This is a genomic window from Collinsella sp. CM84Y_54, from assembly GCF_036317945.1.
Classification (GTDB): domain Bacteria; phylum Actinomycetota; class Coriobacteriia; order Coriobacteriales; family Coriobacteriaceae; genus Collinsella.
Map to the genome: position 1 here is coordinate 287149 of NZ_JAWQCX010000001.1, position 57671 is coordinate 344819.

Annotated in this window: 50 protein-coding genes, 2 tRNA genes and 1 pseudogene (2 of these 53 only partly in view); 47 read left to right on the forward strand and 6 right to left on the reverse strand. The window is 57.7% G+C overall.

Annotation, left to right across the window (positions count from 1 at the left end; translation table 11 throughout):
- From V2391_RS01295 to V2391_RS09620, 7 genes and pseudogenes are all read left to right on the forward strand, one after another.
- On the forward strand, positions 1-92 hold the final stretch of the coding sequence (locus V2391_RS01295; RefSeq protein WP_329737942.1) for a glycosyltransferase family 32 protein. It extends 709 nt beyond the left edge of the window; the window shows 92 of its 801 coding nt (coding positions 710-801); the start codon falls outside the window, past its left edge; it ends in the stop codon at positions 90-92.
- 1 nt (position 93) lies between these two features.
- Entirely contained in the window at positions 94-624 is a 531-nt protein-coding gene (locus V2391_RS01300) for a serine acetyltransferase (RefSeq protein ID WP_329737943.1), read from the forward strand.
- A 30-nt stretch (positions 625-654) separates the two neighbouring features.
- Complete coding sequence (locus tag V2391_RS01305; RefSeq protein ID WP_329737944.1) at positions 655-1740, forward strand: polysaccharide pyruvyl transferase family protein; 1086 nt, start codon at positions 655-657, stop codon at positions 1738-1740.
- A 16-nt stretch (positions 1741-1756) separates the two neighbouring features.
- Positions 1757-3247 (forward strand): lipopolysaccharide biosynthesis protein, encoded by a 1491-nt coding sequence (locus V2391_RS01310; protein WP_329737945.1) that lies wholly within the window; start codon positions 1757-1759, stop codon positions 3245-3247.
- 1 nt (position 3248) lies between these two features.
- A complete protein-coding gene (locus tag V2391_RS01315; RefSeq protein WP_329737946.1) occupies positions 3249-4592 on the forward strand; it encodes an O-antigen ligase family protein in 1344 nt (447 codons plus the stop codon).
- Positions 4573-5727 carry a Coenzyme F420 hydrogenase/dehydrogenase, beta subunit C-terminal domain gene (locus tag V2391_RS01320; RefSeq protein ID WP_329737947.1) on the forward strand — a complete coding sequence of 385 codons (1155 nt, stop codon included), beginning with the start codon at positions 4573-4575 and terminating at the stop codon, positions 5725-5727. The genes V2391_RS01315 and V2391_RS01320 overlap by 20 nt, the downstream gene beginning before the upstream one ends.
- A gap of 348 nt (positions 5728-6075) precedes the next feature.
- A pseudogene (locus tag V2391_RS09620) lies at positions 6076-6183 on the forward strand (DapH/DapD/GlmU-related protein); the annotation flags it as partial.
- A 1018-nt stretch (positions 6184-7201) separates the two neighbouring features.
- Here V2391_RS09620 and V2391_RS01330 read toward each other — a convergent pair.
- From V2391_RS01330 to V2391_RS01340, 3 genes are all read right to left on the reverse strand, one after another.
- Complete coding sequence (locus V2391_RS01330) at positions 7202-8620, reverse strand: transglutaminase domain-containing protein (RefSeq protein ID WP_329737948.1); 1419 nt, start codon at positions 8618-8620, stop codon at positions 7202-7204.
- A gap of 183 nt (positions 8621-8803) precedes the next feature.
- Entirely contained in the window at positions 8804-9475 is a 672-nt protein-coding gene (locus tag V2391_RS01335) for a hypothetical protein (RefSeq protein ID WP_329737949.1), read from the reverse strand.
- Between the two features lie 231 nt (positions 9476-9706).
- Positions 9707-10420, reverse strand: a complete 714-nt coding sequence (locus tag V2391_RS01340; protein ID WP_329737950.1) for a hypothetical protein — start codon at positions 10418-10420, stop codon at positions 9707-9709.
- A 70-nt stretch (positions 10421-10490) separates the two neighbouring features.
- Here V2391_RS01340 and V2391_RS01345 point away from each other — a divergent pair, with 70 nt between their 5' ends.
- The 5 genes from V2391_RS01345 (at position 10491) to V2391_RS09625 (ending at position 15375) form a co-directional block, all read left to right on the forward strand.
- A complete protein-coding gene (locus tag V2391_RS01345; RefSeq protein ID WP_329737951.1) occupies positions 10491-11060 on the forward strand; it encodes an SLATT domain-containing protein in 570 nt (189 codons plus the stop codon).
- A 14-nt stretch (positions 11061-11074) separates the two neighbouring features.
- Positions 11075-12376 carry a nucleotide-binding domain-containing protein gene (locus V2391_RS01350; RefSeq protein ID WP_329737952.1) on the forward strand — a complete coding sequence of 434 codons (1302 nt, stop codon included), beginning with the start codon at positions 11075-11077 and terminating at the stop codon, positions 12374-12376.
- A gap of 314 nt (positions 12377-12690) precedes the next feature.
- Positions 12691-13002: a hypothetical protein gene (locus tag V2391_RS01355; RefSeq protein ID WP_329737953.1), complete on the forward strand. Its 312-nt coding sequence runs from the start codon at positions 12691-12693 to the stop codon at positions 13000-13002.
- A gap of 440 nt (positions 13003-13442) precedes the next feature.
- A complete protein-coding gene (locus V2391_RS01360; RefSeq protein WP_329737954.1) occupies positions 13443-14450 on the forward strand; it encodes a retron St85 family effector protein in 1008 nt (335 codons plus the stop codon).
- A 19-nt stretch (positions 14451-14469) separates the two neighbouring features.
- On the forward strand, positions 14470-15375 hold the full coding sequence (locus V2391_RS09625) for a reverse transcriptase domain-containing protein (protein ID WP_442877996.1): 906 nt from the start codon (positions 14470-14472) through the stop codon (positions 15373-15375).
- 380 nt (positions 15376-15755) lie between these two features.
- On the opposite strand, the gene V2391_RS01365 is transcribed toward V2391_RS09625, so the two are convergent.
- Positions 15756-16454, reverse strand: a complete 699-nt coding sequence (locus V2391_RS01365; RefSeq protein ID WP_329737955.1) for a hypothetical protein — start codon at positions 16452-16454, stop codon at positions 15756-15758.
- An 881-nt stretch (positions 16455-17335) separates the two neighbouring features.
- On the opposite strand from V2391_RS01365, the gene V2391_RS09630 reads away from it, so the two are divergent.
- The 10 genes from V2391_RS09630 (at position 17336) to V2391_RS01410 (ending at position 27473) form a co-directional block, all read left to right on the forward strand.
- On the forward strand, positions 17336-17563 hold the full coding sequence (locus V2391_RS09630) for a DUF2188 domain-containing protein (RefSeq protein WP_195534616.1): 228 nt from the start codon (positions 17336-17338) through the stop codon (positions 17561-17563).
- A 384-nt stretch (positions 17564-17947) separates the two neighbouring features.
- Complete coding sequence (locus V2391_RS01370; RefSeq protein ID WP_329738229.1) at positions 17948-19090, forward strand: AAA family ATPase; 1143 nt, start codon at positions 17948-17950, stop codon at positions 19088-19090.
- Position 19091: 1 nt separating this feature from the next.
- Positions 19092-19757, forward strand: coding sequence for an RloB family protein (locus V2391_RS01375; protein WP_329737956.1), 666 nt, complete (start codon positions 19092-19094; stop codon positions 19755-19757).
- Between the two features lie 908 nt (positions 19758-20665).
- Positions 20666-21073, forward strand: coding sequence for a hypothetical protein (locus V2391_RS01380; RefSeq protein ID WP_329737957.1), 408 nt, complete (start codon positions 20666-20668; stop codon positions 21071-21073).
- Between the two features lie 39 nt (positions 21074-21112).
- Positions 21113-21505 carry a helix-turn-helix transcriptional regulator gene (locus V2391_RS01385; protein ID WP_329737958.1) on the forward strand — a complete coding sequence of 131 codons (393 nt, stop codon included), beginning with the start codon at positions 21113-21115 and terminating at the stop codon, positions 21503-21505.
- Positions 21502-21951: a hypothetical protein gene (locus V2391_RS01390; protein WP_329737959.1), complete on the forward strand. Its 450-nt coding sequence runs from the start codon at positions 21502-21504 to the stop codon at positions 21949-21951. The genes V2391_RS01385 and V2391_RS01390 overlap by 4 nt, the downstream gene beginning before the upstream one ends.
- Positions 21952-22181: 230 nt before the next feature.
- Positions 22182-23153 (forward strand): LacI family DNA-binding transcriptional regulator, encoded by a 972-nt coding sequence (locus V2391_RS01395; protein ID WP_329738230.1) that lies wholly within the window; start codon positions 22182-22184, stop codon positions 23151-23153.
- Between the two features lie 184 nt (positions 23154-23337).
- Positions 23338-24738, forward strand: coding sequence for a PTS transporter subunit EIIC (locus V2391_RS01400; RefSeq protein WP_329737960.1), 1401 nt, complete (start codon positions 23338-23340; stop codon positions 24736-24738).
- Positions 24739-24845: 107 nt separating this feature from the next.
- Complete coding sequence (locus V2391_RS01405; protein ID WP_329737961.1) at positions 24846-26384, forward strand: glycoside hydrolase family 32 protein; 1539 nt, start codon at positions 24846-24848, stop codon at positions 26382-26384.
- 78 nt (positions 26385-26462) lie between these two features.
- Positions 26463-27473, forward strand: coding sequence for a PLP-dependent transferase (locus V2391_RS01410; protein WP_329737962.1), 1011 nt, complete (start codon positions 26463-26465; stop codon positions 27471-27473).
- A 134-nt stretch (positions 27474-27607) separates the two neighbouring features.
- On the opposite strand, the gene V2391_RS01415 is transcribed toward V2391_RS01410, so the two are convergent.
- A complete protein-coding gene (locus tag V2391_RS01415) occupies positions 27608-27952 on the reverse strand; it encodes a winged helix-turn-helix domain-containing protein (protein WP_329737963.1) in 345 nt (114 codons plus the stop codon).
- 193 nt (positions 27953-28145) lie between these two features.
- Between V2391_RS01415 and V2391_RS01420 the strand changes: the two genes are divergently transcribed.
- Together V2391_RS01420 and leuS are read left to right on the forward strand one after the other, a co-directional pair.
- Positions 28146-29657 (forward strand): IMP dehydrogenase, encoded by a 1512-nt coding sequence (locus V2391_RS01420; protein WP_329737964.1) that lies wholly within the window; start codon positions 28146-28148, stop codon positions 29655-29657.
- A gap of 370 nt (positions 29658-30027) precedes the next feature.
- On the forward strand, positions 30028-32604 hold the full coding sequence (gene leuS / locus V2391_RS01425) for a leucine--tRNA ligase (RefSeq protein ID WP_329737965.1): 2577 nt from the start codon (positions 30028-30030) through the stop codon (positions 32602-32604).
- 104 nt (positions 32605-32708) lie between these two features.
- Here the strand turns inward: leuS and V2391_RS01430 are convergent, their stop codons facing one another.
- Positions 32709-33281: a hypothetical protein gene (locus tag V2391_RS01430; RefSeq protein WP_329737966.1), complete on the reverse strand. Its 573-nt coding sequence runs from the start codon at positions 33279-33281 to the stop codon at positions 32709-32711.
- A 370-nt stretch (positions 33282-33651) separates the two neighbouring features.
- Between V2391_RS01430 and rimP the strand changes: the two genes are divergently transcribed.
- From rimP to smc, 23 genes are all read left to right on the forward strand, one after another.
- Positions 33652-34146 (forward strand): ribosome maturation factor RimP, encoded by a 495-nt coding sequence (gene rimP, locus V2391_RS01435; RefSeq protein ID WP_055251153.1) that lies wholly within the window; start codon positions 33652-33654, stop codon positions 34144-34146.
- A gap of 1 nt (position 34147) precedes the next feature.
- The gene (gene nusA / locus V2391_RS01440) at positions 34148-35392 is read left to right on the forward strand and encodes a transcription termination factor NusA (protein WP_329737967.1); all 1245 of its coding nucleotides are present in this window, start codon (positions 34148-34150) and stop codon (positions 35390-35392) included.
- 91 nt (positions 35393-35483) lie between these two features.
- Positions 35484-38198 carry a translation initiation factor IF-2 gene (infB, locus tag V2391_RS01445; protein ID WP_329737968.1) on the forward strand — a complete coding sequence of 905 codons (2715 nt, stop codon included), beginning with the start codon at positions 35484-35486 and terminating at the stop codon, positions 38196-38198.
- Positions 38199-38209: 11 nt separating this feature from the next.
- Positions 38210-38620 (forward strand): 30S ribosome-binding factor RbfA, encoded by a 411-nt coding sequence (gene rbfA / locus V2391_RS01450; RefSeq protein ID WP_195362079.1) that lies wholly within the window; start codon positions 38210-38212, stop codon positions 38618-38620.
- A complete protein-coding gene (locus V2391_RS01455; RefSeq protein ID WP_329737969.1) occupies positions 38613-39656 on the forward strand; it encodes a DHH family phosphoesterase in 1044 nt (347 codons plus the stop codon). Before rbfA ends, V2391_RS01455 begins: the two co-directional genes overlap by 8 nt.
- Before the next feature lie 15 nt (positions 39657-39671).
- The gene (truB, locus tag V2391_RS01460) at positions 39672-40604 is read left to right on the forward strand and encodes a tRNA pseudouridine(55) synthase TruB (RefSeq protein WP_271730425.1); all 933 of its coding nucleotides are present in this window, start codon (positions 39672-39674) and stop codon (positions 40602-40604) included.
- Positions 40601-41608: a riboflavin biosynthesis protein RibF gene (ribF, locus tag V2391_RS01465; protein ID WP_271730426.1), complete on the forward strand. Its 1008-nt coding sequence runs from the start codon at positions 40601-40603 to the stop codon at positions 41606-41608. Before truB ends, ribF begins: the two co-directional genes overlap by 4 nt.
- Complete coding sequence (gene dnaG, locus V2391_RS01470) at positions 41601-43715, forward strand: DNA primase (protein ID WP_329737970.1); 2115 nt, start codon at positions 41601-41603, stop codon at positions 43713-43715. The genes ribF and dnaG overlap by 8 nt, the downstream gene beginning before the upstream one ends.
- Positions 43716-43825: 110 nt before the next feature.
- A complete protein-coding gene (gene rpoD, locus V2391_RS01475; protein WP_271730427.1) occupies positions 43826-45172 on the forward strand; it encodes an RNA polymerase sigma factor RpoD in 1347 nt (448 codons plus the stop codon).
- Positions 45173-45465: 293 nt separating this feature from the next.
- Positions 45466-45540 (forward strand) — tRNA-Asn (locus V2391_RS01480).
- A 34-nt stretch (positions 45541-45574) separates the two neighbouring features.
- A tRNA-Asn gene (locus tag V2391_RS01485) sits at positions 45575-45649 on the forward strand.
- A gap of 161 nt (positions 45650-45810) precedes the next feature.
- Positions 45811-46200 (forward strand): Asp23/Gls24 family envelope stress response protein, encoded by a 390-nt coding sequence (locus V2391_RS01490; protein ID WP_187361832.1) that lies wholly within the window; start codon positions 45811-45813, stop codon positions 46198-46200.
- Between the two features lie 27 nt (positions 46201-46227).
- On the forward strand, positions 46228-47889 hold the full coding sequence (locus tag V2391_RS01495; RefSeq protein WP_320677419.1) for a DAK2 domain-containing protein: 1662 nt from the start codon (positions 46228-46230) through the stop codon (positions 47887-47889).
- 10 nt (positions 47890-47899) lie between these two features.
- Positions 47900-50077: an ATP-dependent DNA helicase RecG gene (gene recG / locus V2391_RS01500; RefSeq protein ID WP_271730428.1), complete on the forward strand. Its 2178-nt coding sequence runs from the start codon at positions 47900-47902 to the stop codon at positions 50075-50077.
- Entirely contained in the window at positions 50074-50718 is a 645-nt protein-coding gene (gene rsmD, locus V2391_RS01505; protein ID WP_238057319.1) for a 16S rRNA (guanine(966)-N(2))-methyltransferase RsmD, read from the forward strand. The genes recG and rsmD overlap by 4 nt, the downstream gene beginning before the upstream one ends.
- Positions 50711-51208, forward strand: a complete 498-nt coding sequence (gene coaD / locus V2391_RS01510) for a pantetheine-phosphate adenylyltransferase (RefSeq protein ID WP_118376690.1) — start codon at positions 50711-50713, stop codon at positions 51206-51208. Before rsmD ends, coaD begins: the two co-directional genes overlap by 8 nt.
- Before the next feature lie 68 nt (positions 51209-51276).
- A complete protein-coding gene (locus tag V2391_RS01515) occupies positions 51277-51774 on the forward strand; it encodes a hypothetical protein (RefSeq protein ID WP_022094019.1) in 498 nt (165 codons plus the stop codon).
- Positions 51774-52328, forward strand: coding sequence for a YceD family protein (locus V2391_RS01520; protein WP_238057321.1), 555 nt, complete (start codon positions 51774-51776; stop codon positions 52326-52328). The genes V2391_RS01515 and V2391_RS01520 overlap by 1 nt, the downstream gene beginning before the upstream one ends.
- A 64-nt stretch (positions 52329-52392) precedes the next feature.
- Entirely contained in the window at positions 52393-52572 is a 180-nt protein-coding gene (gene rpmF / locus V2391_RS01525; protein WP_022094017.1) for a 50S ribosomal protein L32, read from the forward strand.
- An 88-nt stretch (positions 52573-52660) separates the two neighbouring features.
- Entirely contained in the window at positions 52661-53680 is a 1020-nt protein-coding gene (gene plsX, locus V2391_RS01530; RefSeq protein ID WP_329737971.1) for a phosphate acyltransferase PlsX, read from the forward strand.
- 114 nt (positions 53681-53794) lie between these two features.
- Positions 53795-54037: an acyl carrier protein gene (locus tag V2391_RS01535; protein ID WP_329737972.1), complete on the forward strand. Its 243-nt coding sequence runs from the start codon at positions 53795-53797 to the stop codon at positions 54035-54037.
- 3 nt (positions 54038-54040) lie between these two features.
- On the forward strand, positions 54041-54766 hold the full coding sequence (gene rnc / locus V2391_RS01540; protein WP_271730431.1) for a ribonuclease III: 726 nt from the start codon (positions 54041-54043) through the stop codon (positions 54764-54766).
- A gap of 10 nt (positions 54767-54776) precedes the next feature.
- Positions 54777-57671 carry the 5' portion of a chromosome segregation protein SMC gene (gene smc, locus V2391_RS01545; protein ID WP_329737973.1) on the forward strand. It continues 642 nt past the right edge of the window, so 2895 of the gene's 3537 nt are visible here — the first part of the coding sequence; its start codon is at positions 54777-54779; its stop codon lies off the right edge, out of view.

A 57671-nucleotide genomic window follows, 5' to 3' on the forward strand; every position in this document is an offset into this window, starting at 1 on the left:
TCATGGAGCTTAGTGACGGCGGCTTGGTTGCTGGAACTAAGAGAATCTTTGGCTTTGTTCGCGAAAAGATTGCTAAAGGAGAGAGAAGTTAGAGTGGGCGTATTCGCTAAAGATACTTTTCACTATTTCGGTTCGGAAGGCGTAGAGTTCGGCCGACTATTAGGTGATTTTGGCTATCGCTATGTTTTCTATCTAAGGATGTGTCAAACAGGGGGATTGCGAAAACTCATCTTCACGCTACCGAGGAAACATCTTTCCAGGAAGTGTGGACTCGAGATTTCACCATCGACTCAAATTGGTGAGGGCTTCTACATTGGTCACCCTTACGGCATTACTGTTAACGCCGGCGCGAAGTTGGGCCGTAACGTGAACATCCATAAGGGATGCACCATCGGCCAAGAAAACCGTGGCCATAGAAAGGGCGTCCCTACGATTGGTGACCGCGTATATCTCGGTATTAACTCGACGGTTGCAGGTAATGTGGCCATTGGAAACGATGTCTTTATTGCCTCCAATACCTTTGTTAACCAGGATATTCCCAACCATTCGATAGTCATAGGTAACCCGTGCAAGGTTATCAAAACCGTTAACGCTACTGAAGGTTACATCATTAATTTGGTTTAACGAGCTCTCGATTAGATAGGCGGAAAGATATTGAAACGCATAGGTATCCTCACATTTTCGAATACCGTAAACTTTGGTGCCTCGCTACAGGCATGTGCGCTGCGCAAGACCGTGATGTCGTTGGGTTGTGACTGCGAAGTGCTCAATTACAGCAATAAGGAACTCGATGATCGAGAGTTGGGTACGCGCTTTTCATTCAATCCTTCAGATGCCGTTCGCTATTTCCTTCGCAGGGGTTTTGAGCGCCAGAGGCTTAATTCGTTCAGTCGATTTGCTAAGCGCAATCTAAGCCCTACGGGAAAGCTGGATAAGCAAGCTCTTATTGATAGAGCCAAGAGCCTCGACTGTGTTCTCATTGGCAGCGATCAGGTTTTCAATCCTCGGGTTAATGGCCATGACCCCGTCTTTTTGGGTGAAGGTATCGCTGAAGTTACAAAGGTCGCGTCTTATGCTGCCAGTTTGGGAGATGCGACGGCAGAATCCATTTCGGCATGCGATGAAGGCGCGGCCGACAGGCTGGAAAAGTTCACTGGTCTTTCCGTTAGGGAACCGAGCTCTATGGAGGTCCTTAGCGAGATGGGGCTCGAATCTGTATTTATGCCCGATCCGACCCTGCTTCTTACGGGCGATGACTGGTCGGCGTTTGCCTCAGATGATGGCTTGGATACGATACCTCAATCCTACGTCCTACTTTATACGCTTAACTCTGAGCAAAAACTCGTGGATCGAGCTAAGAAGATCGCCAGCGAGCTCGGCGTTCCTGTCGTCTGCATTCATTACAACACTAAGAAATTCCCCGGCATGATCAACTTGAGGGGTATCGGCCCAGCTGCTTTCTTGAAGCTCTTGAGCGGGGCGACATTTGTTTGCACAGACTCCTTCCACGGTGCCTGCTTTTCCATGAATTTCAATAAGCCGTTTATCGTTAAAACGTCGGATTCCGCCGTTCAGAGTAACGTTAGGATTACCGACCTTCTCGCACGTTATGAAATAGAGGACTGCCTGTATCGCGACGAGGTCGTTACTTCGACTGTCGACTTTGGTCATGCCAACCAGACCCTCTCGCATGACCGAGAGGCGGCGCGCGCCTTTATCGCTCATTGCATTGGATTGTAGGTGTCGTTTCTAGCTTATGTTTGCAAAGAACACTTTCTGGAACTTGGTCTACCAGCTGACCGCTATCGTTGCCGGCTTTCTCGTCCCAAGGGCGATTATCGGCGTGTACGGATCCGAGGTTAACGGTCTGGTGACCTCTCTAACTCAGTTCATTGGTTATTTCGCGCTTGTTGAGGCGGGCATTTCTGGTGCAGCAACCTTCGCTCTATATAAGCCCATTGCCAAGGGCGACTGGGACGGTATTAACGTTGTGGCTTCGGCTTCAAAGGTCTTTTATCAGAAGTCGGGTATGTTGTTTCTCGTCTTGCTGGTTGGCCTTTCGGTTGTTTACCCGGTGTTTGTCTCGGTAGGCTCGCTTGCGCCTTGGGAGATCATGGTGCTCACCTTCCTGTTGGGCGCGAAAATCGTAGTGGACTTCTTTTCTCTTGCTAAGTACCAGGTCTTCTTAACAGCCGACCAAAAGAACTGGCTTATTCAGCTTGCATCGACGGTCTTTACGCTGGTTAACACGGCTGTCATTTTCTTGTTTGCCTATCTTCATGCTCCTGTTGTTGCTGTCTTCGCGCTGGCTCTGACTGCGGTTTTTGCACGTAGCTTGATTCTTGCTCTGTACACACGCCGTCATTATCCGAAGCTTAACTGCAAGGTTGATTACGGTGACTATCGGCTACCCCAAAGGTGGGATGCGCTGTTTCTTCAGATCTTGGGAGCCGTTCAGTCGGGCGCGCCTGTTATTTTGGCGACCTTCCTCTGCGGAAGCATGAGCGAAGTCAGCGTTCTTGCTGTTTACATGCTCGTATCTACGGGCCTACAGATGATTCCGAATGTCCTCGGCACAGGACTTCAGGCGCTCTTTGGCCGGCAAATTGCAGAAGGAGACTATGTAGGTCTTCGATCTTCGTATAAGCCATATCGAGCACTTGTGTACGCAGTCTCTGCTGTGGCGTGCGGATGTGCTTTTTCACTGATTTTGCCGTTTGTGGATCTGTATGCGGGTGAGTTTCATGATGCAAATTACCACAATGCCCTCCTGGGTTTTCTCGTTGTTCTAAACGTGTTTCTCTATCATGGTAAGTCGTCTCAGGGTCTCCTTGTAATCGCCGCTGGTATGTACCGCGAAACTAGGGCGCAGACCTGCCTGCAAGCTGCAATCATCATTGTCTTGGGTATCCCTCTCACGATTCGCTTTGGGGTTGTAGGTACAATTGCCGCTTCCTGCGTGTCCAATCTTTACCGCGTGATCGATCTTTTGTTTTATGAGCCCCTTAAAATCTCGAAGGACTCTCTCTCAAGCTCATTTCGGTCGTTTGGCATCTATGTTTTGCAGACCGCTCTTGTTGTCTTGCCCGGTTATTTACTTTCTTGTTTCGCAGACAGTTGGACTGGATGGATAGCGGTTGCCATTTGCCTTGTCGTTTGGGGTGCTGTTGCTGCATGTGCATCGCTCTATTTCTTTGATAAGCCTAGCTATTGTTCGATAATTGGTCGTTTTATAAGGATTAAATAGCATGAATCATTTCTGCGTGTCTAAGCTTGGTGTAAAGTCCAGCCCCGAGTTAGACCGACGGTTTTCCCTAAGCGATGGCTCGATGGTATTCATCCCACTGCTCTTTTATGCCTTTTTCTGCCAATCGCTCGCTGCTTCTGCGCTTGCACTTGATGTCTGTCTCCTGCTATCTGCTGCGGCGCTTCTCCTACATTTTGTGACTAACAGAAGATTTGCTTGCAAGAGATTTGGCCTTGAGCTGGCTTGGGTGCCTTTCTTTGTGCTGTTCTTTATTCATAGTTTTATATACGGTGTGGCTAATTTGACCCTGCTCTTAGTCTATACGCTTTTATTTCTGTGCATGTATGTTGCGACAGGCGAGCGATCCTGGGTCACTTCATGTCTTAGGGTTCTTGTCGCCTTTGCAGCATTTCATGCGTTCTGCACTATCGTCTTCTGGCTAGTCCCCGCACTTTATCCGCCGGTTAAATCTGTCTTCTTTTCAGGTAGCTATATGGCTAGGGACTATCGCTCTGGCTTCACGGCGCACTACAGCACTAATTCGATTTATTTGAGTTTGGGTCTCGTCTCTTGGACTTGTGGTCTTGCTGGTGGCAGGGAAAAGGTTCGGATTAAAGATTTGATGCTGAGCCTGATGCTCTTGCTTGCGCTTTTCCTGACTACTAAGCGGGGTCCTTTGGTTGCATCCGTTGCTGCTATCGTCATCTCGTATCTGTTCGTAAACAGAAAGAAGCTTACCGGGACGATGCTCAAGACCTTGGTTGTTGCTGCAATCGCTGTAATAGCTGTCGGTGTTCTTGCTACGTTTGTTCCTGCTGTTCAGGCGACTCTTGAGAGGTTTATTGAACTGTCAGAGGATGACACTGGCAACGGTAGAAGCTATTTGTACGATTGCGCTTGGAGGATGTTTTATGCAAAACCCTTATTTGGTTGTGGTTGGGGGACTTATTCCAAGTATGTTGCCACTACCTCCCTTGGTGCAATGTACAGCAATCTTGGCTATTCGTCGATGAGTGCTCACAACGTATATCTACAGTTGCTTGCCGAGACGGGTGTGATTGGCCTTGCGGCTTTTGTTTTGCCTGCGTTTCTCTCCATCTTTGCAGCTGTGCATCAATCTGAGTCTCATTTAGAGGAGGGTCCTTATGGGGACTCCTTTTGCTTGTGGGCCTGTTTGGGTGTGCAGATTTTCTTTCTACTTTATTGCTTTTCAGGCAACCCTTTATACGATCCGCAGTGCTACATACCGTATTTCATTTCATGTGTGGCGGTGTTTGCTATTTGCGGCTCAGGCAAGATGATTCTTAACGATTGGGAGGGATTCCATGGATATCTGCAAAGATAGCCAACGCTGCACCGGGTGCTCTGCGTGTCTGTCTGTGTGTCCTCGATCGGCGATTCAGATAGTAGAAGACTCTCATGGGTTTTACCGTCCGAAGATTGACGAATCAAAATGTGTTGAGTGCGGTTTGTGCCAGAGGGTATGTCCGGCTAATGGTTTGACGAGCAACGATCTGAAGATGAGCCCTCGTCGGGTATTGGCTTATCAGGCTGATGACGCCGAACGCGCAAAAAGTTCCTCGGGTGCCGCGTTTTGGACCTTGGCTACTCATGTTCTAAATAATGGCGGCGTCGTTTACGGCGCTTGCTTCGATGAGGATTTCCGGGTCGTTCAGAGGCGTTGTGCTTCTGTGGAGGACGCGCTAGCTTGTCGAGGCTCTAAATACTCACAGGGTTTCGTTGGCTTTTCATTTGGTGAGGCATATAACGACTTGAAACAAGGTCTTGACGTGCTCTACACCGGTACTCCGTGTCAAATTGCGGGCCTTAGGAGTTTTCTTTCTAAAAAAAGCTATTCCGGTAAGCTGGTTACTTGTGATCTAATCTGCCACGGCACACCTAGTAACCGCATGTTCCGCGATTATATTTCCTTTTTGGAAGAAAAGTCTGGAAAGAAGGTCATCAAATATTTTCATCGCCCCAAGGACAGAGGTTGGGGAGTCCATGTCGAGAAGGCTCTCTTGGACGACGGCACTGCTCTCTATGACACGATTGAATCTAATACTTGGCGAGATGTGTTCTATAGCAATAACGCTTTAAATTCCAGCTGTTATAACTGCGCCTATACCGACGTCAACAGGGTGTCCGACTTCACTCTTGCTGATTTTCTTGGCGTCGATCGAGTTCGCAAAGGTTTTAATGATCATAAGGGACTTTCTGTTGTTATGGTTAATAGTGAGCTAGCCGAGCATATTGTCGCATCTGGTGTATTTGAGCCCGGCGTAACAGATATATCTCTTGAAGAGGTGCTGCCCGGTAATCCGATGCTGGAGAGGTCGTCCTCTCCGCAGGGTGACGTTGATGGTTTCTGGAAGGCTTATGAGCATAAGGGGTTCGAGGGCACTGCTCGGTTTGTTGGCGCCTACGGCTTCGTGAAATCTCTCAAGACTCTTGTGAAACAGCTTATTAAAAGGAAATAGTTACTAGGGGCGTTTCTCTTGAATTTAATGGAGTTTGTAGAGCATGTGGCGACCTGGTTTTATGTCCGGGGCAAGTTGGCGTTTCTTGCAGGGAGATTCCCTGGCCAGATAAACATGACGAAGGCTTTCAGGCGACCGTTTTATTGTCGCGTATCGGATAAAGGCGTTATTAACGTTGGTGAGCGAACATCTTTCAATTACGGTTGCGTCCTGATTGCTCATGAACGAATTGAGATTGGCAGAGGCTGTCTATTTGGTCCAAACGTCCATGTGTATGACTTCGACCACGGTATGTCCCAGAATGGAGTCATGTACCGGGACCAGCCGACTACGACTGCGTCCGTTCATATAGGTGACAACGTCTGGCTTGGCGCGAATGTCGTGGTGCTTAAAGGTGTAACCATTGGCGACAATGCGGTCATCGCTGCCAATAGTGTCGTTTATAAAGATGTTCCTGCGAATACGCTGCTACACGAAAAACGGGATCATGTTTGCAGAGAGCTTCAATAGGATGCTGGATTGGCTTTCAATTCACGATGTACGCTGATCCGATAAAGCAGTATTGATAATGGCTTAATTGGATTAAAGCGTGCTTGCATTAGGGGTATCGGCGTGGGTCGATACCCTTTTTTAACCGGTTTGAAACCGCATCACTGGTAACGTCAAGTTTTTTTTTGGAAATTGACAACCACATGACGGAGCACGGTCCGCGCTCTGTCATGTGGTCTCTGGCGGCTAAGCAGCGAATCACAGACGAAAAGGATAAGTGCCGAATTTGCGAACATCGTATCGGTCGACGAGGAACTGCTGTGCAAGGAAATGAAGACTCCTCCAAGGAAGACCACCGAGGAGGCGCCCAGCGCGCTGCTCGATGAGGAGGCTAATGGGGGATGGTGCTGTCGGTTGCGCTGGTCGCGCTGACGGGGGCGGCGTTGTTGTCTCTTTTGACATCTACTGCGGAATCACTTGAGTCGGTTGTGTTTGAGCTTGTGGTCCCTTCGGCCTTGTCAGTATCGCTTATTGCTGTCTTAGTTTGTGCCTGTTGGGCGGCTGTTGCTTGAGGCTGCATGGCTTCTGCGATGACCGCCATGGGTATTGGTGCGCTTGCCATGGCCATGCGCGATTGCACATGGTGGGCGATGGGGGGGCGTAGCGGAGCCTCTCTGGGAGCAGGCGATAGGGTCCAAAAGCAGCACCGGGCTAGCATGCCGCGCATATTTTGTTGGGGTTTTCGGAAACACCAGTAAACATCAGCGAGCTTTCTGTGTTAGCGATGGAATAATTTAGCCAAATATAGTCCGCCGAGATTGACCAATCCCGGCCGACCCATTTTAGCCAGCACGCCCGCATCTATGACTTTCCTATCGCATTCCTACATCCCCTCGGGTTGGATCCCCCTCACCTTCACCGCCTGGGGGACGGCATCCACCGAGCAGATGTCGAGCCCCTGCCGCGGTTCAGCTGCTGCTCGACGTCATCTCGACCTTCGACTCGACCGATAGATAGTCTTTGTTTCCAGCGGTATCCAGTCTATTTGATTCATCGCATACGCAACGATTCCGTTTTGAATCCCCGAGATGCTCGGCGGGAAGGACTGGTTATCCGCGTCGATAGAAAAGCTCTCTTCCCTGGCATCAAGGTGCTGCTGAATGCGGTCGGCGTACTTCTCTGCCCATTCGTCCGCCTTGCCATTTCGCACAAAGTAATTGTTGGATAGGTCGGTCGAGTGGTAGGCGTAGTCGTCCTTTTGGTAGTTTGCCGTGTGGTCTGAGTGGGCGATTGCCATGAGCTCGTCGGTCAGGCCAAAGTACAGATGGCGCTGGTCCAGGTCCCCGTACCACTTGTCGCTGGTGTCGTCCCAGGTTAGGTCCATCTGGCACCATTTGCTGTCGATCTTTACGGCGTTCCAGGTGTGGCCGTTGCCGGTGATGCGGCCGTTGGCGATGCCCGCGGCGTCAATGAGCTTGGAGTAGATGCGCTGGTAGCTCTCGCAGGTGCCCTGGTGGCGCGTGAGGCCGCTTTCGGCCGAGCACCTGTTGAGGTTGTGGTCGTACTCCAGCTGGTCAAGCGTCCAGTCGTGGAGCCACAGTGCCATGTCGTATTCCGAGCCGTTTGTCTGTTGCCTGCACTGGTCCACGGCGTTGTTGACGATCTGCGTGACGCTTGGGCGGGCGGCGTCGTTTACGGTCACCTCCGCCGTGGTGCGCAGGTAGTAGATTCCCTTGTCGTTTTGGGGGTCGTATCTGTCGTTGTCCATAAAGTAGAAGTAGATGCGGTACGTGCCCGATGCCGTGAAGTCAAATGTAAAGTCGTGGCCGGTGGCGCCCAGGCTGTGGTAGCTGCCCCATGCCGGGCGCGACGGGTCGCAGACGCTTTCCTGGCTGCCGCCGTCCCAATAGGTGGGTACGTCCATGCGCGCCTTGGCCTGGGACGAGCCGTTGGTCTGGGTTACGTGGAAGGTCGTCGTGGCGCCCGCGGGGGCGTCGTTCCACGAGACGGTGAAGGTGACGCCGTTTTGGGTTGCCGTGGCGGAGTGGGCGTAGGTGGTTTGTGACGTGGTGGAGATGGTCTCGGGCGTTCCGTTGGTTTGGGCGCGGAGGGATGGGGCGGTGGTGCCGGGCGTGGCGGCGTCTGCGGTGTTGGCGTCCGCGGGGTCGGTCTGGCTGGTGCCGGTAGATGTTGCGGTGCTGTCCTCTGCGGAATCTGCTGTCGCATTTGTGTTGGTGCCGTCTTCAGCTTCGCCTGTGTCGATGCTCGTGGCGTCGGCTTGCGCCTGCTGCTCGGTTGTCGCTCGAGGCTGAATGGCTTCCGCAATGGCCGCCATGGGTAGCGTCGAGCTGACCATGGACGTGCACGCGATCGCGCAGAGCAGGTAGTAAAGGGGTCGTTTCATAGCGGAGCCTCTCGGTGAGCAGCCAATAGGGTCCGAAGGCAGCTCCAGGCCAGCACTCCGCACATATTTTGTTTCGGTTTATTTTACGGGAACCCCAGTCAACATCAGCGAACTTTCTGGGGGATGTTGGGGAGGGGAGGGATGCTTGATTGCCCGGTGACGTTGTGGATCGCGTCGGGTTGACTATGCTCGATGCGGCAACTCCAGCATGAGGCCGTCTTGCGCCTCTTCGAGGCTCGGCACCGAGGCCTTCCAGGAAAAGTCCGCGAGGCTGCTGCTTAGGTCAAGCACTGCATGGCCGTACTTTTCAATTTTGCAGCCAGGGTGATTCTCGTCTGGTAAAAGGCGACATTCGACCGGCTGCGACCCGATGATTCGATACTCCTTCTGATATGCGTATTTGGGCGTTTTGATAACGAGATTGTGCGGGATGCCCTCAAAGATCTCGCGGATCAGTTTTGGCCCGGGGACGCCGTAGGAGATGGGACCGTGGGCGTAGATGCTTCCGTCGTCGGAGGTTTGTCTGTCGGCAAGGCGCGCGAAGCAGTCGTACTGCACGATGCCGATCCACCCGTCTGCGCACCCGAACTCCTGGATCATGCGTATCGGGATTTTCACGGCGTTGTCGACGAAATCGTTCTCGCGGACCGTGTACATGCAGTAGATGGGGAGGCAAGTATATCCGTAGAGACACACCCCAGGAGCCATGGACGCCTCGAGCGGATCGCCCTGCTCGCCAGGCAGGCCATGGTAGTAGCCGGCCGCGTTCATGTAGAGACGACCGGTAATCAAGTTGTCTATGTAGGCTTCCTTGGGTGCGAACTTGAGTAGGTATGCGATGCCGTCTTTGAGCATAGCGGATCCTTTCTTGGGTGGAGGTGCCCCGGGCCGCCTTGTGCGCCCCGGTTTCTCATTGCCAAGATAAGGGATATTCTCAGAACCTTCGTGCCGGATTGACGTGGACCTGCGCCGCTTGGGTGTGCTGGCTCATTAGGACGTTAACGCTTGCGCAGCAAAGAGCTTCGGGTGCTATATTCCGACCCGCTACGAAATGGTCTGCTAGTAGATTGGTTATAGTGGCACGCCTCAGCTTGACTGTGCGATGTTCACTTCCTTGTTTGCTTCACGAGCAATACGATGCTGGTCTTCATATTCGAATTCAAGAGATACGCATGTCGATGCATCGAGGTCGAAAACGTAATTGTATCCAGGGACCGAGACGATAACAGATGCGAAGTGGCATGAGTGATCACTGGACTCTTTTTTCATGTTGGAGAGCGCTTCGCGAAGCATTTCCTCGTCAGCAAGAATATTGGACCTGACAAACAACTCGTTTCTCCTAACGGTTTCGTAGTCACCAGAGTCGAGTCTGTCCAGCTTTTTGCGAAGAGCCTCAATAACCGGCTCGAACGAATCAGAACCATTTGGGCCATACAGGACTTCTTTTTCGAAATGCGCTCCACATTGCTCAATAAGTTCGACTCGACGTTTTTCCTGAGAAGAATCATTCTCGTATAGGAGTTTGGAATAGAGGGATTCTGCCTTTCTGCTGTCTTGTGATTGGGAAGCTGTTACCTCTATGCCCAGGGACTGTTCCCGATCGATCAGATCCGGTTTGTCGCTGTAAGCCAAATTGCCGTATTTGTCGCTATCGATAAATTGCAGAACATGTCTCGCATAACACTCCCAGATATCAATCTTGGTCCTGCCAAGGATGGGCATGACGTAGCTTTCGCTATCAATGGGGCTATGCATATGGCTCACTTCTGGTACTCGAATCTCGGGGTTAATGCCTGCCATATTTTGCGATATTTTTTGTCCTCGCGGCGTCCTATCCTTTTAGAAAAAACTGACTGTTTGGAGGATAGCGATGGAAACAACCACTGAAGAGTTTGAAGAAAGGCGCAGGCTCTTACTGCAAGTAGCTGAGGCTTATGCAAATCTTTTATATACGTATAAGACGCAGCTCGTTGCGGCGGACAACGCCAACGGACTCAACAACCGCTTATCCGTAATGCAGACTGTTTTGACATCGGTTTCCGCTTGTGGCTTTGTAAGTATCTGGCTATCTGGAATGAAAATTGCGGCGCTGGTTGCCGCCGGCCTATCTGTGATCAGTCTAGCAATAACATTTTATCTTAAAGGGGCAAACTTGAGCGAGAGGGCGAATTGTCATGGCGCTACCGCAGATGCAATTTGGGTGATTCTTCAGGGGTATCTATCACTTCTTGCCGACAGCCGCTCATTTGATTTGGCGGAAATCAGGTCTCGTCGTGATTCTCTTCAAAAGGAAGTTTCTTCAATTTACACAAAAAGCCCTATGACAAATCCCAAAGCTTATTCAAAGGCCCGTGAAAGCATTAAGGCGGGCGACTGTGGGTTTTCTCCGATGGAGATAGAACAAATACTCCCTGTCGGATTGAGGGATTTGGTTAGATAACTGAAGGGAGCAACATGGACGAAAAACGTTCTTTTGAGAACTTCTTCGATTCAATTTCGTTGGATTCATTGAGTGAGTATCAATCGTCGATTGAGTCATTGACGAAATTATTGAACAAAAAATACTACGATTCGGATTCTGTCGATGACCATTGTCTTGTGGTTGGATCAGTTGGTCGGCAAACCGCTGTTTCGGAAACTAGCGATCTCGACCTTTTGTTTGTACTGCCACAGGAAGTCTATACGAGATTCAATGCCTATGACTCTAATGGGCAATCAGCGCTTCTCCAAGAAGTCAAAAAAACCATTAAAAGCCGTTACCCCAAGACTGACATAAAAGGTGACGGACAGGCTGTAGTGATTAATTTCACAGACAGGTTTTATTCGATTGATTTGGTTCCTGCTTTTGAGCAGGATGACGGTTCGTTTAAATTTCCCGATTCGAATGATGGAGGATCTTGGAAAAAGACGGATCCTATTCCTGAGCAAGATGCCTGTTCTGTTCTATTTGAAAGGACCGATGGAGATGGCAAAAGGCTCTGCAATGCTCTAAGGGTTTGGAAAAATACTCTTGGATTTCATTTTAAGGGCCTGCTCATCGATACTCTTGTTAATAGTTTTTATAACCAGAAAGACCGTTCCAGCGACCCGTATGACCTCTTGTCCGACCTCTTTAAATATTTGTCCGAGCAAGATCGCGAACAATCTTTTTGGCATGCTCTGGGCAGCAACCAACAGGTTACGAATGATGACAATGGGGCGTTTGTACCAAAAGCCAAGAAAGCTCATGGAAAACTAATCGATGCCACTAGCTCTGATGAAAAAGAGCAAGTTCTCATTGATTTATTTGGAAAGCCGTTTTCCGAAGCTGTTGTCGATGGATCTTCCGATAGTGAAGAAGCCCAATTTGCTTCCAAGTATGGAGTGGCCATTGATGAGCGATTTGTCGAGGATCAATTTAAGGTTGATATTCGTCGTTCGATGGAAATCGATTGCCAAGTTATACAGCATGGATTTAGGCCCTCATTACTTAGGGATATGTTGGCTGGACATTGTCCTTTACTACGAAAGCGCTCGCTTCATTTCTTTGTTGTCAATGCTGCTTCTTTTAGGGATTGCGCTTTTTACTGGAAAGTTCGCAACCGCGGTGAAGCGGCATTTCAGAGAAACTGCATCCGAGGCGAAATTCAACGTGGCAATAAAGATGGCTTCCATGACGAGAGGACTGATTTTGTTGGCCCACATTATGTCGAGTGCTATGCGGTTAGGAACGGCGTTTGTATAGCACGATCTAGAATTGAAGTCCCTATCAGCTAGCTTAAAGTACGAATTACGTTCTTTGATCTGGTTTGATTATCGCCCAGCTGGGTCGATAAGCGTCGCTGTAAGATGTTCTCAGTGATATAGCCGTCGTGGACTCTACGTGAGGCGATGACAAAGAAGGGTCGTTGTTCGGTTTTCCGGCAACGGCCCTTTGACGTTTTTGCGACAACTGGATGTTGTCGCGGGCTATCCGCAATCACTTTGCGCCATTTTACGGGGACTATTGTGGAACGAGATTACTTAATGCTAACCGCGTTTTTTGCGATGTTCTGTAATTTGAGGAAAGGCAGCGCTACGGTTTGCGTCCAATGACGGTTTCTGTGACCGGTTCGATATGTGCCATCGAGCTTGGATGGCTTTCTGGAGAGTACTGTTATTGGTCCGATTACAAAACGGTAGTATCCTGCCTGCTTGAAAATGATGCCAAAGGCGTCAAGCTGGTTAGCAAAAATGATGCGAGTAAAACCCAGATAACCGAGATGACCTTGAAGCTTAAGGAACAAGGCGTTTCCGTTCTTGAGCTCAAGTATGTGCCCGGCGCTTCGGCGACCATCGTGTGCAACGGTGATTCCTCAAAGATTTCGAGTACTGCCGGTAGTGATTGGACGGTTGTTGGCTAGGGAATTTAACTCCGATTTTTACAAATATTGGTATTGCTTTTGTAGACAGGGCGCATAAATGTGATGTTCACTTGATGGTGGAACTTGGCGCAACGTTGCGGCTCTGCTGATGTTTGATTCGGGCTTGGTTTAGGACTGTCGTTATTTGTGGTGACGACAAATATAGCCAAGAGCGAGCGCATATGCCTGCCGTGGGATTTAAAGACGGCCAATATCCAGCCTAAGACACAAATTGATGGTAAAGTTACTTGCGACAAGGTCGCAGCTAGTCATTGATTGCCCCGACTGGAGCGAGTCCTCTGTTAAAGATGGACTGAGACGTTTTCACCAATTTGGGTCCGTGCATATGGTCATTCCATAGCCACGGACCCGAATCCGCGCCTACGGAATGACCATATGCACGGACTGTGCGGCCTTGTCCTTATTGGAATCGAGGTGCAATGCTCTGCGACTGTATCAGTAAAACTGATTTGAATATCCTGAGAAATCATCTGAGGGTTTATCGTGACGTTAATAAACTGCCCTTGTTTATCTTTCCCTGCGGCGGTGATCAGAGTCTGCATTCCTCTCGACGATTCTTTAGAGCTTATGTGTCCAACAATCACACCGAGGCTTTAAAAAACGTTTTTTGTCTTACCGCCGAAGACGTAGCGGAGGAAATGGACGGTTCGAGACTTAATTTACTTCAGCAAGAGGCCATGCTTGCCGACATATCTGACTGGATATTGATTTTTGCAGAGAGCTGTGGATCTTTTTGCGAGTTGGGCGCTTTCTCCGCTTTGCCTCATGCTGCTTGGATTACCTCTGTTGCTGTTGGAAAGCAATATAAGGGCTCTCGGAGCTTCTTGATTGATGGGCCAGTGGAAGAAATAGCCACGGGCGACTCCTCGCTTAACAAAGTCTTTTACTTAGACTTAAATAACCCAATGTCTTCGCCTGACTTGTGCCGCTTTGTTTCTGAACTAAGACCCCTTATTGGTGTTAATGCTACTAAGCGGGGCAAGGCTAGCCAAAAGGCCGCTAGAAAGATGATCAATCTAGACGAGTCCAAGATTAACGTGGGCTCGCTCGTCCATGAGTTACTTGATTTGCTTCAATTATTGGGCCCCATGTCGGAGACCGATTTACGAACGATATACTGTGCGGCCAAAGGCTTCCGTGCTAGTAAGCTCAAAATATTCTCGCCCATTTTAAATGCAGACATGAAAAATGCCGGCGTTCCGATATCTTGGTCGGATGTTTGCTGCATGATGAGAGCTACCGGTCTTGTTTCTAAAGTGAGATGCAATAGGGGTCCGGATTATCTGATTAAAAGCACGATACACCTTGATTCCTATTTCATGTTTAAGAGATACGAAGACCGAGATTTCTTAAATATGAGGGCGCGGGTAATCCTTCGTAAGAGATCAATGGGGTATGGAGGCGTTGCCGGTGTCTATTGCGGATAGAATTTGCTTCGACCTTGGAATGACAAATCGTCAGCTATTGGGCCTTGTAAGCTCAACGACAGATAGGTATCACTGTTTTTCTGCCGGTGGGAGAAAGATTGTTGCGCCTCGGCCAGATTTGAAGCTCGTCCAATGTTGGATTTCGGATTATATAAATACGGAGTTTGATATAGATCTTCCTTACGCTACAGCCTACGAAAAGGGCTCAAGTGTCTGCCGTAATGCCGGGCTCCATGCTAAGAGTAGTCATTTTCTTCTGCTTGATATTCGTCATTTCTTTGAGTCCTGCACTCAGCAAATGGTTAGGAATTTGTTTTCAGGGGGAACGTATCGGTCGACGAACACTGAATCTCGCTCGCGTCTTACTGCAGACGATGTCGATCTTCTTGTAACTCTATCTTGCTATCGGGGCTCTCTTGCAACGGGCTCTCCGTGCTCGCCTTTTATCGCCAATCGCATAATGGCTTCGTTTGACCATGAGATTGCAGCTAGACTAGGCGATAGATTCGTCTACTCGCGATACTCTGACGACATCTGCATTTCATCAACTGAATGGATAGACTCCGCGGAGATTTCAGCCATTGTCGATGACCGCCTAAAGCAAAAGGGTTTTGATCTGAATAAGGACAAAACTCGTTGTTTTGGGCGAGGGCACCTTCGTAAAATCACGGGCATCTATCTTGACTGCAATGGCGTCCTTCGACTGGGGCCCCAAAGAAAAGCAGAGCTAAAGTGCTCGTTATACCAGGTGCTTATGCGCGAGTGCGATCGTAATTACGCCCATCGCGTTTTAGGCCACTTGAGCTTTTGCAAACAGGTTGAACCGGATTATTGCAATGCGCTTTTAGCCAAGTACGCGAGCTATGGTAAGGCTGTTTCTTGCGGAGGAGTTATGCCAGCGTTAGTAGAGCTCGCCTATGGGTGATTGGCGGGCGACTTGCTGGCGGCATGTGACGGTTGTGTTGGCTTGCTTTTTGAACCATTCTCGAATTGGTTGCATATTCTATTAAATTTTGGACAGTTAATACTTCGAGGGAGTCGAAGCGCTTTGAGTATTTACTGCTTGAGCACCGCTGAATATCGCGAATCAATGCCGCCGATATTGCGCTTTGGCACCGGGCCCGACACTGGTCCCGGTGCTTTTTTACTACCGTTTTCTTGCTAACGTCCGGTCCTGCTGCGCTGCCGCATGTTGACTTCGCTCATTGTTAGTACAGGTCGTATCATGCGCGTCTTTGTCCGTGATGGTTGTTTCTTCTCGGATGAAGTGGTCGAACGATCGGATTTTAAGCTAATGAACTGGGGCTATTTAATAAAATCCTTCCTCCTGATGCGACCAAGGTGGCGGTCCAGTTCGTATAAAGCGTCAATGTAAAGCTCGGCAGAATTGCGTATGTCTCGCATGTCGAGGCAGCATCTTTCAAAGTGCAGCTTGCCTTTTTGTTCTGTGGCGCTGCGGATATTGCGACATGTCATCAATGCGATGTCATTATCGCCCACGCAGCTGATTCTTGAAAATCCTTTTGGTGTGATGCGATAAATAACTGCCTTAGGAAAGGAATCAAGTAGGCTTTTCCCTCTTATATCAATGCAGATTCTCCCTTCTGGTCCAAAACCATAATCCTGATGTCTAATTGAATTGAGGGGGTGGGCAATAACTACCGAACGAACAACTTGGAGATACTTGCTCGCGTCGTCGAGTTCGCTTTGTTTAGAGAACTCAAAATCGTTTTTGATCTCTTTTCTCAGACAGTTCTCTTTAATTTGCCAGAACGCATCTTTTATCCATGTAGCAAGTGCCACAAGATAAACGGTGTCCTTTGGGTTGGGCAAGAAGCCCCCGCCGATAGTGGAATTGAAATCTTGAATGCTGTATTTAGCCTTAAGGATGAGATCGGACATTAATTCAAAATGATCGGAGTCCTTCCAGGGCCATTTCTTCCATATGCCGCCTCCGTGTTCACCTAAATCATCGGTGGTCTTTATTTTTTCGAATGCTTGCATGTCTCTCCTGTCTATTCGATTTGCTGCAGCGCTCCTTTTATTGTCTTGATATCAACATGGTTCCCATTAATGGCTAAAATCTGCCTGCTACCCAAAGAATGAGTCCAAAGGTTGATTTGGAGGATTAGCGGCATAGGATTGATGGACCCCGAGCTTTCCCTTAAAGTAAGCCTTGTGATGAGGCCTTGCGACGGTATGTCCGGCTTGGTCCGTGGTAACCGCCGAAAGGCGGTTTTCGTGTTTAAGGGGCTGTTTACCGAGGGCATTTGTCCGTATCCGCTTCTGGGCAGTGGGCTTTTATCGCGAATTTCGGAAGTGCGGGGAAAATCGAAACTTGCCGCGCACACTCCGATTTTTGCCAACAAAATCGCAGGCCGCAAGAGTCCAAACCTGGGGCCTAGTCGACAGGTCCCATTTTTTACCGCACTTCCGAGTTCACCTGTCGATAATGTGCGGCGGCCTCTGGAACCTCCGAGAGCGTCGGCCTTTTAGCATAAAGCGCATCGCCCCCCCGGGGGGCTTCTGGGGCGCGGCTCTTCTGGTTAAACTACTCAATTCTTAATGCTCACCGTGCTTAATTCTCGATGACCATTCGGACTATTTTTAAGTGGGCATCAACAGGTTGAGTCGGGGAGGGGGGAGCTGAGGTGGATGAGGCGTATTTGTCCTGGCGTTATGTTCCGCACTTATTTGACCATGCGCGATACGGTAGCTTCAGCTTGCGGCTGTTTTGCGCTTCTTCGAGATCCCACACCGTACCTTCCAGGTCCGATTTATGTCCGCGCCAGTAGTTATGCTTTAAGCAAAGCGGCACGAGTGAACTTGCTGCAAGCCTCATGCTGTGAGCGCGTTAAGCAATCGGTCGTGAAGGTGAGGTGAGTATGAAAGGTAGAAACCAGCACGTTACGAAGCGGGCGGATGGCAAATGGCAGGTTAAGGGCGAGGGAGCGCGTCGCGCTTCCTTTGTTACGACGACCCAGGGCGAAGCTATAAAGCGCGGTCGTCAAATTAGTTCTAATCAGCACTCTGAGCTAATCACCCATCGTCCCGATGGCAGAATCCGCGCAAAGGATTCCCATGGGCACGATCCCTTCCCGCCGAGAGGATAGGGGCTTGACGCCATTGCGGCTGCGGGCATGGATTAGCGTGTCCGCAGCCGCAAACGCCTGCCGGAAGTATGCGGCAAATTCTGGAACCCCCGAGCACAACGGCTTTTCCGCATAAAGGATCCGCAGGCAGAAGCATTGCGGCATTCCGGAGTGCTCGGCATGCTAGGGATTTGCCGCATACTTCCGAGTTTTGGCCTTGTACCCTTTGCTCCACATACTGCAAACACTTGATTGATGCTATTTAAGGTCTATAATCAAATAAAAACTCTGAAATATCTTTTCAAAACAATGAAAGGAATTTTGAGGACGATGCTTTGCCAGTTTACCTTCAGGAACTATAGATCCTATCGCGACGAAACTGTGCTTTCCATGCAGGCAACATCGATGAGGGAGTTCGAGCGCTCCCTCATAGAGTGTCCTGACGGGCAGAGTTTCCTTCCGGTAGCTGCGGTTTACGGGCCTAACGCTGGCGGCAAGTCTAACCTGCTCGAGGCTCTTGACTATATTCGTTCGGCGGTGGCAAGGCCGATCAGATTGTTGTCTGCCAGCACTGATGCGCCAGAAGGTAACCGATCTTCGATACCCCGTTGCTCTGCGTTCGAGTTCGATGACGTGTCGGCTGCTAAGCCCACCGAGTTCGAGCTCTACTATCGCGCGGGTGAGCATGAGTACCGCTATGCCCTGTCCGTGCATGCGGACGAGATCGTGTCCGAAGGATTGTGGCGGCGCAAATTGGGGGCGTCACGCACGGCGATGCTGTTCGAGCGCGAGGGGACAGGGGTTGAGCTTGGTCCCACGTTGCGTAAGCTCGTGACGGCTGCGAGATTCAACCCGAGCCTGCCATACCTGTCGTTTCTCTGCATCAACTTTGACGCGCCGGTGATCAAAGAGGCCGCCAGTTGGTTTCTTGATGGGGTGTTCCTGAACTACAACAGCTCCTATCTGGAGCAGATGCTCGAACAGTTGCTCGACGAGGATGACTCACTCGAGATCACGCGTTTTCTGCGTGCCGTTGACGTACGTATCGATGGCTTTAGGGTTGAGAAAGCTCCGGAATGGCGCGGCCAGCGCGTCTTCGTAAAGCATGAGGTGGACGGCAAGGGCTATGATCTGCGCCTGTCCGAGGAGTCGGCCGGTACTCAGAAGCTCATGGGGTTGGCGTCGTTTCTGCTGGCGGCGCTCGAACGCGGCGGTACCGTCGTTGTCGACGAGCTCGACGCCAAGTTGCATCCGAAGCTCCTGCGCTACGTGATTCTGCTGTTCAAAGATCCCGAAGTCAACAAGAGCGGCGCGCAGCTCATCTTCTCGTCTCAGGACGTGTCCACTATGCGAAACGATGTTTTTCGCCGCGACGAGATATGGTTTGCTGCACGCGGCGAGTGGGAGGCGAGCCAGCTATGGTCGCTCGCCGACATCCACGAGGCAAATGGTAACCTGGTCAGCAAGAACGCGGCATTCGACAAGCAGTACCTGTCTGGCCGCTATGGTGCCGACCCGTATCTCACGCGCATTGAGGAGTGGGATTAATATGGCCGCGAAAAAGTCGAGGGACTGGCGCAGCGGCAAGCGCGAGGGACGCTCTCGCATGGTACAGATGACGCGCCATCTCGTGGTGACCGAGGGCAAGGAGACTGAGCCTCGATACTTTGAGGGCGTGCGCGCCGCGTTAGGCGCAGCAAATGAGCGGAAGGTTGCCGTAGTCGTTAAGGGGACTGGCAAACATACTCTCGACCTACTTGACTTCGCTGTCGAACACTGTCGCTATGCTCCTGAGACGTTTGACCATGTGTGGCTTGTATTTGATAAGGATGATTTCCCTGCATCCGATTTCGATGCGATGGAGAGCAAATGCGCCGAGCTCACCGATGGATTGAGGACGTTTCATGCGCTGTGGTCGAACCCCTGCTTTGAGCTGTGGCCCCTTCTGCACCTTCGATATACGACTGCTCCCATGTCGGCCGCAGAGTGCCAGCGTGGCCTCGCTCAAGCCATGTCTAAAGACCTGGGCATTGAGTACCGCAAGAATTTGGCAGGGCTGTTCGAGGTGGTGGACGGCAAACGAGGCGAGGCGTTGCAGCGTGCTGGACGCCTCGTCACATACCATAGGGGGCTGGGTAACGTTAAACCATCCGCGCAAAACCCTGCAACCAAGGTGGGCGAGATATTCGATGTGATTGGGCCGTATCTGGTTTGACGGTCAAGTTCGATCGGGCTTGATGGGACTGGAGATTCATGAAAGATGTTGTTTCGGGCTGCCTGCCGTCTTTAACTGGATTGACCTTTTGGGGCCCGATAGGATACTAGGCCGAATCTAGCGGTATTGACGCAGTCAACCTATGGGCTCGCACGTTGCTGCTGCTAGCAGCGGATCGGGTGAGGACTGCTGCTTCTTTGGCCTGTACGCCTCCGATGGCCAGTTTGCCGTGGACGCCTCCTGGGTGGACGCGACCGGCGCCATAGCCGATGCTGCCTGCGAGAGTGGCTCACTTACGTCGGCGCAGTTTGTGACGCCGATGGGCGGGGCCTTTGGTACCGCCTGTGTTATGGATGCCAGCGGGGCCGTAGCTCAGCATGTGGTAATTGAACCCACAGGCGCCCAGCCGCCGGCGGGGAAGACCCAGCCCGATACCGATGAGCCCACCGGTGGCAATCCCGCGGGGGATACAAAGCCCGGTAGCGAAGAAAAGCCCGGTGATGAGACCAAGTCCAGCGAAAACCCGCCCCCACGCCTGATTCGTCGCCCAAGTCGGACGCCAAGCCTGCGCCCGCGTCCTCCAAGACGCCTGCGACCAAGACTACCAAGAAGACCTAGCCCGCAACAACGCAAACCGCCGCGCTCCCTAAGACCGGCCACGGTGACTGGGTGGTTGCGTGCCTTGCCTTAGTCTTCTAGGTATGTTGTTGGCCACCATAAAAGTTCGGGCACTTCGCTGAGGGGCATATTTGCCAATGTAGTTTCTACCGCCTCTTTCCCACAATTCTCTGAGTCAATAATGCAGATTGCTTGAACTCGGCTTGGGGCTTGCCCTGTATTTGAATTTGAGTTAACTTAACTTATAAGTTAATCATATTTGGTTTCATCTGAAGCGGAGGGGGTGGCCTTTGGCTAGTGACTATGAGCTTGTCGAATATGTTGATCCCGAGGGACGACCTTTTTGGGAACTAACCACCTCCCCTGAGAACTCTCAGTTTCAGAAGATGATGTCGGATCCTAAAACGAAGTTTACCGCCCGTAAAATGATCAATCAGATTTCAAAAATCTATGATTACGGGCTTAAGGATGTCACTGGAACGTCAAAGCTTCGATGTATCGAGCCTAAGATTGGGCTATACGAACTCAAGGGTTTTGATGGGGTTAATCGAGAAATGGTCTACGCGATTTGCCAAGGCGTGGACAAGATTGTTTTGCTTTTTTGGTTTAAGGGCCATCAAGGCTCGGGAAATATTTCCAAAGAAATTAAACGCGCAAAACTGTTGGCCCCGATAGCAAAGCAGCTTTTGGAGTCATAGCGTCGGCTTTTTTGCCCGCTTACGAAATGGAGACTTGTAATGGTTAAGGTCGATTTATCAGACTTTTACGCGGAAACGGAAACGAGCGAAACCCGTGCCTTTGAGCACGCACTAGATATTGAGTTTATTGTTCATCGCGAGATGCAGCGCTCGGGCTTGAGTAAAAGCGAGCTGGCAAAGCGTATGGGCGTGAGTCTTCAGTCGCTTTCGAAATTGTTGAATTCTCAGCCCAACATGACGCTGAAAACAATCGCTAAGTTTGAGCTTGCGTTGGGTATCAAAATCATTCCTCAGGTCATTTCCAGTTATTCGAATGAAGCACCGTTTTCTTCGTCTAATAATTCTGTTCGAGAACAATGGTCTTCATTTAATAGCGACTGCTCTACGAAACGATTGAACTTTGAGATGATTCCGGGAGGTTTGGCTGCATGAGCAAGGATTTTATTGCGCCTATTCAGGTTGTTCATTTGTTTGTTGTTGACTCAACTTTTCATATTGAGAATGAGCCCTCCCGGAATATGGATTTAAAAGTTGACGTTAGCTATCAGGACGTCCATCTATTGAGGAACAAGGCGGGCGAGCGTGCAGACTTAAAGCTGTATGTGTGTGGCAGTCTGATTGATAGAGACGATGCAAAGGAAAAAATGCGCGCTGATGTGACGGTTGCTATTTCGGTGTCAACAAAAATGCCGTTCGACATTTCAGACGATGAAGCGCGCCGTTATCTTCTCTCTAATGCGATTTCCATGGCGTATGGTCACGCTAAGAGCTATCTGATGGTCGTTACTGGACTTTCGCCCATGGGGGCTTTGACGCTGCCTGCAATTCTTCCTTCGGAATTGGCAGCGGACAGCGATGCGTCTTTCCAAAGTGAGTAAGCTGTTCCCGAGTTGGATTTTGCATGCCACTGTGTGCAAATGTAACGGGGTGCCGAATCGGCAGTTTGACTGATTCGGCACTTATATTTCGAAGCTTCTAGTTGAAGCCCTGCGATGCCCGTGATACGACAGCTAAATTGACCGTGACGTCCTGTCTTGCGATGCGCATGTCGCTCCTCACGGGTATCATGGTGAAAGCGATTTCAAAGACAGGGGTGCTCGTGGTTAAGATGAAGGATGTGGCCGAGCTGGCCGGCGTTTCGAGCGCTGCCGTCTCGCGCTACCTCAACGGTGGCTACATATCGGCGGACAAGGCCGAGCGCATTAAGCAGGCGATTGAGCTGACCGGATACGTGCGGTCCAGCCAGGCTCGCGCGCTGCGCACCGGTTCCACCAAGCTCATCGGCGTCATCGTGCCCAAGATCAACTCGGAATCCGTGAGCCGCATTACCGCCGGCATTGGCCAGGTGCTCGGTCACCGTGGCTACCAGATGCTGCTTGCAAACACCGACAACGCGGCCGATCGCGAGCTCGAATACCTCGATTTGTTCCAAAACCACCCAGTTGATGGCATTGTGCTGGTGGCAACCATGATCACCGACGAGCATCGTCGGGCGATTGAGTCGTGCCGCGTGCCCATTGTGCTGATTGGCCAGAATGTCGAGGGTGCGGCGTGCGTCTATCACGACGATTACGAGGCCGCCTTTGAGCTGGGCCATGCGCTTGCGGGTCGCGTGGACGGCAAGATTGCCTACATTGGAGTTACCGAGGAGGACCGCGCGGCTGGTTATGACCGCCGTCGCGGTTTTGAGGCCGGCCTGCGCGCCGCGGGCATGGCGCTTGATCCGAGCCTGATTCGCCAGGGGTCCTTTACGCTCGACTCGGGCTATGGTGCGGCGCGTGAACTGCTTTCCGTCGCTCCCGATGTTTCGTTTATCGCCTGCGCGACCGACACCATGGCGGCGGGTGCGCTGCGTGCCATCGATGAGGTTCGCGGCATGGGCGAGGGCATACACTGCGTGAGCGGTTTTGGCGACAACGCGTTTTTGCGCGCGCTGACGGGCGGCATTCCCACCGTGCATTATGGTTACCTGACCAGTGGCGTCGAGGCGACCAATATGTTGCTCAACACGCTCGATGGCGTGGAGGGGGAGAGCGGTCTCAAGACGCTCAAGCTCGGCCATCAGCTTATGAATGTCTAGGTTTTGGGCACGTCTGTCTGCCTCTGAGTCGCCTGTTTTTGCCTTAAAACTACCTTTCGCCGGCTTTTTCCTACCGTTCACCCTACTATGAAAACGATTACAGACATATGAAACTGAAAACGATTACAGTTTAAGTGTCAAAGATGGCCGGGTGCACATGCGCCCGTTGGAGGAAAGGGAAGTCATGGACTACCGCAAATCAGCCCAAGAGGTGCTCGACAACATCGGTGGCGCCGACAACGTTGTTTCGGCCGCACACTGCGCCACGCGTCTGCGCCTGGTGATTGCCGATAACGCCAAGGTTGACAATGAGGCCCTCGAGAATATCGACGGCGCTAAGGGCGTCTTTGAGGCCCAGGGCCAGCTGCAGATTATTTTTGGCACCGGCACCGTCAACAAGGTCTACGAGGAGTTCATCGCGCTCAGTGGCGTCGAGGCTGCCACCAAGGCCGAGGTCAAGGAGGCCGCGGCGCAGCAGCAGAACATCTTTATGCGTGCCATTAAGGTGCTCGGCGACGTCTTTGTCCCCATCATCCCCGCCATCGTGGCTTCGGGCCTGCTGCTGGGCATTATGAGCGCCCTCAACTTTATGGCCTCCAACGGCTTTATCGCGCTCGACACCAATAACTTTATCTATAAGATCGCCGACCTGGTCTCGGGCACGTCCTTCGGCATTCTGCAGATCCTGATCGGCTACTCCGCGGCTAAGGCCTTTGGCGCCAACCCGTATCTGGGCGCCGTCGTCGGCGGTGCGTTCATCAACTCCTCGCTGCAGAGCGCCTACACGGTTGCCTCCGAGGGCGTGCAGACTATGGTCACCGTCATTCCCGGCGTGTACAGCTTTGAGTGGGTCGGCTATCAGGGCCATGTGATCCCCATCGTTATCGCCTGCGCCATTCTGGCCTTCCTCGAGAAGCGTCTGCACAAGGTCGTTCCCGAGATGTTCGACCTCTTTGTGACCCCGCTCGTCTCGGTGTTCGTGACCGTGCTCGTGACGCTCGTTGCCGTCGGCCCCATCTTCGTGTGGGCCGAGAACGCCATCCTCGGTCTGATCCAGGCCCTGCTGACCCTGCCCTTCGGCATCGGTTCCTTTATCGTCGGCCTGTTCTATGCCCCCACGGTCGTTACCGGTATCCACCAGATGTACACCGCCATCGACCTGGGCCAGCTCGCTCAGTACGGCGTGACCTATTGGCTGCCCATCGCCAGTGCCGCCAACATCGCCCAGGGTGGCGCTGCGCTCGCCGTTGCCTTTAAGACCCGCGATGCCAAGATTAAGGGCCTGGCGCTTCCTTCGGCTCTGTCCGCCTTTATGGGCATTACCGAGCCTGCCATCTTCGGCGTGAACCTGCGTTTCTTTAAGCCCTTCATCGCCGGCTGCATCGGCGGCGGTTGCGGTGCCCTGGTCTGCGCACTCACCTCGCTTGCTGCTTCCGGCACGGGCGTTACCGGTATCTTCGGTATCCTGCTGTGCCTGGCCCAACCCGTGCAGTACACGATCATGTTTGCGGTCGCCGCGCTGGTTTCCTTTGGCGTCTCGTTTGTCCTGTACAAGGACGAGCCCAAGGCTTCCGAGCAGGCCTAAGAGCTTTTGATTGAGGGAATGCCCGCGGGCTGTATGCTCGCGGGTGTTTCCCGCATCTGGCGCCGATCTGTGGCGCCTTGTAACTTTCGATCCGTTAGGACTTTGATATGTCTAATGCACTTGGCCGGGACCTTGCAAAGCTGGTTGCCGCTGTTGACGCCGCCGCCTCTGAGTGCGGTCATGGCGCGTATGGCCAGCGCTTCCATATTATGCCGCCGGCGGGCTGGCTCAACGACCCCAACGGTCTTTGCCAGGCGGGCGGCGTGTTTCATGCCTATTTTCAGTATGCGCCGTTTGATGTCGAGGGCGGCGTTAAGGTCTGGGGTCATGCGACGAGTCGCGACCTTATGACGTGGGACTACGTTGGCGCTCCGCTACTGCCCGACGAGCCGTTCGATTGCCACGGTGTGTATTCGGGCTCCGCGCTTGCCGAGGACGGTCGCATTCGCGTGCTGTACACAGGCAACGTGAAGCTTTCCGATGCGGACGGCACGTACGACTACGTCAATACCGGCCGCCGCGCCGATACCGTTTATGTGGAGAGCGTCGATGGCCTTGCCGGTCGGGAGTTCAGCCAAAAGCGCGTGGTGCTGGCGTCCGAGGATTATCCCGAGAATTTGACCTGCCACGTGCGCGATCCCAAGGTGTGGCGTGACGCGGATGGGCGTTATCACATGGTGCTGGGCGCCCGTCGTCGCGTGGATGGTCCGCATGTCGATAGTCGATTTTGCGCCATGCACGGCGAGGGCGCCGGTCGCGATGTGGGCGAGATCCTGGTGTATGGCTCGGCCGATATGCTGAGCTGGGAGCTCGAGAGCCGTGTGTCTACGCCCGAGCGTTTTGGCTTTATGTGGGAATGCCCTGGCTATATTGAGCTCGATGCGAATGGCGATACCGCTGCATTTTTGTCGTTCTCGCCCCAGGGCCTTGAGGGCGGTCGTTGGGATCGCGGCAATGTGTATGCCGCTGGCTACATGCCTGTATCGGGCGACATTACGGGTGGCAAGGACGCTTATGAGCTGGGCGAGTTCCGCCTGTGGGACGCCGGTTTTGACTTCTATGCGCCGCAGGAGTTCACGGCCGAGGACGGTCGCCATATTCTAATCGGCTGGATGGGCATGCCCGATGAGCCGACCTATGGCAACGCACCGACCGTGGTGTGCGGCTGGCAGCACTGCATGACGGTGCCGCGCGAGCTTACGGCCGGTGACGGCGGCGTGGTACTGCAGCAGCCGGCGCGCGAGATTGAGCACCATTATGCCTCGGTGCGTGTAGGGGAGGGCTCGTTGGAGGTTGCCGGCGATACCTGCTTTGACGTTGTTGTCGACGGTGTCGACGGAGCGTTCACCGCAACCGTTGATGGCGAGTTGAAGCTGTCGTTTGTGCCCGCCGAGGGCGAGCTGCCCTCGCGCTTTGAGATGCGATTTACCGATGAGGGTCGCGCTTCTGCCGGTTGCGGTCGTACCGTGCGCTGGGAGCCCATCGACGAGGTTCGTAACGTGCGCATTGTCGGCGATGTCTCGTCGGTCGAGGTGTTTGTGAACGATGGCGCGCTCGTGTTTTCGACACGCATCTATCCCGAGGCCTATGGTGTGTCCGTTGACGCCCCGGGTGCGAACGTAAACTACCATACGCTCAGCATTTAGGCGAGTCGTCGCATATCGGCGCTATACTGCAGCCGTTGCCCACGATGCGGGGAACACCCGCATCGTGGGTTTTTGCTTATGAGGGGACGGTGCCGCGTGGATGTACGGCAACTAGAAGAGGCCTGGGCTTTGAGGTCCAGTGCGCGCGAGGCGCGTCTTGTTGCGGCCCCGCATGTGCCGGCGGCTCTGTCGCTGCTGGGTATTGTGCGTCCCGGTGACCGCCTGGTGGCCTTTGCGGATGACTTTGCCGATGCGTTTGCGCACGGCTTTGTAGGCTGTGATGTTGTGCTTGTGGACCCGCCGTCGGTTGCGGCGTTTACTGCCGCGTCCGAGGATTTTGATGCTTCGTTTGATGCCGAGGGGCCGCACCTGTGGTGGTTTGTGAACTCTATCGGCGGGTTTGGTCTGCGCGTTCCCGATCTCCGTGCGTTAGGCCGCGCAGCGCGTGAGGCTCATGCGCTGCTCGTGGTGGATAACACCGTGGCTGGTGTCTTTGGGTGCGATCCGTTGCGCTTGGGTGCCGTGCTGTCACTTGAGGCGCTCGACCGTGTGTGCGCTGGTAAGGCTCCGCGCAAGTTGGTCGCCGCTTCGGTGGCGCGCTCGCAGCTCAAGCGCCATCGTGTGGATACTGCTGCCGAGTGCGCGCACGTATTGTTTGCAGGCTGCGGTGCTTTGGCACTCGACCTTTCTACCGAGGAGACCGACGTGCTGGAGCGCGGGCTGGACTCGCTCGATACCCGCATGCAGGCGCATTTCGACCACGCCCGTGCGCTGGCCGAGTACTTGGCTGCGAATGAGATGGTGCGCAACGTGCGCTATCCCGGGCTGAGCTCGCATCCCGACCATGCGGTTGCAACGGGAATTCTCGAGCACGGCTTTGGCCCGGCAGTTGAATTCGACCTTATCGAGCGTAGTGCGGATGATCTGTTCGTTGCTTTGCCGGAGGAGTTTCGCACATCGTCCGCCGGCGGCGCAACGACGCGCCTTTCGGCCCCACGCGGCGAGCAGGGGAGCACCATCCGCCTCTTCGCCGGTACGGACGACCCCTTGATCGTGGCCGCCACCCTAGATAATGCCTTCCGCAACTAGCTAAATCATCCTCGTCTTCATAAGTTGCGGTGAAATATGGATTGATTTACGGCTTTAACCGCATAAACAGTTCCTATTTCACCGCAACTTAGGAGAAGGGGTTGTGCAGCTAAAAAAGCCCCGTCCCAAATTAGCTACTTTTTGATGCTGGCGATGAGGTCGTTGGCTTTGGTGGCGATGACGTTGTTGATCTCGCCCTGCAGCTCCTCGTAGACCGCGATGGCTCGCTCGCCGGCGGGGGTGAGGGTGGATCCGCGGGCGCCGTCGCGCTCGATGAGTTTGCATCCCAGCTGGCCTTCGGCCTCGTTTACGATGCGCCAAGCCTTGGAATACGCCATGCCCATGCTTTTGGCGGCCCGGTTGAGCGAGTGCTCGCGGGCGATACCTTGCAGCAGCAAGACGCAGCCGTGGCCGAAGACACCTGGCAATTCCTTGTCGCACGCTTGAATGACCAACTTTGCCGTCGTCTTGTACTCCATGTGCTCCACGTCTCCCCGCTAAAGTGCTTGCTGGGCAAACGCAAAGCCTGCGTCAAACCCTCGTGTGCTCTTCTTAAATCATGCATTGTAGCAGTCAAAGTGCGTTAAGATACTTCCCCAGTATTGGGCGCCCAAGGTTGGGCTGGGTCCTACGAGGCCTGCAGCCGACCGGTCGCATGGAAAAAGGAGAAACATGGCTACGTTCTTTCCCGGTGAGTCCCACACGTTTTCGGAGTATCTGCTGGTCCCTGGTTACTCGTCCTCGCAGTGCATTCCCAACAACGTCTCTCTCAAGACGCCGCTGACCCGCTTTAAGCGCGGTGAGAAGCCGGCAATCACCCTGAACATCCCCATGGTTTCCGCCATCATGCAGTCCGTCTCGGGCGTCGACATGGGTGTCGCGCTCGCTACCGAGGGTGGCCTGTCCTTCATTTACGGTTCCCAGAGCGCCGAGTCCGAGGCCGCTATGGTCAAGGCCGTCAAGGATCACAAGGCCGGCTTCGTTCAGTCCGATTCCACGCTGACCCCCGACATGACCATGGAGCAGGTCATCGAGCTCAAGGAGAAGACCGGTCATTCCACCATGCCGGTCACTGACGACGGCACTCCCAAGGGTAAGCTCCTGGGCATCGTCACCAGCCGTGACTATCGCCCCAGTCGCGATGACCACCAGACGAAGGTCTCCGAGTTCATGACCCCGCGTGAGCAGCTCATCGTGGGCGACAAGAACATCAGCCTCAAGGTTGCCAACGACGTCATCTGGGACAACAAGCTTAACGCCCTGCCGATCGTCGACGACAACGATCACCTCATGGGCATCGTCTTCCGCAAGGACTACGACAGCCACAAGACCAACCCCAACGAGCTGCTCGATAGCGACAAGCGCTACATGGTCGGCGCCGGTATCAACACCCGCGACTATGCCGAGCGCGTGCCGCTGCTCATCGAGGCCGGCGCCGATGTCCTGTGCATCGACTCTTCCGAGGGCTTCAGCGAGTGGCAGAAGCGCACCATCGAGTGGATCCGCGCCAACTATGGCGAGGACGTCAAGGTCGGTGCCGGTAACGTCGTCGACGCCGAGGGCTTCCGCTTCTTGGCCGACTGCGGTGCCGACTTCATCAAGGTCGGTATCGGCGGCGGTTCCATCTGCATCACCCGTGAGACCAAGGGCATCGGCCGTGGCCAGGCCACCGCGCTGATCGACGTCTGCCGCGCCCGTGACGAGTACTACGAGGAGACTGGTGTCTACGTGCCCGTGTGCTCCGACGGTGGCATCGTCTACGACTACCACATGACGCTCGCCCTTGCCATGGGTGCCGACTTTATGATGCTAGGCCGTTACTTCGCCCGCTTCGACGAGAGCCCGACCGAGCGCGTCAATGTGAACGGTCAGTACATGAAGGAATACTGGGGCGAGGGTTCTGCGCGTGCCCGCAACTGGCAGCGCTACGACCTGGGTGGTGCCGCGAAGCTCAGCTTCGTCGAGGGCGTCGACTCCTACGTTCCCTATGCCGGCTCCCTCAAGGACGGCGTGGGCGGCACGCTCTACAAGGTCAAGTCCACGATGTGCAACTGTGGTGCCCTCTCGATCCCCGAGCTCCAGGAAAAGGCACGCCTGACCCTGGTGAGCTCGACCTCGATCGTCGAAGGCGGCGCCCACGACGTTGTCGTCAAGGACTCTCAGCAGAGCGTCAGCTACCGCTAAACGGCTTTCCCAAGCACCGCACCTTGCCGTTCAAACCGTCGCTCGCGTACCAAAGTACGCGTCGCTCCTCTTTCACGGCAATCTGCGGCACTTGGAAAACCCGACCATACATGGGCGGGTAACATTTAGCGGTTGATTCACAACCACGTTATTTAGATAAAGCGAGATGCCTGCAAGTCGCAGGCATCTCGCTTGTTGTATTTGCTATTATCAGTCGAGTCAACCTTAGGGTCGGGCGGCTTAGCTTTGTTCGCTACAAGTTCCGCACGCAAAGAAGAGCACTAAATGTGCTCTTCGTCTTGCGCAGGACTGTCCGCAGTAGCGAATAAAGCTAAGCCGACCGACCCCAGCAAAGATTAAAGGAGCTGATATGTGCGATTGCACAGATCATAAGGACGAGATCCCTGCCTACGACGCGCAGGCCATTGAGTCCAAGTGGATGAAGGCCTGGGAGGACTCCAACCTCTTTGCCGTCGACACCGACGACAGCAAGCCCAAAAAGTATGTGCTCGAGATGTTCCCGTATCCGTCGGGCGACCTGCACATGGGCCACGCGCGCAACTATACCATCGGCGATGCCATGGCCCGTCAGGCCCGCATGCGCGGCTTTGACGTGCTGCACCCCATCGGCTTTGACGCCTTTGGCCTGCCTGCCGAGAACGCCGCCATCAAGCACAATACGCAGGCTGCCGCCTGGACGTATAAGAACATGGACCAGGCGCTCGCCACGATGAAGCGCATGGGCTTCTCCTACGATCTGGATCGCATGGTCAAGACCTGCAGCCCCGACTACTACCGCTGGGGTCAGTGGATCTTTGAGAAGCTGTGGGAAAAGGGCCTGGTCTACCGCAAGAAGAACCCGGTCAACTGGTGCCCTAACTGCAAGACCGTTCTGGCCAACGAGCAGGTCACCGAGGGCAAGTGCTGGCGCTGCGGCACCGAGCCCGAGAAGCGCGACCTGGAGCAGTGGTACTTCAAGATCACCGAGTACTCCCAGGAGCTGCTCGACGACCTGGAGAAGCTCCCCGGCTGGCCCGAGCGTGTCAAGCAGATGCAGGCCAACTGGATCGGCCGCTCCGAGGGCGCCGAGGTCGACTTTACCCTGTGCGACCAGGATGGCGAGCCCATCGAGGGCGACGAGGGCAAGATTACCGTCTTCACCACGCGTGCCGACACCCTCTTTGGCGTCTCCTTCTTTGTCCTGGCTCCCGAGTACGCTCGTCTGCACGAGCTCGTCGAGGGCACGGAGTACGAGGAGGCCGTCACCAAGATCGTCGAGGACTCTAAGCATATCTCTGCCGTCGAGCGTGCCCAGGGCACCCTCGAGAAGCACGGCGCCTTTACGGGCCGCTACGTGGTGAACCCCGTCAACGGCGAGAAGGCCCCCGTGTGGGTTGCCGATTATGTCGTGGCCGACTACGGCACCGGCGCCGTCATGGCCGTTCCCTGTGGCGACCAGCGCGACTTTGAGTTTGCCCGCAAGTACGACCTGCCGATCGTGCCGATTATCCTGGACGATGACGATCGCGCTGCCGTCGAGGCCAGCGGCGAGACCATCGATACCTTCCATGCCGAGACCGTCGACTGGGATTGCGCCCACGCTGCCGAGGGTACGCTGGTCCAGTCCGGCAAGTACACCGGCATGCGCGGCGGTAAGCACTCCGAGGGCGAGGCTGCCATCGTGGCCGACCTCGAGGCCATGGGCTGCGGCCGTCGCAAGGTCGAGTTCCGCCTGCGCGACTGGCTCATCAGCCGTCAACGCTATTGGGGCAACCCCATCCCGGCCATCCACTGCGAGCACTGCGGCATCGTGCCAGTGCCCGAGGATCAGCTCCCGGTGACGCTGCCGGAGAACCTGGACCTGGGCGCTGGCGAGACCCTCGCCGAGTGCAAGGACTTCTACGAGACCACTTGCCCGGTCTGCGGTCGCCCGGCCAAGCGCGAGACCGATACCATGGACACCTTCACCTGCTCCAGCTGGTATTACCTGCGCTATACCGACCCGCACAACACCGAGCTGCCCTTCTCCCGCGAGGCGGCAGACCGTTGGATGCCCGTCGATAACTACATTGGTGGCATCGAGCACGCCATTTTGCACCTGCTCTACAGCCGCTTCTTTACCAAGGCGCTGCGCGACCTGGGTCTGCTGAGCGTGGACGAGCCCTTCACCAACCTGCTGTGCCAGGGCATGGTCAAGGACGAGAACGGCGACACCATGTCCAAGTCCAAGGGCAACGTTGTGCCCCCGAGCTCGGTTATCGAGCCCTACGGCGCCGACACCATGCGTCTGGCGATCCTGTTTATCGCCCCGCCCGAGAAGGACTTCGACTGGGATCCCAAGGCCGTCGAGGGCGCCAACCGCTTTATCAAGCGCGCCTGGCGTATCGTGTGGCAGCTCGTCCAGTCGGGTGACGCCAGCGTGGCCTTCGACAAGTCCGTGCTCGACGAGGCTGCGATGAAGCTCTATCGCGAGCGTCACCGCACCATCGCCAAGTGCACCGAGGACTTCGATCGCGGCCAGTTCAACACCGCGATCTCGGCCGTCATGGAGCTCGTCAACGCGGCGAGCGCCTACCTCAACGCCACCGAGGGCGCTGACCGCGACAAGGCCCTGTGCTACGGCGTGGCCAAGGACATCGTGAGCGTCCTGGCGCCCATCTGCCCGTTCTGGGCCGACGAGCTGTGGCACGAGGCGCTCGGCTGCGAGGGCAACGCCTACACCGCCGCCTGGCCCGAGTTCGACCTGGCCGAGTCCATCGAGGACACGGTGCAGATCGTCGTCCAGGTGCTCGGCAAGGTCCGCGGCCGCATTGACGTGGCCCGCGATGCCTCCAACGAGGAAATGCAGGCTGCCGCCGAGGCTGCTGTCACCAAGTGGACCGAGGGCAAGACGGTCGTCAAGGCCATTTGTGTGCCCGGCAAGCTGGTCAACCTGGTGGTTAAGTAAGCACTGCGAGCATAACTGACGCATAAAAGACGAGGGGCGATCCGATGGGGTCGTCCCTCGTTTTGCGTTGTATGCCCCGCTTGGCTTGCGCCGAGCGTCACCCGCTACGGAATGTGCACCAGGTCCCTAAAGTAGACGTTGCCCGTCTGCTCTTCGAACATCCAGATGTTGAGGTAGATGTCGTTGAGGTCGTTGTTCACGTCAAAGTCCGGATCGTCGAAGGTGCCTACAAAGGTGAGCATCGCGGTCGTTTCTTCGCCTGCGGCGACAGGCTGGCGCATGCGCACGTCGCGGACGACACCGTTGACGTAGGCATAAGCATCAACATCGCCAAACATCATGTCGGCATCGGCGTTGTTTGTCACCGCAAAGACCAACACGGCGTCGCCGTAGCCATCCGTGTCCTTGCCCACGCAGGCAACATGGACGTTCTCGTCTGCCTCAAGGTCAATGGGGAACTGTTCTTGAGGGTCGGGACCTAGGCCCTGGGGGTCGACTCTATCTTCGTCGATTTTGTCGAAACGCTCCGAAGGCGTCGTTTTCTCGATGGCTTTGGTGCTGCCGAGATCCGGCTTGCATGGTCCGGTTTTACCATCGACGTTGCTGCAGCCCGCCAGGGCGAACGAGCAGGCAGTGATGACGAGTGCGGTCGCGTTGAGGGTGCCTAGGCGTTCCATGGTGTCTCCTTGCCGTAGAGGATCCGGAAGGTTGTGCGGTCAATGCGTGCGGTGGGCTTTTTTGCTACGGAATGCCTTTCAGCTCCAGTCTGGCCGATGTGCGACCAAGGATGGAATGCCCATAGGGCCCGATTTGGCCGGTGCGCTGGGACGCATGGCCCGTTTTGGGGCTTTTGGGTGGGCGCCGCACAGGAGTCCTCGCCTAATTGTCCTATTCTTGTGGAGAAGCTGTGGGCGCGCTGACCTGCGAATTTCTTTGACGCTTGCACGTTTTCGCAGGTATTGGTATAGTTTGCTTGCAAATGAAGTTGTAATTGAAAGAAGTGGGGTTTCGGCCCCGCTTCTTTTTTGTATGGATGGAGGTGCCGCAATGGTCAAGACCAAGACCGAGCAGGCGATCATCGACGCGCTCGAGGCCGTCGCTCCCCAGCACGATGTCGATATTGTCGACGTTGAGCTCGTGGGCGCCACCAAGGCCCCCTGCGTGCGTGTGCGTATCGAGGGTGCCGAGGGTCAGAGCCTGTCGCTCAACGACGTCACGGCCAATACCAAGTGGGTCGGCGACGTGATCGAGGAGCTCGACCCCATTTCTTCGAGCTACACGCTCGAGGTGTCGAGCCCGGGTATGGCGCGCCCGCTGCGCCGCCCGCGCGACTTTGCCCGCTTTGTGGGTGAGGACTGCGAGCTCACCTCCACCGCCACCGAGGGCCGTCGCAAGTACTCCGGCAAGATTGTCGCCGCGACCGAGACGAACGTGACCCTCGAGCTCGAGGACGGCGAGTCCGTCACCCTCGATTTCTCTGATGTTAAAAAGTGCAAGTTGAAGCCCACCTATGACTTCAAGCCCGCGAAGGAAGGAAACTAACATGGCAGCATCCGACATGATGTCCGCCCTGATGGAGCTTTGCCAGGAGAGGCACATCGACCAGCTCTACCTGATCGACCGCCTGGAGCAGTCGCTCGCCAAGAGCTATGCCGAGATCCTGCATCTTGAGTGGGGCGCCAAGGTGACCATCGACCGCACCACCGGCAAGATCTACGTCTACCGTCTGGAGCCGATCGACGATTCCATGGACGAGGAGGGCAACTTCACCGAGTTCGAGGAGATCGACGTCACCCCCAAGAACACGAGCCGCATCGCCGCCCAGCACGCCAAGGCCGAGATCAACGCCATCGTGCGCAACTCCGCCCGCGAGCAGATCTACGAGGAGTTCTCCGGCCGTATCGGTGACCTCATCAGCGGTACCGTGCTGCAGTCCACGCCCGACTTCACGATCGTCAAGATCCGCGATGGCGTCGAGGCCGAGCTGCCGCATTTTGACCAGCGTCGTTACGAGAACGAGCGCAACGAGCGTCCGATGGGCGAGCGCTATCTGCACAACCAGCACATCAAGGCCGTGATCATCGACGTCTGCGACCCCAACTCCAACCTGCAGCCGGTTCGCGGCGAGCACAGCCGTCCGCCGATCGTCATCTCCCGCACCCATCCCGAGCTCATGCGTCGTCTGTTTGAGCAGGAGGTGCCCGAGATCTATGAGGGCACCGTCCAGATCAAGTCGATCGCCCGCGAGCCCGGCCAGCGCTCCAAGGTCGCCGTCCACTCGCTCGACGATCGCCTGGATCCCGTGGGCGCCTGCGTCGGTCCCAAGGGCAGCCGTGTTCGTGCCGTCGTAGGCGAGCTTCGCGGCGAGCGCGTCGACGTCATCCTGTGGGATGCCGATCCGGCCGTCTACGTCGCCAACGCCCTGTCGCCCGCCAAGGTCACCCGCGTCCTCATCGACGAGGAGAAGGCCTACGCCGGCGTTATCGTGCCCGACGACCAGCTTTCGCTCGCCATCGGCAAGGAGGGCCAGAACGCCCGCCTCGCCGCACGTCTGACCGGCTGGCACATCGACATCAAGTCTGAGACCCTTGCCGCCGACATCCTCAAGAACGTCCCCGTTCACGAGGAGCCCGCCGCCGACTTGATCGGTGACGAGGAGGACGACGTTCGTCGCTGCGAGTACGTGTCCGAGGACGGCATCCAGTGCCGCAACCAGGCCCGTCCCGGCTCCCGTTTCTGCGGTGTCCACGACACCGACGCCTTCGATGATGCGGAGGACCTGATCTAGCGCGCGGTCGCGTCGGGCGGGTCCCGGCGCATCTCCCACGCTCGTTCAGTCTCTAGGCACCAAAGGTGCCAGAAAGGGTAGGTGAAGTCATATGGCAAAAGTCCGTGTGTCCACCCTGGCCAAAGAGTTCGGCATGACCTCCAAGGAACTGATGGGTCATCTCGCCGAAATGAAGATTCCCGCTAAGTCCGCTTCCTCCGCTCTGGAGGACGCTTACGTCGCCATGGTCCGCAAGCAGCTCGCCTCGGTGATCGAGGCCCGCGCCAAGGAAGTCGAGGCCGCCAAGCAGGCCGAGGAGGAGGCAGCCGCCGCCGAGGAGGCAGCGCGCGCTGCCGAGGCCGAGCGTGAGCGCATCGCCGCCGAGAAGGCACGCGAGGAGGAGCGCCGCCAGTTCGCCGCCGCCCAGGCTGCCGAGGAGGCCGCCCGCGCCGAGGCCGAGGCCAAGAAGAAGGCCGAGCAGGAGCGCCTTGCCCGCGAGAAGGAGGAGGCTGCCCGCGAGGCCCAGCGCCGCGCCGTTCCCGCTTCCGACTCCGGTTCGCGCTTCCGTTCGCTGCTCGACCAGATCGCCGCACAGGAGACCGTGCTCAAGGAGAAGAAGGACGCCGAGGAGAAGGCCAAGGCCGAGCGCGCCTCCGAGCGCGGCAACCGTCGTAGCGGCAACAACGACCGTCGCGGTGGCCGTCGTAACGATCGCAACGCCTCCGACAACAACTCCGATCGCAACGCCTCCGAGAGCCGTCCGCACAGCCATCGCACCAACGCTAGCAACAACGTCGCTGCCGGCATGGACTTCCCCAACCCCGACAAGCAGGGCAAGGGCAAGAAGCGCAAGGGCGGTCACGGCAACGATGAGGACCACTACAGCCGCATGGCTCGTGAGGCCGAGGAGTACAGCCGCGAGAAGGTGCTCGAGGAGGCCCGCGCCGCCGTCGAGGAGGCCTCTCGCGAGTCCACCGGTCGCCGCAAGAAGCGCAAGGAGAAGCGCGAGCGCGAGGCTGCTAAGGCTCAGGAGGAGCGCAAGATTGAGGAGGCGCTGGCCCAGGGCGTGAACCCCGAGGAGCTCGACGCCATCAAGGTCTCCCAGGGAGTTACCGTCCAGGAGCTCGCCGAGGCGCTCGACGTTCCGGCCAACGACATCATCAAGCGCCTGTTCCTGCTGGGCACGCCGCTTACGATGACGCAGTCCATGTCCGACGACCTCGTCGAGCTCGTTGCCGACGACCTGGGCCGTCAGATCAAGATCATCACCCCCGAGGAGGAGAACACCTTCTCGTTCTACGACGATCCCGCCGACCTTAAGCCCCGCGCCCCGGTCGTCACCGTCATGGGTCACGTCGACCACGGCAAGACGAGCCTGCTCGACGCCATCCGTCACACCGGCGTCGCTGCCGGCGAGGCGGGCGGCATTACCCAGGCCATCGGCGCTTCGCAGGTCATGATCAACGACCGCAAGATCACCTTCATCGATACCCCGGGCCACGCTACCTTTACGGCCATGCGTGCCCGCGGCGCCAAGGTGACCGATATCGTCATCCTGATCGTGGCTGCCGACGACGGCGTCATGCCTCAGACCATCGAGTCGATCAACCACGCCAAGGCCGCCGGCGTACCCATCGTCGTCGCCGTCAACAAGATCGATAAGCCGGGCGCCAACCCCGACCGCGTGCGCCAGGAGCTCACCGAGTACGGCATCATCCCCGAGGAGTGGGGCGGACAGAACATGTTCGTCAACATCTCGGCCAAGCAGAAGATCGGTATCGACGACCTGCTCGAGACCGTGCTGCTCCAGGCCGACGTTCTCGAACTCAAGGCCAACCCCGACACCTTTGCCTCCGGTAACGTCCTCGAGGCCAAGCTCGACAAGGGCCGCGGCTCGGTTGCTACCGTGCTGGTGACCCGCGGTACCCTGCACGTGGGCGATACGCTGGTCGCCGGCCTTACCTATGGCCGCGTCCGCGCCATGCTCGATCCCAAGGGCAACGCCGTCATCGAGGCCGGCCCCTCCGATGCCGTCGAGATCTTGGGCCTTCAGTCCGTGCCCAACGCCGGCGACGAGTTCCGCGTTTTCGAGGACGAGCGCGAGGCTCGCGCCCTGGCCGATGAGCGTTCGCTTAAGGCACGTATCGAGGAGCAGAGCCGCGTGAAGCACGTCACGCTCGAGAACCTCTTCGAGACCATCGCCGACGCCGAGGTCAAGGAGCTCAACCTGATCATCAAGGCCGACGTCCAGGGTTCCATCGAGGCCCTTCAGGACTCGCTCGACAAGATGGATCAGTCCGAGGTCCGCATCAACACGATCCACTCCGCCGTCGGCGCCATCAACGAGACCGACGTCGTCCTGGCCGATGCCTCCAACGCCATCATCATCGGCTTTGGCGTGCGTCCCGACGGCAAGGCCCGCTCCGCCGCCGAGCGCGAGGGCGTCGAGATCCGTTGCTACGACGTTATCTACAAGTGCCTCGAGGAGCTCGATGCTGCCCGTATCGGCATGCTCAAGCCCACCGAGGTCGAGGTTTCCACGGGTACCGCGACCGTCCTGGACACCTTCAAGGTGCCCAAAGTCGGTATCGCCGCCGGTGTCCGCGTGGAGGAGGGCGAGATCGCCGCGACCGATTCCGTTCGCCTGGTGCGTGACGGCATCGTGGTCTTCAACGGCAAGATCGCCTCGATGCGCCACTACAAGGACGAGGCCAAGAGCCTCAAGAGCGGTTCCGAGGGCGGCATTGGCCTGGAGAACTTCCAGGACATCAAGCCCGGCGACCAGATCGAGGGTTACCGCATCGACCAGGTTGCCCGTACCGAGTAGGGGGTAGCGCTATGAAGCAAACGCAGGCAACCCGCCGTCTGGGCGAGCAGCTTCGCGAGAAGCTTGGTTATATCCTGCTCTTTGAGGTTTCCGATCCGCGTCTCGACCTGGTCACCCTGACCGCGGTCGAGGTCGCGGTGGACCGTTCGTTCGCACGCGTGTACGTGTCGTGCGATGCGAGCCGCTACGATGAGGTCATGGAGGCGCTCGCCAGCGCCAAGGGCCGCATCCGCAGTCTGTTGGCTCGCTCGCTCGATTGGCGCGTCACGCCCGAGCTCGATTTTCGCATCGATCGCTCGACCGATGAGGCCGAGCGCATAACGCGTGCGCTGGAAAACGTTCCGGCCACGCTTGCGATCGAAAAGGACGAGGACGGCTACCCAATTGTGGATGCCGCCCAGGAGGCAGCTTTAGATGACTGATTCCGCCGATCTCGCCTCGTGCGAGTCTGCAGATATTAAACGACGCATCCTCGAGCTTATCGAGGATGCGTCCTCCATTGCGATCTCGGGTCACACCTCTCCCGATGGCGATGCCCTGGGCTCCGTGTTGGGCCTTGGCCTTTCGCTTATGAAGGTGTTTCCCGACAAGGACATCGCCCTGCTGTTGGCAGACGACGATCCCGTTCCGCGTATCTACCGTTTTATGGAGGGTGCCGATCTTCTGGTGCCGGCATCTGCCTACACCGGCAACCCGGACCTGTTCATTTCGGTAGACGTGCCGGTCGTCGAGCGCCTCAATAATTCCGCCGAGGTCCTGCGTCGTTCGGCCCACATGGCTTGCTTTGATCATCACCCGGCACGCGAGGAGTTTGCCGAGGTCAGCCTTAGGTGCGTCAATGCTGCTGCTTGCGCCATGATTATCGACCGATTTTTGGCCGATTGCGGCATTACCGCAAGCGACAGTATCGCTACCTGCCTGCTGTGCGGCCTGGTCACCGACACCGGTCGTTTTCAGTATCAGAACGCCGACGCCGCAGCGTTTCATGCCGCCTCGCGTCTGGTGGCGCACGGTGCCGATCCGGCACGCGTCGCGCTCGAGGTCTACCAGAGCCAGCGCGTCGAGTTCTTGCACCTCAAGTCCATCGTCATGGGTCGCATCAAGACGGTCGCGCACGGGCGCGTGGCGTATAGCTACGCGTACGAAAGTGACCTTAAGGAATGCGGCGTCACCTCTGATGAGTGCGACGGCCTGGTCGATGTGGTGCGCTCGGTGATGGGTGTCGAGGTCTGCCTGTTTCTTAAGGGCATCGAGGACGATACCAAGGTACGAGGCAACCTGCGCTCCAAGGGCGATCTTGATGTTTCCGAGATTGCGGCCAACTTTGGCGGAGGTGGGCACCACGCTGCCGCCGGCTTTACCAACGCCGGAACGATTTCCGAGACGCTCACCACGGCACTTCCCATGCTGGCCGAGCTGGTAGGGGAGGATCCCGCTTCGGTGACCGTCGAGCTCTAACTTTTTGGATGGTACATGGCTCGTCGTACACCTTCTCAACTTAATATGCTGCTCGCCGTCGATAAGCCGGTGGGCTGCACGTCTCATGACGTTGTTTCGCAATGCCGACGCGCCCTCCATGAGCGGCGCGTCGGTCATGCCGGAACGCTCGACCCCATGGCATCGGGTGTCATGGTGGTGGGCGTGGGCCAGGCTACGCGTCTGCTGGGCATGCTCACGCTCGATACCAAAAGCTACGTCGCCGACATTTCGTTTGGCGTCGAGACCAATACCGATGATGCGGAAGGCGAGGCCGTCCGCACAGTGCCCATTGCCGCCGACCTGCGCGATCCGGCCTATGCCCGCGAGCGCCTGTGCGCTATGTTGGGCCCTCAGATGCAGGTGCCGCCGGCGTTTTCGGCCATTTCTGTCAACGGCGTGCGCGCCTATAAGGCTGCGCGCGAGGGCAATGCCGTTGAGTTGCCCCCGCGTCCGGTCGAGGTATATTCCGCCGACCTGATTGCCGTGAGCGGCGAGGGCGACGCTTGCGTTTGGACCGCGGCGTTTTCCGTGAGCAAGGGCACCTATATCCGTGCGCTCGCTCGCGACCTAGGTCGTGCCTGCGACAACGCGGCACATATTTCCGCGCTGCGTCGTACGGCCTCCGGTGTTGTTTCCATCGGTGCCTGCCATGCGGTCGAGGAACTTTCTGCCGAGTCCGCTGCCGGCTTTGCCCTGGATCCCATTGCGGCACTGGGCGCCACACGCGTCGACTTGCCGGGCGACCTTGCCGATGATCTGCTGTGCGGACGTCGTATTCCTATTGAGCGCGCGCTTGTGGGCTTCGATGCGTCGAAGGCGCCGTTTGCGCTCGTGCTCGATGGCGGGCTCAAGGCACTCTCCCGTATCGAGGGCGGTCGCTTTGTTATGGAACATGTCTTTCCGCAGGCGATCGGCGGTGTTCGATGATGCTGGCCTCCCACGAGCTCGCGCGTATTTTTTTCGCGGGCGAGTCGGATGAGGCCCGCATCGTCGCCGCCGATGCGTTTGATGATTGCGCTTGCCTGGGCGCTGCGTCGATCGCCATCGGCGTGTTCGATGGCGTGCATCGGGGGCATCGCGAACTGATCGACGCGGTCGTTCGCGATGCGCGTGACCATGACTGCAAGGCGGTCGTGGTCACCTTTGATCCCGACCCGGACGTGGTGGTGAGCCCCTCGCCTGCTCAAAAACTGATGACGACGGCCGACCGTCTGCATGCCCTGGCTCTCACCGGGGTCGATGCGGTCGTGGCTGTTCCCTTTACGCCTTCGGTGGCGGCACTCGACCACGCGGGCTTTCTTAAACTGCTGTCGCATGTGGTCGATATCCGCTCGATTCGCGTGGGCAGCGACTTTAGGCTGGGCCGCGGCGGTGCCTCGGGCGTTGCCGAGATGAAAGAATGGGGAGCCGAGCGCGACGTTGACGTCTATGGCCACGAGTTGCTGTGCGTCGATGGACAGACGGTCTGCGCCACCCGTATTCGCCAGGAGCTTCGCCAGGGACATGTTGAGCTTGCCGCCGAGCTGCTCGGCCGCCCGTACATGCTGCGAGGTGTTGTTGCCGGAGGTCGTCACCAGGGCTCCGACATGGGTTTTCCCACGGCAAACATCCAGGTGCCCGAGGGCATCCAGGTTCCTGCCGATGGTGTCTACGAGGGCCTGGTGCTGGTCGACGATACCGTGTGGCCTGCTGCCGTCAATGTGGGCTTGCCGCCGACGTATGCCGACGATGCCGCCTCGGCTCATCTCGAGGCCAACTTAATCGGGTATGCGGGCGACCTGTACGGCGCCTCGGTTTCGCTGGCGTTTACGCGCTGGCTGCGCCCGTCGCGCGTGTTCGATTCGTTGGACGAGCTTATCGCGACCGTCGAGGGTAACATTGACGATATCCGTCATCATTTGGGCGAGCAGGGGGTGAGCATCCGTGATTAGCGATGAGGAAAAAGACCAGGTACGCGCTGCGTCCGATCTGGTTGCCATCGTGCAGGAAACGGTTGAGCTCAAGCCCCGCGGCCATGAGTTTTGGGGTTGCTGCCCCTTCCATGGCGAAAAGACCCCGTCGTTTCACATTATCCCTGCCACGCAGGTGTGGCACTGCTTTGGCTGTGGCGAGGGCGGCGACGTCTTCACCTACATCATGAAGCGCGAGAACCTGAGCTTTCCCGAGTCGATTCGCTACCTGGCCGACCGTGCCGGCATTGAGCTGCACGATACCGGCGCTTATCGCGAGCACGGCACCAAGCGCGCCCGCATCTACGACCTATGTGCGGAAACCGCCCAGTTCTATCACACCATGCTTATGCGCGGTAAGGACAGCCGTCCGCGCGAGTACTTCGCCAGTCGCGGTATGGGCGGCGATGTCTGCCGCCGCTACTGCCTGGGCTTTGCACCGGGTCGCAATGCGCTGGTGTCGCATCTGTCGCAGGCGGGCTTTACCCCGCAGGAGATGATCGACGCCAATGTGGCCGTGAGCCGTGGTCGCGGGCAGCTTGCCGACCGTTTTTACGACCGCGTGATGTTTCCCATTTTTGACGAGCAGGGTCATAACATCGCCTTTGGCGGGCGCATTATGGGCGACGGCCAGCCTAAGTACCTCAACACCGCCGAGACGAGCGTGTTCCATAAAAAGCGAAACCTCTATGGCTTTAACTGGGCCAAGGAGTTTATCGTCGCGCAGGATACCGCCATCGTGGTGGAGGGATATACCGACTGTATCGCCTGCTGGGAGGCGGGGATTAAAAACGTCGTCGCCACGCTGGGCACGGCGCTGACGGAACATCATGTAAAGACGCTCACCCGCTTTGCCAAGCGCATTGTATATATGTTCGATGGCGACGCCGCCGGTCAAAAGGCCGCACGCCGCGCGATTCAGTTTATCGAGCAGGATTCGATGGACCTGCGCTGCGTGGTGCTTCCCGACGGCAACGACCCCATGGAGTTCATCACCGCGCATGGTGGCGAGGCTCTGCAGGCGCGCATCGATGCCGCCGAGCCCCTCATGGACTTTGTGTACCGCTCACTGCAGGAGTCGAGCGACATTACCACGCCGGGCGGTCGTGCCAAGGCGCTCGAGGATGCACTGACGCTCATCTATCCGCTGCGCGATAGCTACATGATCGATACGTACTTTATCCAGATTGCCGACCTGCTGGGTTTGGATCTGGAGACGGTGCGCTCGAGCTCGGGCCGTGTGTTTCGCGATGTTGCCAAGCGCGAGGACGCCGAGCGTCGTCGCGAGCAGAACTACGAGCGCCAGCGGGCGCAGGCCGAGCGTGCAGGCAGCGCGGGCGGTCGGGCGTCTGGTTCGCAGGGGGCGCCTCGCGGCGCTTGGGCGTCGGGGGCGACGCCGCCGGTGTCCGCACCGGTCGAGGAAGAACCGTACGACTATGTGCCGCTCGAGGCCTACGGGGCCGCGCCGGTCGAGGCTGTCGACGATATGCCGCCGATTGATGTGCCGGTTGGTATGGATGGCGCGGCACCGGTCGCCGATATAATGGGCGCGCCCGCGTCGCCGACGATGCCGATCGTGCTGACCGACCTAGAGCGAAAGTCTTTGGCGGGGGAGCGCGAGCTGCTGACGATGCTCACGAGCTACCCCGACCTGTTCCGCACGTATGCCGATCGCATCTGCTCGATCGAGTGGGTGGATCCGCGTCACGAGTCCATCGCGTGGGCCGTGCTCGCGACGCCGCCGGGCACCGACCCCACGGCGTGCATGGATGCGGCGCGCGCCGTGTGTCCCGAGGCAGCGTCGCTTGTTAGTGCCGGGCGCATTTCGTCGACGAGTAAGCACCCCACCGAGACGAACATCGTGTTTATGCTCGACACCCTCGAGCTCTACACCATCAAGCGCCGCATGCGCGCCGCACAGGCCAAGCTTCGCCAGGACCGGTCGCTCGACGATGAGGCACGCCGTGTGCTGACGATGCAGGCGATGCAAGATTCTCAGCGCCAGCGTGAGCTCCAAAAGTCGATCGGCGGCGTGGCGGATCCGTTCCGTTTGATCGGTTTGGAGACTGCGGGCGCCGAGCAGGCCTAGATGTTGTGGTCAACCAGCGTATTTGCGCCTATATCCAGTCTGAATTTTGGGTATAGACGTGTAGGTGTGTGCTAAAGTAATGAGTCCTGTGGACTATGAAGGGAGAATCTGTGCCAAATAAGAGTGAGAGCACGGGTACTGGGCTGGAATCCTACGTTGCAAAGCTCATGGGCAACGGCTCAAACAGGACTTCGGTAACCGAGGACGAGATTCAGGTCGCCCTGAAGGATATCGATGTATCTGACGAGCAACTCAACGCGGTGTATTCCGCGCTGCGCAACAGCGGCATCCAGATTATCTCCGCGAGCGGAAACGACGACGCTCCCATGGGCGTCGAAGATGACGATAACGATAGCGATACCGATGATTTCGATGACGACGAGCACGATTCCGGTTCACTCGACGATCACGAGCTTAAGATGGCCCGTCAGGCCGACGCCGAGATGGGTTCTTCCAAGAGCAAGAAGAAGCGCACCGTGCGTACGTCCCGTTCGCGCTCGCGCGTGCGCGGCATCGATGCCTCCACGGTGATGCTGACCGGTGACCCGGTTCGTATGTACCTTAAGGAGATCGGTAAGGTCGACCTGCTGACCGCCTCCGAAGAGGTCGATCTGGCCATGAAGATCGAGGCCGGTCTCGATGCCACCGAGAAGCTCGAGGCCGCCGAGGCGGGCGAGATCGAGCTTACCCGCGCCGAGATACGCCGCCTGACCCGTATCGAGAACGTGGGTCTCGAGGCCAAGCAGGCGCTCATCAGCGCCAACCTGCGTCTGGTCGTCTCCATCGCCAAGCGCTACGTCGGTCGCGGCATGCTGTTCTTGGACCTGATCCAGGAGGGCAACCTCGGTCTGATCCGCGCCGTCGAGAAGTTCGACTACCAGAAGGGCTTTAAGTTCTCCACGTACGCCACGTGGTGGATCCGTCAGGCCATCACGCGTGCTATCGCCGACCAGGCCCGTACCATCCGTATTCCCGTGCACATGGTCGAGACCATCAACAAGCTCGTCCGCGTGCAGCGCCAGCTCCTTCAGGACCTGGGTCGCGACCCGACCCCCGAGGAGATCGGTGCCGAGATGGATATGAGTGCCGACCGCGTCCGCGAGATCCAGAAGATTTCGCAGGAGCCCGTGTCGCTCGAGACCCCCATCGGCGAGGAAGAGGATTCCCAGCTGGGCGACTTCATCGAGGACTCCCAGGCTATCGTTCCGCCCGATGCCGCCAGCTTCTCCATGCTGCAGGAGCAGCTCACCCAGGTGCTCGACTCGCTTGCCGATCGTGAGCGCAAGGTTATCGAGCTGCGCTTTGGCCTTGTCGACGGACATCCCCGTACGCTCGAGGAAGTCGGCCGCGAATTTGGCGTCACGCGTGAGCGCATCCGCCAGATCGAGTCCAAGACCCTGGCCAAGCTCCGTCACCCCAGCCGCTCTAGCAAGCTCAAAGACTATATTGAGTCTTAGGGGTTACGCCGTTCTACCGAACGGCGTAACGGCTCGACGCTGCAAACCCGCCAGAGCGGCAATCTGCCTTTCAGCTTCGGCGGCATGATCAAAAGATCTATGCCGCCTTGCTTCAAGGCACCTTGCTCGCTCTGGCGGGTTTTCGCTGTCGTTACCAAAACATCGGCGTTTCCGTTGCCGGTAGTGATTGGGGGCGTCCCCAATGACTGGGACAGAAAAATTCTTAAAAAAGTTCTTGCCCTTCGCCCAATCGTCCGTATAATAAACTTCGTTGCTTGAGAGCACGCACCTATTCCTCGGTAGCTCAATGGTAGAGCACGCGGCTGTTAACCGCGCTGTTGTAGGTTCGAGTCCTACCCGGGGAGCCAGAATTTTTCAGCCCTTTCCGTTGGGCTTTTTAATTCCTCGGTAGCTCAATGGTAGAGCACGCGGCTGTTAACCGCGCTGTTGTAGGTTCGAGTCCTACCCGGGGAGCCAGGTTGTAAAACCCGTCGCTTATGTGGCGGGTTTTTTTATGCCGCGATCGCCTGGCGCGAACGTTACCGTATCAACATTTCGTGTCGAGGATGTAATCCCGTGACCCGCCACCTCAACATGGCGCGGTCGTTGTAGAATATTGCAATGATTGCTCCCACGACATGGTGCCGCGAGCACCAGATAAGGAGATTCTTGTGTCTGAGACCATTAACGGCAGCCTGAGCGTCTCGAACGACGTTATTGCCGATATTGCCGGTTATGCCGCGATGACGTGCTATGGCGTCGTCGGTATGGCCGAACAGCTCCAGGGCGCCGAGAGCGTGCGCCTGCTTGCCGGTCAGCGCCTCCGCAAGGGCGTGCTTGTCTCCGCCGACGAGAACGGCCTTACGGTCGATCTTCACGTCGTGCTCGAGAACGGCGTCAACATGAAGTCCGTCTGCCACAATCTTTCGAGCTCCGTTGCCTTCACCCTGCAGGAGATCGCCCAGATCGATCCCGCCAGCCTTAAGATCGGCATCCACATCGACGCGCTCAAGAGCCGTCTGAACTAGCATCCGAAAACGGAGATTCAAATACCCATGATTGCAAAGACCATTCGCACCTGTTTTCCGATCGCTGCGGCTGCCGTTTCCGACAAGGCCGAGGAGATCAACAAGCTCAACGTCTTCCCCGTGCCCGACGGCGACACCGGTACCAACATGTCGCTCACGCTCGCCTCGGTGACCAAGGAGCTTTCCGCCCTTCCCGCCGATGCCGACATGGAGGCCATCGCAGGCGCCATCACGCACGGCTCCCTGATGGGTGCCCGCGGCAACTCCGGCGTCATCACCTCGCAGATCCTGCGCGGTGTTGCCGAGGGTCTCGTTTCTGCCGATGAGCCCATCACGTCCGCCAACATCGCCTTCGCCTTCCGTCGCGCCGTCAAGGTCGCCTTCCAGGCCGTCCGCAAGCCCATCGAAGGCACGATCCTCACGGTCCTGCGAGATGTTTCGACCAAGGCCGACGAGTGCGAAAAGAAGAAGTTCTCGGCCGAGGACGCGCTCGATGCTATCGTCGTCGAGGCCTACCAGTCCGTCGCCCGCACGCCCGACCTGCTGCCCGTTCTGAAGGAGAACGGCGTGGTCGACTCTGGCGCCTTTGGCTTTGCCATCTTCCTGGAGAACTTTGTTGCCGCCGCTCTTGGCCGCAGCACCGTTGTCGAGGATTTCTCCGCCACGTTTGATTCCGCTGGCTCTGCCCGCGACGCGGCCCTTGGTCGCGTTGAGATCGAGGCCAACGACGACTGGGAGGGCTCGGAGTTCCGCTACTGCAACGAGTTCCTCTTTAAGGCCGACGCCCCGTTTGACGAGGACGAGTGCCTTAAGTTCCTGGGCTCCATGGGCGACTGTGAGCTTCTCGTGGGTGCCTACCCCGACTACAAGATCCATGTGCACTCCAACACGCCTAACCTGGTGCTCGAGCACATGCTGCAGCTTGGTCAGATCTACGAGGTCTTTATCCACAACATGGAGATGGAGGCCCACGACCGTACCGCCAAGATTCATGAGGACCAGGAAAAGGCTGCCGAACCTGTCAAGGCTTTGGGCTTTGTCGCCGTTGCCGCCGGTTCCGGCGAGGCCGACATCCTCAAGTCCCTCGGCGTTGACGTGATCGTCTCGGGTGGTCAGACCATGAACCCCTCGACCGCCGACCTGCTGGGCGCCGTCGACCAGGTCAACGCGACCTCGGTCATCATCCTGCCCAATAACGGCAACATCCGCATGGCTGCCGAGGCCGCTGCCTCTGCCTGCACCGACAAGAAAGTCGCCGTCGTTCCCACTAAGACCGTTCCGCAGGCCTTCTCCGCGCTGTTCGCGGTCCTGCCCGATTCCGAGCTCGAGGACGCCGTCGCCGCTATGGTCGACGCCATCAGCGAGGTCCGCGATGGCGAGGTCACCCGTGCCGTGCGCGATTCCAGCGCCTCTGACGGCTCTCCGATTCACTCCGGTGATGTCATGGGTATCATTGCCGGCTCCATCGACGTGGTCGGCTCCGATGTGAAGCAGGTCACGCTCGATTGCATCAACCGCATGCAGGAGGAAGAGGAGGGCGACGCACTGACGATTCTGGCCGGCGAGGAGCTGTCCGATGAGGCCTTCCAGGAGATCGTCGACGCCATCGAGGAGGCTCAGCCCGACCTGGAGATCGATGCTCATCGTGGCGAGCAGCCGCTCTATCCCGTGATCTTCTCGATCGAGTAGGCATCTACCCATGTCCGAGCTGTGCTCCGTGCCGCGCGCCTCGGAGCGCTTTGCCCAGAGCAATGCGCTCGACGAGGATATCGCGCGACTCAAATATGTTTCGGGTAAACGTGAGGAGGCCCTTCGCCGTCTGGGAATTCGGACGGTGGGGGACCTCCTTCTCCATATCCCTCACCGATATCTCGACTTTACGCGCTCCTGGTCCATCGAGATGGCTCCCATCGGTACCGTGTGCACGATTGTCGCCACGGTCGATCGTATCGTTCAAAAGCAGCCCCGCCCGCGTATGCAGGTGACCGAGGTCTCGCTGGTGGACGAGACGGGCGTGCTGCAGGTCGCCTTTTTCCGTCAGCCCTGGATCGCCCAGCAGTTTAAGCAGGGAGACCGCCTGGCCGTGATGGGTAAGGTCGAGTTTGCCTACGGCTTTAAGCAGATGGCCTCGCCGCATTTCGAAAAGCTCGAGGATGGGCGTGCCGCGGGCACCATACTGCCGGTCCATTATGTGAGCGATGGCGTGAGCCAGGCGTGGATGCGCCGCATCGTAAGCGGCGCGCTCGAGGTTGTCGGCAATCCCTTCGACCCGATTCCCGCACGCTTACGCGTCAAGCGCCAGCTGATGAGCAATGCTCGTGCGCTGCGCTCAATTCACTTTCCATCGAGCATGGCCGAGCGCGATATCGCGCGCGCACGGCTTGCCTACGAGGAGTGCCTCTACCTTCAGCTGGCGCTGCGTCTGCGCAACGACGGTGGCATGGTCGGCGTCGTTCCCTACGCCCACACCGCGGGCGAGCATCTGGCCGCGCTTAAGCAGGCCCTCCCGTTTTCGCTGAGCGACGAGCAAGAGGCCGCGTTCCAAGACATCCTGCACGACATGTGCGATGGCGGGCGCGTTATGAACCGCCTGCTGCTGGGCGACGTCGGAACCGGCAAGACCGCCGTCGCCGCCTGCGCGCTGGCCGTTGCGGCCGATAGCGGCACCCAGTCCTGCGTTATGGCGCCAACGGGTGTGCTGGCGCGCCAATATGCCGATAAGACCGGCCCCTTGCTCTCGCAGGCCGGCATGTCCTGGGCGCTCCTGACGGGTGCCACGCCGGCAGCCGAGCGCGAGCAGATCCATGCGCAGCTGAAATCGGGCGAGCTCGATGTCCTCTTTGGAACCCACGCGGTCCTTTCGGATGACGTGACGTTTAAGCATCTGTCGCTTGTCGTCATCGACGAGCAGCACCGCTTTGGTGTGGGCCAGCGCAATGCCCTGCGTGCCAAGGGCCCGGGTGCCGACCTGCTCGTTATGACGGCGACGCCGATTCCGCGCACGTTGGCGCTCTCGGTCTACGGCGACCTTGACACGAGCATCATCCGCCATCGGCCTGTTCCGGGGGCGGGCGTTACGACGCGTGTGCTTACCGAGTCGAGCCGCGACCTGGCCTACGGCGCCATTCGCGAGGCGCATGAAAAGGGCCAGCAGGCTTACGTGATCTGCCCGCTTGTGGAGCCGAGCGACTCGGCCGATGAGCTTGAGGATGTCCCCGGTATCGCCCGCGACGATGAGGGCCGCGTGACCGTCCCCGTGCCGCTGCACGATACGGCAACCGAGCTCGACCGGCTGCGCCTGGCGTTGCCGGGGCTTACTATCGAGCGCCTTCATGGCCGCATGCCGGCGGGGGAGAAGGACCGCGTGATCGATGCCTTCAAGCGCGGTGAGATCGACGTGCTCGTTTCGACCACGGTGGTCGAGGTGGGCGTCGACGTGCCCAACGCCACCGTCATGGTCATCGAGAACGGTGAGCGCTTTGGCTTGGCGGCCCTGCACCAGTTGCGCGGCCGTGTGGGCCGCGGCAGCGTGTCGGGCACCTGCCTGGTCATGACGCACTCCAAGGGCAACGGCGGCGCGTCGGCGGCACAAGACCGCCTCCAGTCGCTCGAAAAGACCTCAGACGGCTTTACGCTCGCCCAGATGGACCTGCGCTTGCGCCATGAGGGCGAAATCCTGGGCTACCGTCAGCATGGCGGCGTGACCCTGCGCTTTGTGGACCTGGACGCCGACGAGGATCTTATCGAATGGGCCCATTTGGACGCGGTCGAGCTCTTGCGGTATGCTTGCAACCTTGACTCCGTGGCGACGCGTCCCTTGCGCGACGCGGTCGCCACGCGCTATCGACATATCTTTAAGGAGGTCAGCGGAGGATGAGAATCATCGGCGGTGAATGGCGCGGCCGTAAGATCGAAGAGCCGCGCGGGCGCGATGTCACCCGTCCCACGACCGATCGCGTGCGCGAGGCATGTGCATCCATGGTCATGTCGGCGTTCGACTTCGATTTGGACGAGGTCCGCGTGCTGGACGCTTTTGGCGGCTCCGGCGCCCTGGGAATCGAGATGCTCTCGCGTGGCGCCCGCACGCTCACCACGTTCGAGATCGATCGCAACGCCGCCCGTCTGATCACCAAGAACGTCGAGTCGCTGTGCCGCGACCGTTCGCGTTGGCGTGTCGTTACCGGCGATGTGCTGGCGAGTGCCTCGCGCGGTCGCGTGCCGGGCGGTCCTTTTGATCTGGTCCTGCTCGATCCGCCGTATGCCTTTGGCGCCGAGCCGGTCGAGGAGCTGCTGCAAAATCTTTCCCAGCAGGAGCTGCTGACGCCCGGGGCCTTTGCCCTGTTTGAGCATGCCGCAACCGATGCGGGCGCTCATCCAGCTGGTTTTGAGACCGTGCGAGAGAAGCGCTACGGCATTACCTCGGTTGACTTGCTGCGCTGGGTGGCCGAGGACGTGAAGGACCATGGTGACGAGAACGAAAATGACGAGGATGCGCCTTCGGAGGACGCCCATGAATGACACCATCAACCGCGTGATCGTCCCGGGCACCTTCGACCCCATCACCTTTGGCCATATCGATGTGATTCGCCGTGCCCGCCGCATCTTTCCCAGCGTGATTGTCGCCGTGGCCGAGTCGCAGGGTAAAAACGGCGTGGGTACCACCTTTATGCTCGACGAGCGCGTGGCGCTGGCCCGCGAGGCCCTCGGCGATTTGGACGGCATCGAGGTACTGCCTTTCACCGGCCTGCTGGTCGACTTTGCACGTGAACAGGGGGCAGGTGCCGTCGTTAAGGGCCTGCGCGCCATGACCGACTTTGAGTACGAGCTGCAGCAGGCCGACCTCAACTACCGCCTGGATAACGAGCTGGAGTCTATCTTTGTCATGAGTGCTCCGCAGTACGGCTATATCTCGAGCTCGGTGGTGCGCCAGATCGCGTCGCTTGGCAGCGACGTGTCGACGTTTGTGCCGCCCAACGTGGTCGAAGCGCTCAAACATCGCTTTTCGTGACATTTTTTATTGCCTGGTGGCATGTGCTAAACTAACTCGATGATATGTTACCTATGAAAGGAGACCGGATGCCGGGCGAGAATTTTCCTGGCGACAGGATCGTGAGTCTTGTCGACGAGCTCGAGGGGCTCATCGAAGAGGCTAAGACGCCGTTCGGCAAGAACGCCCAGATGAAGGTTATCGACGCCGACGTCTTCTTTAACATCCTCGATGAGATCCGCATGAGCTATCCCGAGGAGTGGCAGAAGTCCCGCCGTATCCTCAAAGAGCGTGAGGAGCTTATGGCTTCCGCCGCCGCTCAGGCCGATTCCATCATTGCCGACGCTCAGCAGCAGGCCCTCACCATTGCCGGTGAGCAGGAGATCGTTCGCCTAGCCCAGCAGCAGGCCGACGACATTCGCGACCGTGCCCAGCAGTACGAGCGCGAGACGCGTTATGCCGCCGAGGATTACGCAGAGCAGGTCTTTACGCACCTTGAGGAGAACCTTAAGAGCCTGACCGGCACCGTCACCCGTTGCCGTCAGCAGCTCAACGAGGGTGCCGCCCAGCAGAACGGTCAGTGGTAATGGCTGAGTTCCCGAGCGTAACCGTCGATCTTTCCGAGCAACTCGAGTTTCCCGGAGACTCTTATCCGCTGACCGGCAAGGTCGATGTCGCCGCCTTCACGGTTGGCGAGAAGGAGTACCAGCTGCAGGACGGCATTGCCTACGACGTTGTCTTTACCAACGCCGGTACCGGCGTTCTGCTCTCGGGCATGGTCCGCGCCCACGCCACCGGCGAGTGCGATCGCTGCCTAGAGCCCGCCTCGTTTGATATCGCAGGCGAGATCGAGGAGTTCTACCTCTTTGAGGAGCCCGAGGACCCCGAGGCCTACGAAGACGGCTACGAGTTGCTGGGCGAGGATCGCATCGTCGATCTGGGTGAGCCCATCAACGACGCGGTCGTCATGGACACGCCGTTCGTTGTCCTGTGCAAGCCCGATTGCCGCGGCCTTTGCCCCACCTGCGGCATCAATCTCAACGTCGAGCAATGCGATTGCGCCGCCCAGGCAGAGGCCGAATGGGCCGCTGCCACGGAAAATCCATTTGCAGCATTGAAGAATCTCAAGCTTGACGAGTAAAACTGTGGTAGTATCGCTACTTGCGCGTAATCGCCACACTGGATAGTTCATAAGGAAGGTCACTATGCCCGTACCTAAACAAAAGCAGGGTCGTATCCGCACCCATACCCGTCGTTCCGCCAACATGAAGATCTCGGCTGCGGCTCAGTCCACGTGCCCCCGTTGCGGCGCTGTTAAGCTCCCGCACCACGTGTGCCCCAGCTGCGGTTTCTACAAGGACCGCGAGGTTATCGTTACCGAGTAACTGTATACTCTGGATGCGATGCCGTTCCAACTGGAACCACAATGGCCGGCTCAATGAGTCGGCCATTTTTGTATAAGGAGCATATGAAATGAGTAACGTTCGCGTTTGTGTTGACGTTGTGGGCGGAGACGAGAAGCCCCAGGTTGTTCTCGATGGTATCGAGGCCGCGCTTGCGGCAGATCCCGAGATCGAGGTCTTGGCCGTCGGTCCCGCCGAAATCGTCAACCCCTTTGCCGCGGCGCATGCCCGCGTGGAGGCCCTGGAGGCCCCCGACGTCATCAGCATGGAGGACGATCCCATTCGCGCCGTGATGACCAAGCGCAAGTCCTCGATCGTGCTTGCGTGCCGTGCCATCAAGAAGGGCAATGCGGACGCGTTTTTCTCGGCCGGCTCGACCGGTGCCATGACCGCTGCCGCCACGGCCTACGTCACACCGTTTAGGTATTTGGCAGAGGGCAAGAAGCAGCCGGTCCGTCCGTGCCTGACCAACGCACTGCCCAATCGCGCCGGCGGCCTGACGGTGCTGTGCGATATGGGCGCCAATCCCGATGTCACGGTGGACGATATGGTGCGCTTCGCCCAGATGGGCTCTGCCTATGCCCGTGTGGTTTTGGGTATTGAGCATCCTCGCGTGGGTCTGCTTGCCAATGGCACCGAGGACGAGAAGGGCTCCATCTTTACCAAGTCGTGTTTCCCGGCCATGAAGGCAGCGGTTCCCGGCTTTGTGGGCAACTGCGAGGGTACCGATCTTACGTCGGGCAATTTTGACGTCGTGGTCGCCGATGGCATGTCGGGCAACATCGCGCTCAAGGCCACCGAGGGCGCTGCCAAGTTTTTGCTGCAGGAGCTTAAGGGTGCCTTTATGTCTTCGCTCGGCACGAAGATTGCCGCGCTGCTCATCAAAAAGCAGATGCGCGAGATTAAGGCCAAGCTTTCGGGCGATGCCAAGGGCGGCGCGATCCTGCTGGGCCTGCGCGGCGTCGTGTTGATCGGCCACGGTGCCACGTCGGTCGAGGCCGTCAAGAACGGTACGCTTGCCGCGGCCCAGGCCGTGCGCGCCGGGCTTGTCCAGGACGTTGCCAATTCCATGGACGGTATCGTTTTATAAGAGCCTCGTTACGTGGCTCAACCTGTACCGTGTGGGGTAGAATCGGAGCCGTATTGCAACGCGGCTCCGATTGCCGTGTTGTGTTGTGTTCCATGACATACGAGAGGAAGCGCTATGGACCGCTCCGAAATCTTCGATAAGATCGCCGAAGTCGCCGCTGACGTGCTCGGCGTCGATGTCGCCGACATTAGCGACGAGACCACTTTTGACGATCTCGATGCCGATTCGCTCGAGCGTCTGCAGCTGGTGACGGCCATCGAGGACGAGTTCGACCTCGAGATCGATGACGCGACCCTGCTGTCGCTCAACTCTGTCGCCGACGCCGTCGACGCGATCGAAAACGCCAAGGAGGCCTAAGTCTTGGCTTTGTCTGAACGACTCACGCGCGCCCAGGAGATCCTGGGCCATGAGTTCAATAACAAGGTACTGCTGCGCGCGGCGCTCACACATCCCTCGGCCGTCGAGGGTCAGCCGGTCTCTGCCAGCTATGAGCGCCTTGAGTTTTTGGGCGATTCCATTTTGGGTGCCGTGGTGGCCCGTTCGCTCTTTGAGTCCTATCCCGAGTTTGACGAGGGCAAGCTCACGCGCCTGAAGGTGTCCCTTGTCTCGGGCGCCACACTGTCCGAGGTATCGCACGAGCTGGGTATCGACGACATCATCATCTTTGGTGCTTCCGAGACCGGTACCGGCGCGCGCGGCCTGCACTCGGCGCTCGAGAACGTATACGAGTCGCTCGTGGGTGCGCTGTACCTGGATGCCGGCTGGGATGCGGCAGCGGAGTTCATCCACCGTACGCTTAAGCCGCACCTGGCCACCGAGCGTGCTGAGCACCCCGCGAACCCCAAGTCGTTCTTGCAGGAGTGCGTGCAGGCAGATGGCCACGAGCCTCCCGCGTATAAGCTGGTCGGCTCCGAGGGCCCCGCGCATGCGCCCACCTTTACCGCTGTGGTTCTCATCGACGGTATTCGCCAGGGCCGCGGCACCGGTTCCTCCAAGAAGGAGGCCGAGGGAGCCGCTGCGCTCGAGGCACTCGACCGCATGGGCTACACCACCAACGGCGTGATTCTCAACAAGAAGCCTGTTTAAGCGAGGAACCGTGTATCTCAAGTCCCTCACGCTCAAAGGGTTCAAGTCGTTTGCCGACCGTGCCCATATGTCATTTGAGCCGGGCCTGACCGTCATCGTCGGTCCCAACGGCTCGGGAAAATCGAACATCTCCGACTCGATTCTGTGGGTCCTGGGCGAGCAGAGTGCCAAGCAGCTGCGCGGCCAGGCCATGGAGGACGTCATCTTCTCGGGCTCGTCGGCGCGCAAGCCGGTGGGTGTCGCCGAGGTCACGCTGGTGCTCGATAACTCGGACCATATGCTGCCCGTCGACTTTGACGAGGTCGCCATCACCCGTCGTATGTATCGCTCGGGCGAAAGCGAGTACCTCATCAACTCGAGCCCGTGCCGCCTGATGGACATTCAGGACATCCTGCACGATTCGGGCCTGGGCAAGGATACGCATTCCATCATCAGCCAGGGCAAGCTCGACGCCATTTTGCAGAGCCGCCCCGAGGAGCGCCGCGCCCTGATCGAGGAGGCTGCCGGCATCTCCAAGCACAAGCGCCGCAAGGAACGTGCGCTCAAAAAGATTAAATCGATGGACGAGCACCTGACCCGTGCCCGCGACATCAATAAGGAGATCGCCCGTCAGCTGCGGCCGCTGGAGCGTCAGGTCGATCGCGCGCGCAAGTACAAAGAGCTGTCCTCGCGCGCGAACGAGCTTACGCAGATGCTGGCCGTCGACGAGCTCCGTTCGCTGCAGTCGCAGTGGAACGACCTGGAGAGCCGCTCCAAGGAGGGCGCTGCCGAGCTTGAGCTTGCGCAGTACCGCCTGGGCGAAAAGGAGCGCGAGCTCGAGAAGCTCCAGGTCATGCTCGAGGAAAAGGGCCTTTTTGTGGGCGATCTGGGCGAGCAGCGCCGCCATATGCAAGACGTGGTCGGCCGCATTAACTCCGATATGCGCCTGCTCGAGGAAAAAGGCCACAACATGGTGTCGCGCCTGTCCGACATGCGCGGCCAGATTTCGAGCTCCGAACATCAGCGTCGTCGCGTGGTCGAGGAGCTCGAGGATGCGCGTGCCCAGCTTGAGGAAGTTACCGGTGCGCACATGCAGGCCCAGGATGACGTTGACGCCGCTGCTCCTGCCGCCGCCCAGCTCCACGAGCGTCGCGTTGCGCTCGACAATCAGATTTCGCAGCTTACGCGCGAGCAGCGCGATGTGCAGCGTGCGGCCGATAACGCCGCGCTCGAGCTTGCCAAGGTGAAGGACTCGCTGAGCAACGCCGAGGTCGAGGACAACATGTACGCCTCGCGCCTGGAGCAGATCGACGAGCAGCTCGAGGAGGTCACGGCCTCGCTCGAGAGCCGTCGCGACCGCGCTGAGGAGCTCGAAGGCGCGCTCGATCAGGCTCGCCAAGCCCAGGTCGATGCGCGTGAGGCCACCGAGGTCGCCCGTGCGGCGTTGAAGGACCTGCGTAATCGCGAGAGCGAGGCGCGCAATAAACTGTCCGAGGTTCGCTCTGAGCTCGCGAGCCAAAAGAAGCTCGATGCCCGTATGGCTGACAGCTCGCCGCTGGTGAGCCGTCTGATGGGCGCGTTGGGCGATGATGTCTCGGGTCGTCTGGGCGATGTGCTCGAGGCCCCTCGTGAGCTCGAGGGTCTGGTCGAGCAGCTGCTTGCCGGCGATATCGATGCCCTGCTGTTTGATGACGCCGCCACGCTTGAGCGTGCCGGCCGTGCGGCTCTGGACCAAAAGAAGGCCTCAGGTGAGGCGCTGCTGATGGCGCGCGGCGTGAGCGGCGGTGCTGCTGCTAAGGGCGCTGCCGGTTCGCGTTTGGTCGATCGTCTGTCCGTGCGTTCCGGTTATGGCCCGGTTGTCGAGACCCTGCTTGGCGGCTATTACGTGGTCGATGACTTGGCTGCCGCGCTGGCGGCACCAGTCGTTGACGGTGTGACCTATGTGACTCCCGATGGCGCCCGCGTGAGCTGTGGCGGCCTGGTGCGCGTTGGACTCGATGCCGGCGAGGCCTCGGGTGCCCTGGAGCGCAAGCGTCGTATTCGCGAGTTAGAGGGTCTGGAGCCCGATCTGGCTGCCGTGTTTGAGCATGTGTCGGATCAGGTCGTCGAGGTCAATGCGGCCGTCGAGGAGGCGCGTGCCGCCGAGGGCGATGCCGCCGGCGAGATTGCCCGTCTTGAGGGCGAGCGCCGCTCGCTGCTTTCCGAGATCGGCCGCCTGGAGCAAAGCGCCAACAATGCCGAGGTCGAGCGCGTGCGTATCTCCAAGCGCCGCGAGCAGGCCGCCGAGGCCGTTCGCGCTGCGCGTCCGCGCGTGGATGAACTTACCCGTTCGCGTGACGAAGCTCGTGCGCAGGCGAGCGACTTAGGTCTTCAGATTGCCGAAGCCAACGACGATCTCGACCGCGTGCGTCGCGACGATTCCGAGGCCGCCGGCAAGCTCGCCGACGCTAAGGTGCGCCTGGCTCAGACGAGTGAGCGCCTGCGTTCTCTGAAGGGCCGCGTGCCCGACCTGGAGCATCGCCTGGAGGGCATCGACCGCCGTATCCGCGGAACACGCCAGGCCTCGCGCTCGCTTGAGCTGCTGCGCCTTCGCGTCGATCCCATGCACGAGCGCTATTCTGCCCTGTTGGAGCGCGCCTCGGACTGGGCGGCACGCCTGCGCGATCAGGCAACGCTTGAGGAGGCGGACTCGGCTTCGCTTAAGAAGACCATCGAGGACGCCAAGACCGAGGTCGCCCGCGCCAAAGAGAGGGTCGATGTTGCCGCCACGACGCAAAATGAGTTCAAGGTGGCGCGCGGCAAGCTCGAGGTGCAGGTAGAGGCTGCCATTAAGGCCATCACCGCCGACGGCACCACGGTGCTCGAGGAGGCGCTCATGCTGCCGGCGCCCACCGATCGCGACGCCGCCGAGCGCGAGCTTAACCAA

What these genes read in the sequence shown, in the direction of transcription:
- V2391_RS01310 (WP_329737945.1), top strand. Translation starts at nt 1,757, where the DNA reads ATGTTTGCAAAGAACACTTTCTGGAACTTGGTCTACCAGCTGACCGCT.
- V2391_RS01315 (WP_329737946.1), top strand. Translation starts at nt 3,249, where the DNA reads ATGAATCATTTCTGCGTGTCTAAGCTTGGTGTAAAGTCCAGCCCCGAG.
- V2391_RS01320 (WP_329737947.1), top strand. Translation starts at nt 4,573, where the DNA reads ATGGATATCTGCAAAGATAGCCAACGCTGCACCGGGTGCTCTGCGTGT.
- V2391_RS01330 (WP_329737948.1), bottom strand. Translation starts at nt 8,620, where the DNA reads ATGAAACGACCCCTTTACTACCTGCTCTGCGCGATCGCGTGCACGTCC.
- V2391_RS01335 (WP_329737949.1), bottom strand. Translation starts at nt 9,475, where the DNA reads ATGCTCAAAGACGGCATCGCATACCTACTCAAGTTCGCACCCAAGGAA.
- V2391_RS01340 (WP_329737950.1), bottom strand. Translation starts at nt 10,420, where the DNA reads ATGGCAGGCATTAACCCCGAGATTCGAGTACCAGAAGTGAGCCATATG.
- V2391_RS01345 (WP_329737951.1), top strand. Translation starts at nt 10,491, where the DNA reads ATGGAAACAACCACTGAAGAGTTTGAAGAAAGGCGCAGGCTCTTACTG.
- V2391_RS01350 (WP_329737952.1), top strand. Translation starts at nt 11,075, where the DNA reads ATGGACGAAAAACGTTCTTTTGAGAACTTCTTCGATTCAATTTCGTTG.
- V2391_RS01355 (WP_329737953.1), top strand. Translation starts at nt 12,691, where the DNA reads ATGACGGTTTCTGTGACCGGTTCGATATGTGCCATCGAGCTTGGATGG.
- V2391_RS01360 (WP_329737954.1), top strand. Translation starts at nt 13,443, where the DNA reads ATGCTCTGCGACTGTATCAGTAAAACTGATTTGAATATCCTGAGAAAT.
- V2391_RS09625 (WP_442877996.1), top strand. Translation starts at nt 14,470, where the DNA reads ATGACAAATCGTCAGCTATTGGGCCTTGTAAGCTCAACGACAGATAGG.
- V2391_RS01365 (WP_329737955.1), bottom strand. Translation starts at nt 16,454, where the DNA reads ATGCAAGCATTCGAAAAAATAAAGACCACCGATGATTTAGGTGAACAC.
- V2391_RS09630 (WP_195534616.1), top strand. Translation starts at nt 17,336, where the DNA reads ATGAAAGGTAGAAACCAGCACGTTACGAAGCGGGCGGATGGCAAATGG.
- V2391_RS01370 (WP_329738229.1), top strand. Translation starts at nt 17,948, where the DNA reads ATGAGGGAGTTCGAGCGCTCCCTCATAGAGTGTCCTGACGGGCAGAGT.
- V2391_RS01375 (WP_329737956.1), top strand. Translation starts at nt 19,092, where the DNA reads ATGGCCGCGAAAAAGTCGAGGGACTGGCGCAGCGGCAAGCGCGAGGGA.
- V2391_RS01385 (WP_329737958.1), top strand. Translation starts at nt 21,113, where the DNA reads ATGGTTAAGGTCGATTTATCAGACTTTTACGCGGAAACGGAAACGAGC.
- V2391_RS01390 (WP_329737959.1), top strand. Translation starts at nt 21,502, where the DNA reads ATGAGCAAGGATTTTATTGCGCCTATTCAGGTTGTTCATTTGTTTGTT.
- V2391_RS01395 (WP_329738230.1), top strand. Translation starts at nt 22,182, where the DNA reads ATGAAGGATGTGGCCGAGCTGGCCGGCGTTTCGAGCGCTGCCGTCTCG.
- V2391_RS01400 (WP_329737960.1), top strand. Translation starts at nt 23,338, where the DNA reads ATGGACTACCGCAAATCAGCCCAAGAGGTGCTCGACAACATCGGTGGC.
- V2391_RS01405 (WP_329737961.1), top strand. Translation starts at nt 24,846, where the DNA reads ATGTCTAATGCACTTGGCCGGGACCTTGCAAAGCTGGTTGCCGCTGTT.
- V2391_RS01410 (WP_329737962.1), top strand. Translation starts at nt 26,463, where the DNA reads ATGAGGGGACGGTGCCGCGTGGATGTACGGCAACTAGAAGAGGCCTGG.
- V2391_RS01415 (WP_329737963.1), bottom strand. Translation starts at nt 27,952, where the DNA reads ATGGAGTACAAGACGACGGCAAAGTTGGTCATTCAAGCGTGCGACAAG.
- V2391_RS01420 (WP_329737964.1), top strand. Translation starts at nt 28,146, where the DNA reads ATGGCTACGTTCTTTCCCGGTGAGTCCCACACGTTTTCGGAGTATCTG.
- leuS (WP_329737965.1), top strand. Translation starts at nt 30,028, where the DNA reads ATGTGCGATTGCACAGATCATAAGGACGAGATCCCTGCCTACGACGCG.
- V2391_RS01430 (WP_329737966.1), bottom strand. Translation starts at nt 33,281, where the DNA reads ATGGAACGCCTAGGCACCCTCAACGCGACCGCACTCGTCATCACTGCC.
- rimP (WP_055251153.1), top strand. Translation starts at nt 33,652, where the DNA reads ATGGTCAAGACCAAGACCGAGCAGGCGATCATCGACGCGCTCGAGGCC.
- nusA (WP_329737967.1), top strand. Translation starts at nt 34,148, where the DNA reads ATGGCAGCATCCGACATGATGTCCGCCCTGATGGAGCTTTGCCAGGAG.
- infB (WP_329737968.1), top strand. Translation starts at nt 35,484, where the DNA reads ATGGCAAAAGTCCGTGTGTCCACCCTGGCCAAAGAGTTCGGCATGACC.
- rbfA (WP_195362079.1), top strand. Translation starts at nt 38,210, where the DNA reads ATGAAGCAAACGCAGGCAACCCGCCGTCTGGGCGAGCAGCTTCGCGAG.
- V2391_RS01455 (WP_329737969.1), top strand. Translation starts at nt 38,613, where the DNA reads ATGACTGATTCCGCCGATCTCGCCTCGTGCGAGTCTGCAGATATTAAA.
- truB (WP_271730425.1), top strand. Translation starts at nt 39,672, where the DNA reads ATGGCTCGTCGTACACCTTCTCAACTTAATATGCTGCTCGCCGTCGAT.
- ribF (WP_271730426.1), top strand. Translation starts at nt 40,601, where the DNA reads ATGATGCTGGCCTCCCACGAGCTCGCGCGTATTTTTTTCGCGGGCGAG.
- V2391_RS01490 (WP_187361832.1), top strand. Translation starts at nt 45,811, where the DNA reads ATGGTGCCGCGAGCACCAGATAAGGAGATTCTTGTGTCTGAGACCATT.
- V2391_RS01495 (WP_320677419.1), top strand. Translation starts at nt 46,228, where the DNA reads ATGATTGCAAAGACCATTCGCACCTGTTTTCCGATCGCTGCGGCTGCC.
- recG (WP_271730428.1), top strand. Translation starts at nt 47,900, where the DNA reads ATGTCCGAGCTGTGCTCCGTGCCGCGCGCCTCGGAGCGCTTTGCCCAG.
- rsmD (WP_238057319.1), top strand. Translation starts at nt 50,074, where the DNA reads ATGAGAATCATCGGCGGTGAATGGCGCGGCCGTAAGATCGAAGAGCCG.
- coaD (WP_118376690.1), top strand. Translation starts at nt 50,711, where the DNA reads ATGAATGACACCATCAACCGCGTGATCGTCCCGGGCACCTTCGACCCC.
- V2391_RS01515 (WP_022094019.1), top strand. Translation starts at nt 51,277, where the DNA reads ATGCCGGGCGAGAATTTTCCTGGCGACAGGATCGTGAGTCTTGTCGAC.
- V2391_RS01520 (WP_238057321.1), top strand. Translation starts at nt 51,774, where the DNA reads ATGGCTGAGTTCCCGAGCGTAACCGTCGATCTTTCCGAGCAACTCGAG.
- rpmF (WP_022094017.1), top strand. Translation starts at nt 52,393, where the DNA reads ATGCCCGTACCTAAACAAAAGCAGGGTCGTATCCGCACCCATACCCGT.
- plsX (WP_329737971.1), top strand. Translation starts at nt 52,661, where the DNA reads ATGAGTAACGTTCGCGTTTGTGTTGACGTTGTGGGCGGAGACGAGAAG.
- V2391_RS01535 (WP_329737972.1), top strand. Translation starts at nt 53,795, where the DNA reads ATGGACCGCTCCGAAATCTTCGATAAGATCGCCGAAGTCGCCGCTGAC.